Source organism: Microbacterium sp. NPDC090014 (assembly GCF_044748285.1).
Lineage (GTDB): Bacteria > Actinomycetota > Actinomycetes > Actinomycetales > Microbacteriaceae > Microbacterium.
The window spans coordinates 730664-788334 of sequence record NZ_JBIVFS010000001.1 but is presented as its reverse complement, the minus strand read 5'-3'; the positions used below and the strand labels follow the sequence as shown (position 1 = coordinate 788334).

Below are 57671 nucleotides of genomic sequence, written 5' to 3'. Positions count from 1 at the left end.
TCGCAGGTCGCACACCAGGAGACCCCGTGGCCGGTGAGACGCTCTTCGTCGGCCAGTCCGATCTTGCGGTACGCGGACCCCATGGCGAGGATCACCGCACGCGCCAGGTACGTGTCACCCGATCCGGTGCGCACCGTCTTCACCGGCCCTGCCAGGTCGACCGCGACAGCGTCGTCGAGAAGGATGCGGGCACCGAAGCGCTCAGCCTGCGCGCGCATCGACTCCATCAACTCCGGACCCTGGACACCATCGACGAAACCGGGGAAGTTCTCCACCTCGGTGGTCGTCATGAGCGCACCGCCGGCGGTGACGGAACCGGCAAGCACGACAGGGGCAAGGCCCGCCCGCGCCGCATACACCGCAGCCGTATACCCGGCGGGCCCGGATCCAATGATGATCAGCTCAACCTCTTGAATCGACATGCGTCTATATTGACACTTATCAATGCAACGTGCAAGCCTGGTGTCATACCAACGATCCGGCGAGTGTCTCGCCGGAGGAGAGAAGGATGACGTGACAGACCCTCAGACCGTGCTGTTCATCTGTACGCACAACGCGGGACGCTCGCAGCTGGGCGCGCACCTGCTGGCCCGGCATGCTGGCGATCGACTGATCGCAGACAGCGCCGGCGTACACCCCGCTGCCGCGATCAACCCCGCGGTCGCCGCGACCCTCGACGACCTCGGCATCGACACATCAGCGGCAGTACCGCGCGCCGTCACCCCGGACGACCTCGCGAACGCTGATGTGGTGGTGCTGATGAAGCCGGGCTTGGAACTACCCGGGCCGGTCTCCGGCGAGCTCGTGCAGTGGGAGTTCCCCGACCCTGCGGACTGGTCCGTGGACAGCGACTCGGTTCGTGACCTGCGCGATTCGGTCGATCTCAAGGTGCGGGCACTGGCAGCCCGACTGTTGGAGTAGCCAGGCCCCTCAAGGAAGATCCTCGCAGCGCAGGCACGCTCAACCTTCATCACCACTCCCGCCTGGGCGGTACACCTCAGAGCATGGCAGGCTTGCATCGACCTCAATACCTCTGGCCGTCGCGGCCGTCGCCTTCGGCGAGTTCAGACCATACCTAGACGCGTCGACAGCTCGCGCGCAGCTCGCGAGACGAGCGCGCCAAGCGCCTCAAGGCGGTGCCCGATTCGCGCCTTCGGGGCGCTTACGTTCACGGCTGCGACGATACGTCCCGTGAAGTCGATGATCGGCGCCGAGGCTGCCACCACCCCGAACTCGAGCTCCTCGTCCGATAGCGCGTAGCCCTGCTCGCGGATACGGCCGAGTTCGGTGTGCAGGCTCGCGAGATCCGTCACCGGAGAGTTGCCCGGCGGGGGAGAGTCCAGAACCGGGAATCCGGAGGGGTCAGCCTGGTCGAAACGGCCGACGAGGGGCTGATCCTGCCCGTGGTCGTCATACCAGCGTGCGAGGGACTCCTCGTCCCAGTCGCTCAGCAGCGCACGACCCGAGGGAGTGCGCCACGCGGCCGTGGTGGTGCCCGCCCAGCCGGTCGTGCGCACGTCGTGCGGGCTCAGCTCGCTAAGCAGCGTAAGCACGTTGCCGCCGCGCAGCACGCACAGGTGACTCGTCTCGCGCGTGGACTGCACAAGTCGTCGCAGGATGCTGCGCGAGGCGTGCACGAGCGTCGACGTGGCCGTGTGCGCCGCCAGGGCGTATAGCCGCGGCCCGAGCAGGTAGCGCAGCGACTCCTCATCGCGTTCGACGAGTCCGGTCTCGGCGAGCGTCGCGAGTGTGCGTGACACGACCGCCTTGTCCCGCCCGGTGAGCTGTGCCACCTGCGAGACGCCGAGTCCGCCGGAGCGCAACGCCTCGTCGCCGCCGAGCAGCTCGAGGATCTCGATGTCGCGTCCGAGGCCGGAGGAATTGCGGCGAGGGCCGCCGGAGGTGGTGGTCACGGTAAGAGTGTAGCGTCAGCGGTTGCCATATACACAACGCTCTTTGACGAAATGGCCACAAAGGCTACCGTGAGTCTCATCCCCGGTACCGGCCTCAACGACGAGACAGGAGCCCTCTTGACCGGATTCAACTGGGAAGACCTCATGGCCTTCCTCACGCGTCGCGCGGACGACATTCTTGAGCTCACCCGCGATCACCTCGTCGTCGTCGTCGTCTCAGTCGTCCTCGCGGCGATTATCGGCATCGGCCTCGGCATCCTGGTCCGCAACCGTCGCATCGCCCGCACCACCGTGCTCACGGCCGCCGCTGTCGCGATCACCATCCCGTCACTCGCCCTCCTTGCCCTCCTGAGCCCCGTCCTCGGCCTCGGGTGGCTGCCGACCGTCGTCGCCCTCGTTTTCTACTCGCTGCTCCCGGTGGTGCGGAACACCGTCGTGGGACTCCGCGAAGTACCGGTCTCGGTGCTCGAGTCGGCGCGGGGCATGGGCCTCGGCCCCACCCGCATCCTCTTCACGGTGCAGCTGCCGATCGCCTGGCCGGTCATCATGACCGGCATCCGTGTCGCCGCCCAACTCACGGTCGGGATCGCGGCGATCGCCGCCTACGTCGCCGGCCCCGGGCTCGGCGAGTACATCTTCAAGGGCCTGAGCTCGCTCGGTTCGAAGAACGCCCTCAACTACGCGCTCACGGGCACCGTCGCCGTGATCATCCTCGCGCTCGTCCTCGACGGCATCCTCGTGCTCGTCGCCCGCCTCACCACCTCAAGGGGTCTCCGTGCCTGACATCACAACGAACACCGGCGTTCTCACCTCCCTCGCGGCGCAGCAGGGCGGCGTCGACATCGTCCTCGACCACATCACCAAGCAGTACCCGGGTCAGCAGAGGCCCGCCGTCGAGGACTTCTCGATGCGTGTCGAGCCCGGCGAGCTGATCATGTTCGTCGGCCCCAGCGGCTGCGGCAAGACCACGACGATGAAGATGATCAACCGCATCATCGAGCCGACCTCCGGGTCGATCCGGATCAACGGCGATGACGTGCTGTCCCTCGACGGCAACGAGCTGCGTCGGCACATCGGCTACGTCATCCAGCAGATCGGCCTGTTCCCGCACTTCACGATCGCCGAGAACATCGCGATCGTGCCGAAGCTGCTCGGCTGGTCCAAAGCCCGTATCGCCGAGCGCGTGGACGAGCTCCTGCGCACCGTGCAGCTCGACCCGGGCACGTTCGCACAGCGATACCCCCGTCAGCTTTCCGGCGGGCAGCAGCAGCGTGTCGGAGTGGCCCGGGCACTGGCTGCCGATCCGCCCGTCATGCTCATGGACGAGCCCTTCGGTGCGACCGACCCGATCACGCGGGAGAAGCTGCAGGCGGAGTTCCTGCGCATTCAGGCCGACATCGGCAAGACCATCATCTTCGTGACGCACGATTTCGAAGAGGCGATCCGCATGGGCGACCGCATCGCAGTGCTGAGCGATCGCAGCCAGATCGAGCAGTTCGACACTCCGGCGCGCATCCTCGCCGAGCCTGCCAACGACTATGTACGATCGTTCATCGGCGAGGGGGCCGCCCTGAAGCGTCTCGCTCTGATCCCGGTGACGGACGCGCGAATCGGATCCGCGGATGCCGCAGCCCCGGCCGTCACGGTCGACGAGCACTCCTCGCTGCGCGAGGCCCTCGACACCCTGGTGCTGACCGGCGCCGCGCGCGTCAACGTCACCCGCGCCGGGGCGGTCGTCGGCTCGATCGACCAGGCGGCCATCTCGGCAGCGCTGGGCTCCGAAGGCCCCGCGCGTCGCGCCGAGGAGGCGTGACCGTGACCGGCCCCCAGGTCGTGCCCTCCGCGACCACGATGCTGCGCACGCAGTCCGCGCCCCGACGCGGCATGCCCGTGCTGCTGCGCCGCCTGATGCCGCTCATCGTCGTCGCGGTCGTGCTGGTGCTCACCTACGTGTGGGTGTCGAGCCTCGACCTCGACTCGATCGAGCAGCGCACGCTCAACGCCGACTACATCACGGCCCGCATCGGCGAGCACCTCGTGCTGTCGATCATCGCCTCCGTGCTCGTGGCTGTGCTGGCGATCCCCGCCGGCATCGCGGTGAGCCGCTCCCGATCGAAGGTGTTCCGCGGCGTCGTGATCGGCATCGCGAACATCGGTCAGGCGACGCCGGCGATCGGCGTCGTGATCCTGCTCGCAATCGTCTGGCAGACGGGATTCACGACGGCACTGCTCGCACTCGTGATCTACTCCTTCCTGCCCGTGCTGCAGAACACGATCGCGGGCCTCGCCCAGGTCGATCCCAGCATCCGCGAGTCGGCCCGGGGCATGGGCATGACCCCGTCACAGGTTCTGCGCCGAGTGGAGCTGCCGCTCGCCTCGCCCGTGATCCTCGCGGGACTCCGCACCGCGCTCGTCTTCGCGGTCGGTGTGGCCACGGTCGCGACCTTCATCAACGCCGGCGGTCTCGGCGACATGATCATCAACGGCCTGAAGCTGCAGCGCTATCCCGTTCTCGTCGTCGGAGCGATCCTCGTCGCCTCGATCGCCGTGCTCATCGACTGGGCCGCCGGCGTCGTGGAGGACATCGTTCGACCCAAGGGCCTCTGAGCACCACCACTCCACCACTAATTCACATGCACAGCACACTCCCTTCCCGAAAGGAACTTGCAATGAACACACGCACCATCGCCACCGCCTCGTTCGCCGCCATCGCCGCCGGCGCTCTGCTCCTCACCGGCTGCTCGTCCGGTGCCGGCGGAGGCTCCGGAGCCCAAGGCGACGAGCTGGAAGGTCTCACTGGCGAGATTGGCTCGAAGGACTTTTCGGAGCAGTACATCCTCGCCTACATGACGGCGGAACTGCTCAATGCGCACGGTGCCGACGTCGAGGCCAACACGAAGCTCGTCGGCTCCGCCAACGTGCGTCAGGCGCTCGAGAATGACCAGTTCCTCGGCTACTGGGAGTACACCGGCACGTCGTGGATCACGTACAACGGCAATACGACGCCGGTGCAGGGCGCCGAGGCGCAGTTCGATGCCGTCAAGGGAGCGGACGCCGAGAACGGCATCGCGTGGCTCGACCCCGCGCCGTTCAACAACACCTACGCCTTCGCGATCCGTAAGAAGGAGGCTGACGAGCTGGGCGTGAAGACGCTGAGTGATGTCGCAGCCCTGCCGAGCGCCGATCAGACGTTCTGCATCGAGAGCGAGTTCTCGACGCGCGACGATGGCTGGCCGGGTCTCAAGGCCGCCTACGGCTTCGATGCCCCGGACTCGAACGTCACGATGCTCGACACCGGCGTCATCTACACGGCGACCCAGAAGGGCGACGACTGCAACTTCGGCGAGGTCTTCCAGACCGACGGCCGCATCCCCGCCCTCGACCTCGTGGTGATGGAAGACGACAAGGAGTTCTTCCCCAGCTACCAGGGCGGCTTCACGCTCAAGCAGAGCACCCTCGACGAGTACCCGGCGATCGCCGACGTGCTGGCCGAGCTGAGCCCGCTGCTGACCACCGAGGTCATGCAGGAGCTCAACGCCAAGGCCGATGTCGACGGTGAGGACCCCGAGGACATCGCGATCGACTGGCTCGAGGAGCAGGGACTCATCTGATGACCTCGACCATCCAGCTCGGCGAGAGCTTCGTCGGCGACGGCGTCAACGCCGCACACATCAACACCGTGCTCGGCCACCGCGAGGGACCTGCGGGGACGGCGTGGGCCACTGCCCTCGCCAGCCCCAGCCAGGGGCACGTGCCCTTCGTGGCGGTGCTCCGCCCCTCCCTCCCGGTGAAGCCCCTGACGCTGTTCGTCACGAAGGCCGCACCGGCGGGTGACGAGCACGGCCTCCTCATCTGGGGCCCGGCGCAGGCCGGAGTCGCTGCGGGCGTGGCCGACGCCGTCGCCGACGGTGTGATCCCGCGCGAGGCTGCCGACACGCACGCCCTCATCGCCGCAGTGTGGGTCAATCCGGCGGCCGACGACGCCGACACGGTCTACCGCAACAACCGCGAGGCGACACGCACCGCGCTCGCGAACGGCGCGGCGGGCCTGCCCAAGCTCGACGCCGTGCTGGAAGCCCGGCACGCGCCGACCAATCCGTTCTACACCCCTTCCACCGCATCCGCCTGATCCACAAAGGACACGCATCACCCATGAGCTCTCCCACCCCCGTCCTCGACCCAACGCCGGTCGGGACCCGACCCACCGTCGGGTTCATCGGACTCGGCAACATGGGGTCAGGAATGACCCGCAACCTGCAGGCCGCGGGCTTCCCGCTGGTCGTGACCGATCTGCGCCGCGAGTCGGCGTCCGACCTGATCGAGGGCGGTGCCCGGTGGGCTGAGACCCCTCGCGAGGTCGCCGCCGCCAGTGACCTCATCATCACGATGCTGCCGACGCCCAAGCACGTCGAGGCCGTCGCCTCGGGGCCTGACGGCCTCGTGGTGGGGCTGCCGGACGGCGGTACCTGGATCGACATGTCGACCTCGGTGCCGGACGTGCTGGACGGTGTGCGCGCCGCGACCGCCGGCCGCGGACTGCACCTGCTCGACGCCCCCGTCAGTGGGATGTCAGTGGGCGCCGCGAACGGGATGCTGCAGATCTTCGTCGGTGGTGACGCCGACGATGTGCAGCGGCTGCGTCCCGTGTTCGAGGCGATGGGGGACCCGGAGCGGATCCTGCACGTCGGCGGGCCCGGCGCAGGCTACGCCGTGAAGCTCATGATCAACCAGCTGTGGTTCTCCCACCTGGTCGCGACGGCGGAGGTGCTGTCGGTCGGCGTCGCCGCGGGGGTCGACCTTGGCGTGCTGCGGGACGCGCTCATCGCGAGCCCCGCGAACAGCACCTTCGTCTCACGCGACGTGTTGTCGATCCTCGACCACGGCGACTACGACGAGGGCTTCGCGATCGCCCTCGCCTGCAAGGACCTCGGTCTCTCCGTCGATCTGGCCCGCTCGGTCGGGATGCCGGTCGAGCTGTCCTCCCTCGTCGAGCAGATCTTCCGTCGAGCCCGCGCGAGCTACGGCGACCGCGCCGGGGAGATGACGCCCGTGCGTCTCTACGAGGAACTACTCGGCCGCGACCTCCGTCGGGAGATGCCCGCATGACCGCGGCACGCGAGGCCGAGGTCATCGCCTCCGTCCCCACCGGCCTGCTGATCGGCGGTCAGTGGCGGGAAGCGACCTCCGGCCACACCTTCGAGGTGCACGACCCGTCGACGGGTGAGGTGCTCGCCCATGTCGCCGATGCGACGCCCGAGGACGGCATGGCCGCACTCGACGCTGCTGCTGCGGCGCAGACCGCCTGGGCCGCCACTGCTCCGCGACAGCGCGGGGAGATCCTGCGCCGGGCGTTCGAGCTCGTCACGGCCCGCGCCGAGGACTTCGCACTCGTCATGACGCTCGAGATGGGCAAGCCTCTCGCCGAATCGCGCGCCGAGGTCGCGTACGGCGCCGAGTTCCTGCGCTGGTTCTCGGAAGAAGCACCCCGCATCTCCGGGCGATACGCCACCGCTCCCGACGGCCGCAACCGACTGCTCGTCGCGAAGCGACCGGTCGGTCCGAGCCTGCTCATCACCCCGTGGAACTTCCCGCTCGCGATGGCCACGCGCAAGATCGCGCCGGCACTCGCGGCCGGCTGCACCTCGGTGCTCAAGCCCGCCGCGCTCACACCGCTCACCGCACTCCTGTTCGCCGAGGTGCTCCGCGAGGCCGGAGTGCCGGACGGCGTCGTGAACGTCATCCCCACGACCCGCGCCGGCGCGGTCACGGGCCCGCTCATCACCGACCCGCGACTGCGCAAACTCTCGTTCACCGGATCAACCGAAGTGGGGCGCCGCCTCATCGCGGACGCCGCGCACCAGGTGCTCCGCGTCTCGATGGAACTCGGAGGCAACGCCCCCTTCCTCGTGTTCGACGACGCTGACGTGGACGCCGCGGTCGAGGGTGCCCTGCTCGCAAAGCTCCGCAACGGCGGCGAGGCCTGCGTCGCCGCGAACCGCTTCCTCGTGCACGAGAGCGTGGCGGAGGAATTCACCTCGCGGCTCGTTGAACGCATGGCAGGGTACGTCAACGCCCGCGGCACCGACCCGGAGTCGACCCTCGGGCCGCTCGTGGACGAGTCGACCCGCAAGAAGGTCGCCGACCTCGTGTCCGGCGCGCTGGAGGACGGAGCGAGCATCGCACTCGGCGGCAGCATCCCCCAGGGGCGCGGCTACTTCTACCCGGCGACCGTGCTCGTGGACGTGCCGCAGGACGCCCGCATCCTCCAGGAGGAGATCTTCGGACCCGTCGCGCCCATCACCGTGTTCCGCGACGAGGACGAGGCCGTGCGCCTCGCCAACGCGAGCGAGTACGGGCTGGTGTGCTTCGCGTACACCCGCGACCTGAACCGGGCGCTGCGCCTCGCCGAGCGTCTGGAGACCGGCATGTTCGGCCTCAACACCGGACTCGTGTCGAACCCGGCTGCGCCGTTCGGTGGCGTCAAGCAGTCCGGCATCGGTCGCGAGGGCGGCTTCGAGGGCATCGACGAGTACCTCGAGACGACCTACATCGGCATCGCCGATCCCTTCGTCGGCACCCACTCCTGAAGGATCATCCGTGCACATCACCGACTTCTCCCTCGACCACTTCTCCCTCCGGGGCAAGCGGGCGATCGTCACCGGGGGCAACACCGGTCTCGGCCAGGCGTTCACCCTCGCTCTCGCCAAAGCGGGTGCCGACATGTTCGTTCCGACGCTGTTCGACGACGGCGGCGAGACCGCAGCTCTCCTCGCCGAGGCGGGTGTCGGCTACCGGGAACTCCGCGTCGACATCACGGCGGAGGGCGCACCCGCGCGCGTGATCGACGCATGCGTCGAGGCGTTCGGGGGCGTGGACGTTCTGGTCAACTCGGCCGGGATCAGCCGCATCGCCGACGTCACCGAGTTCGGGCGCGTGCAGTGGGACCCCATGGTCGCGGTGAACCTCACCGCCGCGTTCGAAATGTCGCACGAGGCCGCGAAGCGGATGATCCCGCAGGGCTCGGGCAAGATCATCAACATCGCCTCGCTGTTCTCGTTCCTCGGGGGACTCGGATCTCCCGCGTACGCCGCGACCAAGCACGGCATCGCCGGGCTCACGAAGGCGTACGCCGACGAGCTCGGCGGACACGGCATCCAGGTCAACGCGATCGCCCCGGGATACTTCGCCACCCCGATTACCTCCGAGACGCGTGGGGACGCGGAGGCGAACCGGCGCATCGTCGACCACACGCCGGCGGGGAGGTGGGGGGACGTCGCCGATCTCATGGGCGCGACCGTCTTCCTCGCGAGCCCCGCCTCCGACTTCGTCAACGGGCACGTGCTGTCCGTCGACGGCGGTTACCTGGTGCGCTGACCGCGGCGCCCCCACACCCTCAACGAACAGGACACCTTCCCCATGGTCACTTCACGATCCGCTCTCTCACGTGAGGAGATCGTCACCCGACTGCAGGAGATCCTCGGCACCGACCAGGTCGAGACCGAGGCGCAGCCGCTGCGCGAGGCGAGCGTCGACCGCTTCAAGAAGTACACATCCGTGCACGGCATCTTCGACGGTCCGATCCCCTCCGCGATCGCCTACGCGCGGTCCACCGCCGACGTGTCGGCGATCCTCGCGTTCGCGGACGAGAACCTCGTCAACGTCGTGCCCCGCACCGGCCGCACCGCGACCGAGGGCGGACTCGAGACGATCGTCGAGGATTCGATCGTGCTCGACGGCTCGCGAATGGACGCGATCCTCGACATCGACCCCGTCGACATGATGGTCACGGCCCAGTGCGGCGTTCCGCTGCAGCTGCTCGAAGACACCCTTCGGGCGCAGGGCCTCACGACGGGGCACTCACCGCAGTCGAAGCCGCTCGCGCAGATGGGTGGACTGGTCGCGACCCGGTCCATCGGCCAGTTCTCCACGCTGTACGGCGGGATCGAGGACATGGTGATCGGGCTCGAAGCCGTGCTGCCCGACGGCGAGGTCGTACGCATCAAGAACGTGCCGCGACGCGCCGCCGGACCCGACATCCGCCACATCATGATCGGCAACGAGGGCGCGCTTGCCGTCATCACCGAGGTCACCGTCAAGGTGTTCACCTACCAGCCGGAGAACAATCGTTTCCTCGGGTACCTCGTCGACTCGCTCCCGGCGGGCGTGGCAGGTCTCCGCGAGATCATCGTCGCCGGCTACCGCCCGTCGGTGGCACGCGCGTACTCCGAGGAGGACGCCGCGCAGCACTTCTCGCACTTCGCCGACGGCAAGGCCGTGGTCGTGGTCGTCGCCGAAGGACCGAAGGGCGTGGCCGACGCCACAGCCGCCGGCGTCGAGGAAATCTTCGCCAGCATCCCGCACGAGAAGGTCGACCCCGCACTGATCGAGAACTGGTTCGACAACCTCAATTGGGGGCAGGACAAGATCGACGCCGAGAAGCGCGAGATGCTCGAGAAGGCGCGCCTCGGCTACACGACCGAGGTATCGATCGACTGGTCAGGCGTCGAGGAACTGTTCGAGTCCGTCATGCGCCGCGCACGCACCGAGTTCCCGCGCGCGGCGGACCTGCGGATGCTCGGCGCGCACTCCTCGCACAGCTACCAGACCGGCACCAACTTGTACTTCGTCTACGACTACGACATCGCCTGCGAGCCGCGCGAAGAGATCACCGAGTACCACGAGCCCCTCAACGCGATCGTCGTGGAGGAGGCACTGCGCCTCGGCGGCTCCATGGTGCACCACCACGGCATCGGCAAGTACCGCACGCCGTGGACACATGAGGAGCACGGCAGCGCCTACCGGCTGCTGCGCACCCTCAAGGACGGGCTCGACCCGCGCGGGATCATGAACCGCGGGACCATCTATCCCCTGGACGACGTCGCCACGCCCGAGGCCGAGATGGCGACGCGGGCGTGAGCGCGTCGGCGGCGGGGTACGTCGTCGCGATCGACAACGGCTCGCAGAGCACGAAGGTCCTGATCGTCGACGGCGACGGGACCGTGCACGCGAGCGCCCGTGTCGCGCTGCGGCCGTATTCGTCGCCCGCGCCGGGTCGATGGGAGCATCCGGACGACGACCTGTGGGACTCGATCGTCGCCGCGACGCGCGCCGCGGTCGCCGACTTCGCGGGGGATCCGGCCGAGATCCGCGGCATCGGCCTGTGCACGATCCGCTTCTGCCGGGCCGTGCTGCGCGCTGACGGATCGCTCGCCCAGCCGGTCATGAGCTGGATGGACGAGCGTCTGCCGCGCGCGTACGAGCGTGAAACCGACGAGGCGGTGTACGTCACAACTTCGTCGGGGTACATCACTCACAAGCTCACCGGAGAGCGCCAGGATGCCGCGGGCAACGTACAGGGCAGCTGGCCTATCGACACTGCACACTGGGCCTGGAGCATGGATGCCGCCGAGTATGAGCGTGTGGGTCTGGGACGGGAGATGTTGTTCGACCTGGTCGCTCCAGGCGAGGCACTCGGCACTCTCGCCTCCGAGGTAGCACTGCTGCTCGGTCTGCCCGCGGGAATCCCCGTGATCGCGACGTCGAACGACAAGGCCGTCGAAGCCCTGGGTGCAGGGCTCCAGGACGAGGGGGACGCATTGTTGTCCCTGGGCACGTACGTCGCGACCATGACGCCAGGGGATCGTCCGCTGCCACCGCATCCAGACGTGTGGACGAACTTCTCGTCACAGCCCGGCGGATACCTCTACGAAAGCGCCGGAGTGCGACGCGGCATGTGGACGGTCAGCTGGTTCCGCGACGTCGTATCCGGGTCCATCGAGGCAACGTCGGAAGATGACCTCAACCGCGGTGCCGACAACGTCCCGGCTGGCGCGGGCGGCCTCGTCGCTGCTCTGGACTGGCTCGCGCCCGCGGATGAGCCGTGGCGGCGCGGGGCGCTGGTCGGCTTCGACGGCACGCAGGGACGGTTCCACATCTATCGGGCGATCCTCGAGGCGCTCGCGATCGAGACCGAGAGCGCTGACGCCCGTGCGCGCCGCGCGCTCGGGCGAGACCGTCGTTCCCTCATCGTCACCGGCGGTGGAAGCGAATCGGATCTCATGCTGCGCATCCTGGCTGCCGTATATGGGGTACCCGTGCGCACACCCCGTGTACGTGACGCAGCTGGTATGGGGGCAGCGATCTGCGCGGCCGTCGGGACGGGGCTGCACCCCACCTGGGCTGACGCCATCACTGCCATGGTGGGGACAGGACAAGAAATTCAGCCCGACCTCGAACTCGTCAGCGCGTACGGGGAAGTCCGTCAGACGTACAGACGAGTGATTCCCCGCGTGCGGACGCTGTTCTCCCCATAAGCCACTCACGGCAGATGTCCCGCGATACATGCAGAAGGGGAGCTCGCCCGAGGTGGAAGAGCTCCCCTTCGCGGGGCCGAGGTTCGACGTCCAGGTCTACTTGGAGCCGTATCCAACTGGGTTGCCCAGGGAGGGCGTGCGCGGCGTGCATGCACAGTCGGACAGATCCAGCTCGAGCTGGATGGTGACGGCGAGCGGGGTGCCGTCGCGGGGGTCTTCGATCGTGACGTTCTTCTCGATCAGCTGGTTGGCCATGTGAGTACTCCTTGGGTTGATTGCGCCCCGCGGGGCGCTGGGTGGTGGTTCGAGCGGCCGGTCAGCCGACGGCGACGCGGGTGGGCTCGAGCTGGATGACGGGCGCTGCGCAGCAGCTGCTGCCGGCCCCGTCGAAGTCTCCGGATCCGCCGCAGACGCCGGTGTCGGGAAGGACGAGCTCATTGCGCTCGGCGCCTGCATGGTCGCCCGCGAGGTGGGCGGCGACGCTGCGAACCTGCTCGAACCCGGTGAGAGCGAGGAAGGTGGGGGCGCGCCCGTAGCTTTTCGCGCCGACGATGAAGAAGTCCGGCTCGGGCTGGGTGAGGTCGCGGGCCCCGGTGGCGCCGATCGATCCGCAGGAGTGGACGTTCGGGTTGATCTCTTCCGCGATCCCGGCGACCGCCTCCAAGGACGCATCCAGGTCGATGCGCATCTCCGACAGGATGCTCACATCGGGGCGGAATCCGGTCAGCGCGAACACGCGGGACACCCCGTCGACCTCCTTGCCGTTCTCCGCGACGATGCGCAGCCCCGCCGCCTCGTCGTGGAACTCGGCGACGCGGAAGCCCGTCACCACCTCGACAACACCGGCTTCGATCACCTTGCGCGCTCGGGTGCCCAGAGCTGCACGCTCGGGCAGTTCATCGCCCGCTCCACCACCCAAGACGTTGCCCGTCGTACCGCGACGCAGCAGCCACGTCACCCGGGTGCCTGGGGTTCTGCGCGCCAGCTCGCTCAGCCGGAGGACGGCATGCACTGCGGAGTGCCCGGCACCGATCACGACCAGGTGCTGCCCCGCACACGCGGAGACATCCTCCGGGATGCGGTACGAGATCCGTGAGGCCGCGACCGCGGCCCGCTCGCCGAGCGCGGGCAGCCCGTCCGCCCCGGCAGGGTTCGGGAGCGTCCATGTGCCGCTGGCGTCGATGACGGCGCGCGCGGAGATCCGCCCTTCTGCCCCCTGCGTGTCCCGGGTATGCACGATGAACGGCTGCCCCTTACGGCCGCTGTCGACCATCAGATCCCGGCCCTTGCGGGCGACACCGGTGACGGTCGTCGAGTAGACGACGCGGTCACCGAAGACGCGGGCGAGCGGGTCCAGGTAGCCGGCGACCCATTCGGCTCCCGTGGGGTAGCCCGAGTGCGGTGCGGTCCACCCGGTCGGCTCCAGCAGACGCCGGGCGGCCGTGTCGGTGAGTTCCGGCCAGCTGGAGAACAGGCGCACATGCCCCCACTCGGACACCGCAGCAGCTGGCCCATCGCCTCGCTCAACGACCGTCACGGCGATGCCACGCTCCGTCAGGTGGGCGGCCGCAGCAAGCCCTTGGGGGCCGGCGCCGATGACTACGACGGGAAGCTCGTTCATCACATCTCCTCAAATCGAAAAACTTCAATATGAATAGCCTGCTCCTCCTATCGAAGTTTGTCAATGCGTGCGATACTGGTGTCATGAGTCTTCCTGCCACCCTCGACACCTCGACGTCCTGCTGCGCCCCTCGGGTGACAGCAGCGATCACGGTCGAGGACGCGGAGCGCGTCGCACGGGTGTTCAAAGCGCTCGGGGATCCGACACGGGTGCGCCTGTTGTCGCTGATTGCCGCCGGTGACGGTGGGGAGGCGTGCATCTGCGACCTCACCGCGCCGGTCGGACTGTCGCAGGGCACGGTGTCGCACCACATGAAGTTGCTCGCCGACGCGGGGCTTGTCACCCGCGAGCAGCGAGGGAAGTGGGCATACTTCGCGATCACCGACGGGGCGCTGGACGCCGCCGCGGACACCCTGCGTTCGGTGTGACGGCCCGGGCCCCGGGCTCCCGGTTCGGGGGGCGGCTTGTCGCGCTGTCGCTGGGGCAGGTCATCAGCTGGGGGGTTCTGTTCTATGCGTTGATCGTCGCCTCGCCCGCGATCGCGGACGCGACAGGGTGGCCCGTGGCGCTGGTGACGTTGTCGTTCTCGGGTGGACTCGCTGCGTCGGCGATCGCGGGCGTCGTTGTCGGGCGCTGGCTCGACGAGCGTGGGCCTCGGATGATCATGACCGTGGGAAGCATTGTCGGTGCGGGTGGGCTGGTCATCGTCGCGGCCGCGCCGAATCTTGTCGTGTTCACGGCGGGGTGGATCGTGGCGGGGACCGCGCAGGCCGCGGTGTTGTACCAGGCCGCGTTCACGGTGATCGCTCGCCGGTATGGAGACCGCCGCCGGGGTGCGATGACGATCCTCACCCTCGCGGGAGGATTGGCGTCGACCGTCTTCGCTCCTATCGTCGCCGTGTTGCTGACGGTGATGGATTGGCGGTCGGTGTTTCTTGTCCTCGCCGTCGTCCTCGTGGTGACGACCACACCGCTGCACTGGTTCTTTCTCGAGTCGTCCTGGCCGCCCGTCGTCCATGATGCGTCGGCCGATCACCATACGGTGGCGAGCGTGGTGCGCACGCGGCGCTTCTGGATGCTTGAGGCGTCGATGCTCACCTTGGCGGCGGCGCTGTTCAGCGTCACACTCGCGATCATTCCTCTGTTCACTGAGAAGGGGATGACGTACGAGGTCGCCGCTTGGGCGCTGGGGCTGCTCGGCGCCGGCCAGGTGATCGGCCGACTGCTGTATGTCGCCATCCCACACGCCGCCGCACCCTGGGTGGCGTTGGCGGCGACGGCGGGGCTGAGCGTCATCGGGCTTGCTCTGCTCGCGATCGTGCCTGGGCCGCCGTGGCTGCTCATCAGTATCGGCGTGGGGGTCGGAGCCGTGCGCGGTGCACAGACGCTCGTGCAGGGCTCTGCCGTCGCTGACCGGTGGGGCACGCGGAACTACGGCTCGATCAATGGTGTCTTCGCCGCACCGATCACGGCGATCGGTGCGGTCGGTCCCGCACTCGGCCCGCTCATCGCGGTGGCGACGGGGTCGTACTCCGCCATGGCATGGGTTGCTGTCGGGTTCGCCGGGCTTTCACTCATTTTCGCCCGCTTCACCTGATCTCGCCGCCCGGTCAATGCCGCCCGCCTCCGAGCTGCGAGACGCACCGGCGTGGACAGGGGTCGTTGATCCCGCTGCGCGGGTTGACGTGCTCCACGCTTGGGTAGCGATCTGCACCGCATCCCAGGGGGAGCCGAGCGGCGGGGTATAGGACAGGTCGAGGTCGCTGATCGCGTCTACGGACATGCTGTGGTGCAGTGCTGTCGCGAACGTATCGACGCGCTTGGATATCTCGGCGCTGCGCGATCCGAGCAGTTGCGCGCCGAGGAGACGCCCCGATTCGAAGTCTCCGGTCACGCGGATGTGGATGGGGGTGGCACCGGGGTAGTAGCGCTTGTGGTCGTCGGCAGTGACGGTGTGGCTGTGCGGTCGATGCCCCGCGGTTTCGGCTTCGTGATCTCGAAGGCCCGTGCGGGCAGCCACCAGGTCGAACACCTTCACGACCTGGGTTCCCAGGCTGCCGTGGAATCGCGCATCGGCGCCGACCGCGTTCGCGCCCGCGACTCGCCCTTGTTTGTGCGCGGTCGTGCCGAGCGGAAGATACGTGTCGCCGAGAAGGCGATGACGGGTGATCACACCGTCCCCGCCCGCCCAGATCTGCGGGATCCCTGTCTGCATCCGTTCGTCCACGATGACGGCGCCGCCGGCTCCGGTTCGTGCCCCGATTCCGGTGAGGAGCTCCACATTGGGGCGCACACCCACCACGACGAGGACCAGCTCGGCGCGACGCACGAACGGGGCACCGTCGCGGGTGCCCTGGACCGCGAGGAGCCCGCTGTCGCGGCCGATATCGTGCACCTGCATGCCCGTTTCCACCGTGACGCCGTTGCGGTCGAGCTCGTCGCGCACGAGCGCTCCGAGTTCCGTGTCGAGGGTGGAGAGCACCTGGGGTCCGCGTTGCAGCTGCGTGACCTGGAGCCCGCGGATGGTGAGCGCTTCGGCCATCTCGAGGCCGACGTACCCCGCGCCGATGATGATTGCCGTCGACGGTTGATGCTCATCGAGGTAGTTCTCAAGAGCGAAGGTGTCACCCATCGTGTGGAGCGTATGCACCCCGTCCGCAGGCCCGAGCCGGTCGGTCCCGTGGATACCCGCCGTCGAGGCGGATGCGCCCGTCCCGACGACGAGCGCATCGTAAGGAATGGCGGACTCCGCTCCACCGTTGTTCCGCACGGTGAGTGTGCGGGCATTGACGCTGATGCCCGTCGCGAGCGTGTTGGTGCGCACCTGGAGACCGGCCGCTTCCAGATCGGCAAGCGTGCGATGTGCGAGCGACTGCCACGGTTGCACCTCCCGCGAGAAGTAGTAAGGGATGCCACAGATCGAGAAGTTCGGGTATGCATCGGCAACGACGACCGTCACATCAGCGGATTCGTCCACCTCTCGGGCACGGAGCGCCGCGGAGATTCCTGCGTCACTTCCCCCGATCACGACCAGGTGCATGTGAGTCCTTTCTGTCGAGACCTCGCCGCCTGCGAAGCCTCACTGACGCGCGCGACGTCCGCGCACCTGATCATCGCGTCGATCACGGCACGATCCGACACCCGGGCGGGAAGATCAACGAACCCTTTCGCCCCCGTTAACCCCGCGTTCATATAGATAGCCTTCTATAACTACGTCGGATAGACAAGCATCTATGTGAAGCGGCGACTCGGCTGCTTCATCCCTCGAATACCTGAGATGAAGGAAGCACACGTGCGAAAGTCCACAGCAAAGATCTTCGCGTCCACCGCATTGGTCCTGGTCGGGGCACTAGCCCTGAGCGGGTGCGGCGGGCAGCCCTCCGGTGGTGACACCTCTGGATCCGGCGCGAGCGGGGGCGGACTGACCGGTTCGGTGAACACCGACGGTTCGTCGACCGTCGCCCCGCTGACTGAGGCCGCCGCTGACCTGTTCCGCGATGAGGAGAGCGGCGTGAACGTCTCGGTCGCGACGTCGGGTACCGGTGGTGGCTTCAAGACGTTCTGCGCCGGCGAGACGGATGTGTCCAACGCGTCGCGTCCGATCAAGGACGAGGAAGCTGCGGACTGCGAGGCCGCCGGCATCAAGTACACCGAGATCGTCGCCGCCAACGACGGCCTGTCAGTCATCGTGAACCCGGAGAATGACTGGGCGGAGGACTTGACCGTTGAGCAGCTCAACCTGATCTGGGGGCCGGAGGCGGAGGGCAAGATCACGAACTGGAACCAGGTCGATCCCAGCTTCCCCGACCAGGCCATCACGCTCTTCGGCGCCGGCACCGACTCGGGCACGTTCGACTACTTCACCGAGGAGATCAACGGCGAAGACGGTGCGATCCGCACCGACTACAGCCCCTCCGAAGATGACAACATCACCATCCAGGGCGTTGCGGGAGACGTCGGCGCGATCGGGTTCCTCGGCCTCAGCTACGTCGAAGAGAACGAAGGTGTCGTGAAGGCAGTCGCCGTCGACGGCGTGATGCCGAGCACCGAGACCGTGCAGGACGGCACCTACACCCCGCTGGGTCGCCCCCTGTTCATCTACGTGAACAACGCCTCGTACGTCGACAAGGAGCAGGTGAAGTCGTTCATCGACTTCTACGTCGCCAACTCCGCGGAGATCGCTGAGCGTGCACTGTTCGTGCCGTTGACCGAGGACCAGGTCACCACCGCCACCGACGAGCTCGCCTCGCTCGGCTGAGCACCGCACGCTCCATGACCGCCATCATTGAACGGCGTGGGGGTCCGGCTTCTGGCCGGGCCCCTGCCCCCGCCAGCAGTTTCGCCGGCCGCCGCCGCCCCGGCGAGTTCCTCATCAAGCTCGCCCTGCGCCTGGCTGCAGCCGTCACCGTCGTGACGACGGTGGGGATCCTCATCGCGCTGCTTATCCCGTCGCTGAGCTTCTTCGCCGAGGTCCCGGTCCTGGAGTTCCTGTTCGGCACCCGGTGGGCGCCACGCTTCGCGGACGCGTCGTTCGGCGTGCTGCCTCTGGTCACCGCGACCTTGTGGACCACGCTCATCGCGCTGCTCGTGGCGGTGCCGTTCGGGCTCGGGGCTGCAACGCTGCTCGCCGAGTACGCCCGCCCCCGCGTCCGCAAGGTTCTCAAACCGTTGCTCGAGATCCTCGCGGGCATCCCCACGGTCGTGTATGGGTTCTTCGCCCTGCAGTTCGTGCAAGGCACCGTCCTGCGGGACTGGCTTCACCTTCCAACCGGGGCGTTCAGTGTTCTCGCGGCGGGCCTCGTCATGGGTGTGATGATCATCCCGACGATCGCGTCGATCGCAGAAGACGCCATGTCCGCTGTCCCGCAGGCGCTCCGCCAGGGCAGCGCCGCGCTCGGGGCGAACCGGATGCAGACCACCCTCCGCGTCGTGTTCCCCGCCGCCCTGTCCGGGATCGTCGCGGCCGTCGTACTGGGCATCTCCCGAGCGGTCGGCGAAACCATGATCGTCGCCATCGCCGCCGGCAACCAAGCGCAACTCGTCACCAACCCGCTCGATCAGGGGCAGACGATGACGGGATTCATCGCCAACGCCGCGCTCGGCGACTCCCGGGTCGGGAGCCTCGAATACAACACCCTGTTCGCGGTCGGGCTGCTGCTGTTCCTCATCACCTTGCTGATCAACTTCATCAGCATCCGTTTCGTCCGCCGCTTCCGGGAGGCCTACTGATGTCCCCCACCTCGACGACCGCGACGCAGCCGTTGCGCGCTTCGGCCCCCATCGCGACCGGCCGCAACGGTGAGATGCGCCCGAGCGCACTGGCGTTCCTGCTGCTGTTGTGGCTCTCCCTGTTCGTCGCGTTCGCGGTGCTCATCACCCTTCTGATCACGATCTTCCTCACCGGGCAGAACAAGCTCTCCACGGCGCTGCTGTTCAACTTCCCCTCCGCCGACCCCGACGAGGCCGGAGCCCGGCCCGCCATCCTCGGATCCGTGTGGGCGATCGGTGCGACCGCCGTGATGACACTCCCGCTCGGGATCGCCGCCGCCGTGCACCTGGAAGAGTTCGCCGACCGGAAGCGGTGGTTCAACCGGTTCATCGAACTCAACGTGCAGAACCTCGCCGCAGTGCCCTCGATCGTGTACGGGCTCCTCGCGCTCGCGTTCCTCTCGATGCTCGGCGTCACCAACAAGAACATCGTCATCGGCGGGGCGTTCGCCCTGACACTGCTCATCCTGCCGGTGATCATCATCGCGACCAGAGAAGCACTGCGCGCGGTCCCGCGAGAGATTCGCGACGGATCTCTCGCACTCGGCGCCACACAATGGCAGACCACGTGGAGACAAGTGCTCCCCGCATCCGTTCCCGGGATCGCAACCGGCTCCATCCTCGCGCTCTCCCGCGCACTCGGGGAGGCCGCCCCGCTGCTCGTGCTCGGCGCGCTGGTGTACATCACCTTCGACCCGAACGGGCTCCTCAGCGGCTACACCACGCTGCCGATCCAGATCTTCAACTGGACCGGCCGCCCGCAAGAAGGCTTCCACGAACTCGCCGGCGCCACCAGCATCCTGCTGCTCGCCGTCCTCATCCTGATGAACGCGCTCGCGATCTTCATCCGCAACAAGTTCCAGAAACGGTGGTAACCATGAGCACTCCCACAGGCAGCGCCGCGACAGCGACGCACACGAACTTCCATGCCGCCGAAACACGACGGCTCGCCGCCACCCCCAGTGGCCTGATCCGCTGCGAAGACGTCAACGTGTACTACGGCGAGTTCCGGGCCGTGACCGGCGTCAACCTCGAGTTCGGGCGTAACGAGATCACCGCGCTCATCGGCCCCTCCGGATGCGGAAAATCAACGCTGCTGCGCTCCCTGAACCGCATGAACGACCTCGTCGACGGTGCCCGCGTGGAAGGCACCGTCCTCTTCCAAGACGAGGACATCTACGCCAAAGCCGTGGATCCGATCGAGGTCCGTCGGCGGATCGGCATGGTGTTCCAAAAGCCCAACCCGTTCCCGAAATCGATCTACGACAACATCGCCTACGGCCCTAGGGTCACCGGGATGAAAGTCGACAACATGGACGACCTCGTCGAAGAGGCACTGACCCGCTCCGCCCTCTGGGGCGAAGTGAAGGACAAGCTCAAGCAATCCGCGTTCGGCCTCTCCGGCGGTCAACAGCAGCGCCTGTGCATCGCGCGGACGATCGCTGTACAACCCGACGTGATCCTGATGGACGAGCCCTGCTCCGCCCTTGACCCGATCGCCACGTCTCGGATCGAAGACCTCATGCACGAGCTTCGCAAGGACTACACGATCATCATCGTCACCCACAACATGCAGCAGGCAGCGCGCGTGGCCGATCGCACCGCATTCTTCACCGCCCTCGCCGACGAGAGCACCGGTGACCGCACCGGCGTGCTCGTCGAATACGACCTCACCCGCAACATCTTCGAACAGCCACAAGACCAGCGGACCGAGGACTACATCAGCGGACGATTCGGATGACCGACACCGGCAGGGATGGGAACCCGCGGTTCGTGCTCCACGGACGCGGACCCGACGTACTGCGCGGGAGCTTTGCCGAGTTCCGCCATGCGGGAGTCCCCGTTACCGTCCACGCAGAAGTCGTCGAAGCGCTCGCTGACCTCGCGCACGACCATCACGCATCCCTCGTCCTCGGCAGCGGAGAACCATTCGAGAAGCTCGCCGCGATCATCCAGATCGCGGGTCCCGTGTGCGACGGTGCCCTATTCCTGGGTATCTCCGATGCGACGGAAACCGCGACAATCGCAGCGGCGATGAGTGCCGGAGTGCGCGGTACCGTCCGACTCCCCGTCACCCCGGACCGACTGCGCGAAGTGTCACGGCTGCATCCACGATCCGCCCCTCCAGATCGCACACTGCGTATCGGGGAATTGACGCTCGACGTCTCGCACAGAAGCCTGCGCTGGCAAGATCACGCGCTGCTGCTACCCGCACGAGAATTCGAGCTGCTGCATCAGATCATCCGCGCCTACCCAGACAGTGTGAGCATCGACGCTCTAGCACTTTCCTTCGGATCCGACCTCGAAGATCCCCACGCCTCAGTGCGGGTAGCAATGACAAAACTCCGCTCGCGACTGGCCGCCTTCGCACCAGCACAGGCGCTGATCGAAACTGTCCGCGTCGCCGGCTACCGGCTCGCCTCCTGAGCCTCGATGCCCAGTTCCTGAAGAAGGTCAAGAACCCGTGAGCGGACCTCATCACGCACGGCGCGAAGACCGACATCATCGAGCTCGAGCGGATCGGCGAGATCCCATTCCATGTAGCGTCGCCCGGGGAAAATCGGGCACGAGTCGCCGCACCCCATCGTGATGACGTAGTCCGCCGCACGCACGACTTCATCCGTGAGCGGTTTGGGGAACTCGCCCCACAGCTCAACCCCGACTTCGCTCAGCGCCGCAGCCACGCGAGGATGCGCTGTGTCCGATGGAGCAGACCCGGCGGTGCGCACGTGAACACGTCCGCCCGCGAAATGCCGCAAGAACGCCCCCGCCATCTGCGACCTCCCAGCGTTCTGCACGCAGACGAATAGCACCTCCGGGGTGTCCCGTAGTACCAGGCCTTGGGCCGTGGCGAGAGCGTCTAGGCGGTCCGCGGCGTACCGCGCCGTCATCGTCAACAGGTGCTCACGGACCCGCGTCCGTTGGCTCAGCAGCCGATAGCTTTGAGCGACGTATCCTGCGACCGTTTCTCGACTGAACGTAGAACTGAAGCGATACGCGAGGTCTTCAACCACGGTGCCAACCGCACGAGGAAGCGCCATCACGGGATTCTCTGGGGATCCCGCTGTCAGAGAATCGCTGCTGAGCAGACGTCCGAAACGCACCCACGCGTCGATCGTTGGCATCCATGCATCGCTCTTCTCGCGCCGGATGAGACCGGCCATCTGCAATGACCTGAGCGCTTGATCGACACCGGTGGAATCGATACCGAGTTCGCCGGCAAGGTCAGATTCGTGCATACCGGATGCCAAGGCGCTCAGGGTGCGCAGGGTCTCGGGGTTACCGAGTACTGCGACCTGCACCGCGCGATCCCGAGCCGCCTGCTCGTCGAGTGGTCGCCCGACACGGTGCGTGTGCTTCTCGCTCATCGGAGAAAATCTTCGACCGCGGCACGACGCTCGGGATGGACGGAGATCCATCCGAGCTTGCCATCCTGCACCCTCGTGACGAACCCGTCATCAAGGAGTATCCGGACGTGGTGCGTCACCGTTGGTTGCCGCAAACCGAGCATGTCCGCCAGCTGCCCGACAGTCGCACGTTCGTCCGCGGATCCCAGAATGATGCTCAAGATCTGCAGGCGAGTCGGGTCGGCGACAGCTCGCAGCGTGCGGGCAAGTTCCTCGGCCGCACCGCGCTCGAGCGCACCTCCGAGCCGAGGCTTCGGTGCAGGCTGAGCGGTCACGGCATGATTCTAGTTGCCGAACGTTGCGTGCTTCTCAGCTGTGCTTGTGCTTGAGTCGTGCGCGACGGCGGTGTGACTACTTTGCGAACGTGTCGCCTCGAAGCTTCGACGCGGCGTGCAACCGGAGGAGCTCGATACTGAGGGCGGCGCTTGCCGGGCTGCTCTGAGACAAGCTCTTCGCGGCAGCTGCAAGGGCGGGGCGAGCGGCGTCTCTCTCAAGGGCAATCAGCATGTCGACCGAGACTCCGAGCGAACGTCCCCGCCAGACAGCACCAGGCGTCTGCAGTTGCTCGACAAGGAGTAGGACCTCCGCGCCTGGGTTGGATGCCCGGGCGAGAGCACGTGCGAGGATCGCCGCATCAGCGTGGATCGGTCCGGGTTCGGGTCTAATGTACTTCCGACCCTCGGTCAACGTCGTTCGTGCCTGCTTGGCGAGATCTGACATACCGGTGCGATTGTCGCTCAATGCGCGGGTGGCAAGGTTGGACGGGTTCTCGCGGCTGAGCTCGTGCAGGGCATCAAGCACGATGGCGTGCTCTCGCTCGCTTTGTTCCAACGCAGTCGCCAGAAGGTTCGCAACGCCGGCCGGCATGCCATCAGCGAGATCTGCGAACTGGTTCACAGCGGCGCTGAGGAGTTTGCGTCGTGTCGCCGGGAACTCGATCCCGAAGTTGTCTAGGTAGAGGTCGCCAGCGAGGCTCGCGCCGAGGGCTGTGATCGGCGACTCGGCAGATTGAATGTCGTATCGAACGACGATGTCGATGACGTCATCGATGAGGTGCTCTCGACGCTTCAGCAGGCGTCCCGCCGCGAGCAGCCACGTGTTGCGCCAGTGACTCGATGGAACGAGTTCGCGCAGGTTCTGCAAGACGACCTGTTCGTCACCATCGGTGATCGCGCGAGCCGCCATATATTCCTGCAACGATCGCACTTCGAACTCGTACTTCGATGTCTTCGGAGAGACGAGCATGACCAGTCGTTCCGTCGAAAGTTTGAGGAGGGTCGTCGCGATCGACTCCGATTCACTCTCTTCGAATCCGGCCGAGCTGAGCCGGTGGCGAAGAATACGCGAGATCTCGGATTTCGTGAGGACAGCGTCCGAGTTCCCTGGTCGCTCAGTTCGTGCCTGCAACTTGAGCCCGGCCTGCTCGTGAAGATGGTCGATGTGGGGGCGCAGCGACTTCAGTTCCGTGAAGGCTTCGCTTTTCGCCAGTTCACGGTCGTAGACGACGCGATAGTACCGGTCGAACAGCTCGAATCGATCCGTCGGAAGGTCGACTGCCTCTTCAGCGAGAGCCGTCATGATCGTCACCTGCAACGGTGTGGTCATCAGTCGTTGCGTGACTCGTTCGTGGACCGCCGTGATGAGCCTTTGTGCAACCTGCTCAGCGAGGTCTGGATCATTGGCTGCCCGCAACGCGGTGAGAGCTTCCGAGTAGCTGATCGCTTCCGTCTCGGTGAGTTCAGACAGGGTGATCTGCGTGCAGGGAAACGCGTCGTCGAACTCCCGTCGATACCCCTGTGGGCGTGTTGTGGCGACGAAGAGCACGTCCGCCTTCTCCGAGCTCAGCTCGCTCACCAGCGCTGTGACCGCCTCGATGAGCCGGCTGCGGATCTTCGCGTCAGGCACCTCATCAAGGCCGTCGAGCACGAGGCATGACGGCCAGGTGCGCAACCAGTCCAGCAACGCACTCGGGTCCGACTTCTTCCCCCGAATCAGTATGGAATCGGCGATGTAGGTGAGCAACGAAAACGTCGACGGGGAGGATGCGATCACGGCCCCCGCCTTCGCCAGTTCGATCACGAACGGCCATCGACGTTTCTGCGGGTTCGGGATACCCGCCTTCCTGAGCCGTGTGTCGAGGCCATCGAAGGCGCGCTTAGCCCTCTCGCCGTACTCCTCGACGTTCGTGTCAGCGAGGAAGGCGACACGATACGTGTGGGCGATCACTTGGGCGATCGTGCTCTTGCCCTGACCCGGGCCTCCGACGATGACCACCCCATGGGGCCCACGGCCGGCGGTGGTTGACAGGTGGAGGTCGCCGATGCGCACCGTCTCGGCGGCGGTCATCCTCCGCGACTGGCCTTCCGCGTCCGCGGTCACGCCCGCCGTGAAGGGCAGATCGATTGCAATGTCCGCGAGTGTCACTTTCGACGCATCGTTGTACCCCGCATCGCCCGTTCGAACCCATTGCCGGTTGATCAGCTCGGCGACGGCGTGCCCAGCGAGCCGATCCGCCTCGAGAGCCGTCTTCTCGGGGAGCAATTCGGCGACTTGCGCAAGAAAGTCGCCGGTGACGATCTGCTCTAGGTATCGCTGTCGAATAGACGTGTGGGTGTCGAGCATGACGCGAATCTCGTCGTAGTCCCACACGTACCATCCACGCAGCCCCAAGTCTTCTGCGTTGGCGGCAAGAAGCTGGTCGAACTGGTCACGACCGCCAGTGTCTTTCGTCCCGGTCAGCACGACGTTGGTGGAGAAAAGCAGGTACTCCGGCGTCTTCTCGCCGACCCTCTTCTTTACGAGCCAGCCACGCAGCTCGGAGCGGACCTCGTCAAGGAACCACCGCCAGTCAGCCGTCGTTGAGACCGGTTTCTCGTTGTACTTCATTTGAATGACGCCGTAGCCATCCCATTTCGCGCCCGCCCCGACCGGGAAGTCGACGCGGCCGTCGAACGTAGCGTCGCGCTGCGCGTCCCTACCTGAACCAAACGGCCTGACACCATTGCCCAACTCAGCCTTCGCGAGCGCCTGGAGCATGTGCTCGAATTGCTGCCAGCCCATTCGGTTGAGGTTGTAGTGGCCCACGAAGTCCTTCCGGGTCAACGTCGACGCCGAACAGGCGCTCCAGTGACATTCTGCACCAGTGCTGTTCTCCCATCCGGTTGAACCAAGCAAGCAGAGGCGTTCGATAGCGTCGGGGTTCTCTTGGGTAGCGAGCGAACGCGCCCCAACCAGACCCGCAGGCGCGCCCGGGCCCAGCAGACGACGTCTGCGATCTCGCCGACTGTCATCGGCTCTATGGGATGCGCGCCGTCGATTCCCCGGGAGACCTCCCCTTCCAGCGGAGGCTCATCTACGCTGTCGCACATGGATGAAACCAAAGGCCAGCCACGAACCCGCCCTTGGCAGGCACAGCCATCCACCGATGCGATCGCGGCGTTCGTCGACGCCGTCGGCCGGTTGAACGCGGACGGGGACTTCATCGTTCGAGCGCTGACTGACCAGCTCCGCGCAGAGCGACCGATCGCGGATCAGGAAGAGCTGACTCCGCAGGAGGTCAGCTATCTCATCCAGTCCAAGGCGTTCACGCCAGAGTCGCTCGAGGCGACATCGATCGAAGTTGCTCGCGGGGGTCTTCTCGCGAGTGTAGCGAGCACTCTTCTGACGAGCGTGCTCCAGACCGTATCTGCTTCCGCAGCCGCTGGCTTCTTGCATATGGACGAAGAGTCGCTCTTTGCTGCCGCCGACCGCGGCGAGTTGTACATGGTCGATGTTGCACAGTCCCGGCGTTTTCCGTCGTGGCAGTTCAGCCTCTCCTCGCCGGGGAAACTCCTACCGCACCTAACCGAGATCATCGACATCGTAAAAGACAAGGGATGGATGTCGGTATCTGCTCTGATGGCGACGCCGCAGTCGACCATGGTCACCGACGGTCAGCACAGCCCTGTGGAATGGTTCAGGCGTGGCGGCGACGTAGCAGCTCTGGCCCGGATTATCGAAGGTCAGAAGTGGCGATAGAGCTCGTGGCAACGCAACGGCGTAGCGCGCACCGCTCACACGTCGTCTAATGTGTGTGGCCTCGAGCTGCGAGAAACTCCGTCGCCGTCTCAACCTGAAACTGCTCGTCGACGTAGCTTGCCGGAGTGAGGTTTCGGGTCACGAAGAGGGTGCTTAGGTGAAACTCCTCGCCGTCAGGGGGGTCGCCGATCCCGAGACGCGTCGCAATGCTCGCGACGTGGGGCGCTAGTTCGCTCTCCTTGCGGGCGAGCTGAGTTGTGTAGCTGGGCTTGGTCCCGCGGTCTCCTACCTGGTCGCGGAAGAAGGTGCGCAGTTGTCGCGCCGTCTCAGCGAATCCATGCACCGACGCAGGGTCCTTCGCCTCGATCAACCAGATGGTGCTATCGCCAGGGCGTCCGCACACGAGGTCGACCTCGGTGGTGAGAGTCGGCACGCCGAGCCGCGCGTGGTCGTTGGGTTTCACGCGGGCGACCGTGGTGTAGCCGAGTTCCTCTAGCCGGTTCTGAAGGAATCTCTCGAACCGAATATTGCGGCGCGCACGGCGGTCCGCAAGCGCGTTGCTGACAGGCTGAGGAACGTCTCCCGCCCAGGGAAGAACCCCTTGGAGGAGGTGGCGGTAGTAGACCTGAAAGGAGGTCAGCAGGTACTGGGGGCTGACAATGAGTCGTCCATCCGAATCTTGCACCAGCGGTTGCACGAGGAGCCGATGGCGCCGAGTGCGCGTTTGCCAGGGCTTCCACTCCACGGCTTGCATCTGGACGGCCGTGCTCGTGAGCATCTCGATGGCAGCTTCGACACGCGATCTTTGCGACTCATCCGCGCCCGAGCCCAGCGCATCACAGACCCACACTGTGGCCTCGGCCACGGTGACGTGGGCAGTCGTCCTGCCTGGCTCAAACGTCTCCCACTTTGCGAGCGCGGCGAGGGTGGAGAACATGTCCTGCGACGTCGCTCCCCATGCCTGCTGGAACGCATCTTCGACGTGGTCTTCTTCGTTCGCCTGTTGCAGCGAGTCGTCGTCTTGCGTGCCGTGCAGCCGAATGCCCGCAGCTGCACGGGTCAGTTCGTCGTTTCGTAGGCCCCACGCCGATGCGTCGGGATGCGGATCGTCGTCCACGGTCAGCTCGTACATCGGGCTGAGGGTGATGACTGCGGGCGCGACTTGGTGATACATCCGCTCGCTCAATGTGGTCGCGGTGAGGTACGCATCTGCGGCGGCAAGGAGACCGCTCCATGCCTGAGGAGTGATCGGCTTCGTCGCCGCCGGCTTGTCCAGGATGCGCAGGGCGGCTTCCACCACGATCTCGTTACATTGACGAAGCTGAAGTGTCTCCGCCGAGAGTTCGGCCGTGCGGGTGAGCGGATCCCATTCGGTCGAGAGATTCGCTGCGACTCGGGATAGATCGTCTTGCTGATGAATGGCGCTGTCCATCACCCTCGCCAGTTGCTCCATACCCGTCAGCACCACCTCGCTCCCATCGTGGCTCTTGATTCCTTCAGTCAGGGTTTCGAGAGCAAGGGGCGCAAGATGTTCGCGGATAAGTCGATTCGCATCATCCGCTCGGTACTCGCCAGGTTGAACGCCGGCATCGTGGAGTCGTCGCCCCAACGCCGCAACCATACGGCTTTCGTCAGAGGGTCGTAGACGCCACGGATCAGGCAGGTGATTGAGAGTGGTCCGTGCCTGCTTCATCTCCAAGATGAGAAAGGGTTTCGCTGTGCGCCACTGGTCGCGGAGCGCCGCTGCGGTGTCGACATCCATGCCTCCCGCGCGGAGCAGATCGAACACTGCGTCCGCTGTTAGGAGATTCGCCGCCTGCGGATCTCCATTCGCTGAGTCGGCGAAGCCCTCGACATCGATGCGCCACAAAACGTTGACCGGTTCGTCGATGGCACGCACATGCGGGTCGAGATACGGCGTGACCACGCCGGACGATTCACCCGGGACTGCTTCCGATACGTGGAGGTAGAGGACGTATCCGGGCACATCGATCGCCTGGTGCGCGGAACGCCATCGATCACCAAGCGCAGCGAAGCCGTAGATTAGCCCGCCGCATAAGTCGAAGACGAACCGTCGGTGGTCGGTAGATGCTGCCTCTAGAACCCCCCGTGCCACGGCAACGGGGGGTTCGGTGAGAGCGAGCGACCACCCGTCAACACTCGGCGCGGTGTTGACACCGCGGGTGGCGTCATACGTGGGGTCGCCTGCGATTATCGCGACGTTTGCGACGGGCCCCGGGGCGACTTCTGCCGCTCGGAGGTCTCGAATCTGTGGAAGCCCAACCCCGATGAGCGCCACTTCGAGATCCGATAGCTCTACCGCTCGATCCCACTCGGCCTCGCCCGCGTGCGCTTCAAAGTAGACGGCATTGGGTACCACACCACCCTTGAAAAAAGACTTGCCATTAGCTTTCCACGGCTCCCAGTAGTTGATCGCCTCCCACCCGAAGCTCTCAGGGAAATCGGGAGCGCTCAGATCCCGCGCGAATGCGTAAAGATCATCGTCGGACGTGGCAGTTTCCGCAATCCATGTCAGGTCTTCAAGCGCGAGTTTTGCCTCGCCGACCGCCTGCGGCACAGCGATGTGACCGGGCGCCGCGAACACCGTCAACGGGATGACCTCCGCGCCCGACTTGATGGTTCCGCGTCGCCCGCCCGCCATCCGCACCGGCACAGGGCCGGATTGCGCCCTCACCTGTTTCGCCAGCTCCACTGAGCCGATGTATGGCGGCGGCGAGGCCCCCAGGTCGGGGACGTAGATGACCGAGACGGCGATGAAAGTGGACGGATTCACTGGTACCAACCACTGAACGTCAATCCCTCGAAGCGGGATGGCGGCGCCTTCGCTGGAGGGCGGGGGTTCGATCAACTGGTGGGAGAAACGCCACAGGGCTTGACGGATCTGGTTCAGGCAAGAGCTCCGGAGGGCCTTTCGTGCTTGGCTGTCTCGGTCGAGCGCAGACACCAGCTCTCGGGCGGCATGAGCCATGATCTCCGGGATGAAGAGTGGCGGCACCCATCGGTGTCCACCCGCCGTGTCAGCAAAGCGAAGGAACCTTTCGAACGGACTGGAGAGACTCTCCACGTCGAACGCGGCCCTACTTGCGGAGTTCGTCATCCATTCCAACGCCCTTTTGTCAGCCTCACCGAGTTCGATGTGGTCGAGGGGATCCAGGTTGAGGAAGGCCCGCGTCGCTTCATACTCAACGTCCGGCAATGAGACCTCATCGTTGAGCTCCAGGTCCGGGGCTGGTACCCATGCGTCCGCAAGGTGGCGCACGCAGAAATCGCCGTACCTCATCGCCACGTTCACCACGTTCGCGATACCGAATCGAAATCGCCGGTGGAGGCGACCGTCTACCGCTTCCGCCATTCTGAGCGCACGCGTGAGGTCGGCGACCGGCCGTTCGGTGAGGCCAGGCACCGCGCGCAGCGGCTCAGCGCCGACGGCGAGGAAGACAGTTCGGGTGGGGTCGGTGGCGATAAAATCTTCACGCTCCAGTCCGATCCCATAGGTGGTAGCCGCTAGATCGGACAGTGCTTGGATCGACGGCAGCGGTTGGTACTCGTCCGGCGCCGGAGCGGCGGAGGCTCGTAGCGCAGCCGCGAAGCTGCTTCCCAATGTCACCGACCGATGCCTGTTGCCCGGGGACGTGGCGGCGGCGAAAATCAACGTCCAGAGCTCGTCCGGATCGTACGCTGACAAGGCCAGTTCGAGTGCGTCTGGCTCCCGTTGCACGGTGCTCACCGCCGACCGTTGAGATCGAGGCCGCTTGTTTCTACGAGTGTTTTTGCTCTTCCCCACGCAAGCATTCAAGCGTAGGCCAACGACATCCTCGTTGATTGCTACGCGTTGAAAGCGTTGCGCCGGGCAGGAAGGTGGCAAGAGTTGGGGAGCCGCCTTGAAGGCGCACGACATGCCCCCTACAACGCCGCTGCTCCCGGTCCAGGAGCGCTTGACCGCTCTCACCTTCGGCACCACACGGGGATGCATACACGCAAAAGCGCGCGTAAGATAATGCGTGTACGCACTAACTAGATGCCGCCACGAGGAGGCAAGATGGCTGTGAAGAAGAGTCGCACCCGTGCCTCCTCAGCTCGCGTCGCCGCCCGCGAGACGACTGTGAACCGCGGCACCGCGACAGGTCGATTCCTCGACGGGAAACCGAAGCTCGTCGTGGCGACCAAGGCCCCAGAAAAGACCGACGTACAAGCCGGTGTTGAGCGCCTTGCACAGGTGGCGAAGACGTCAAACGTCGACGTATCCGTGTTCAACGCACTCATCGACGAGCTCGCCGATGCCATGACCGACCGTCAATCGACCGAGCTGGGCCTCACAGAGCAGCAAGCCGACTTCCTGATCGAGTCCGGCGATTTCACTCCGGAGGAGTTCGCCGAGGCAGCCGCATTCGTCACCAGCGGTGGGCTCGCCAAACTCGAACGCGAGACTCACGTGCGCGCCCTAACCAACACCTACACCGCATCCGAAGTCGCAGCGCTCCTCGGCATCGATGCCTCCAGTGTGCGTCACCGCCAGAGCAAGAACACCCTGTACGGCTTCCGGGCGGGAAGGATCCGCCTCTACCCTCGATGGCAGTTCATTCCCGGCGAAAAGGTCTCGACGATCCCCCACCTTCCCCTGCTCGTCCGAGCGATCCCGTCCGACTGGGATCCGGCCGACGTCGAAGGCTTCATGACTACACCTCAAGACGACTTGCGGTCGAGCGATGAGTCTGTCGACCCCCAGGAATGGATGACGCCGATCGAGTGGCTGGCTGCCGCGAAGGATCCTGCACCCGTAGTGGACATCCTCGAAGACGCCGACATCACGTGAGCCCGTCGAACGCGAAAGTCCCCGCAACACCCCCGGCGCCGCTCACACTCGACGCTCGTGAGCACCTGAGATCATTCGATGGGATCCTCTGGCGGGTCTTCGCTACAAGAGGTCCTCACCCGCAGGCGTGGGATGAGCTGCGGCACTTCGGGCCGATCAGAACCATGCGCTTTGACCCGCATCCCGAGCCACAGCAGCATCATGCTGATTATGGCGTGATGTACGCAGCTGCTGGATCTACGACAGCTCTCGGCGAGGTTTTTCAGAAGGGCCGACTAATCAATCGGCGCGTTCGTGGAAACACCCTCGCGGCTTGGCGTCCGACGCGTGAGCTTCGGTTACTGGATCTCACCAGCAACTGGCCTGTAATCAACGGGACGACCTCTTCGATCCAGATGGGGCCTAAGCGATACACACGGAACTGGGCGAATGCGATCCATGACCAACTTGGGTCGAGCATCGACGGGCTCTACCACGTGTCATCGATCGACTTCGGCCCGATGGTGACGCTGTTCTCGCCTGCCGAGGACTCGTTCCCGCAGCTGCCGTTGGTGCACACCCGACTGGACTCCTCCAGTGCGAACGTGTACCTCGCGAAAGCCGTGAAGAGACTCGGCTACCGCGTCAAGAAGTAGAACCACCCCAGGACGGCAATCTGCGATCTCGGATTATCAGATGACGCTCGATCCCCCCGTACGCTCAGTGCTATGACACAGCGTTCCACCTTGCAGACTCTCAGCGGTGCTGTCGAAGGATTCCGGGACTTCGCGGCGGCGATCAAGAGTGGAGTGCCCACGGTTCGAAAGGGGTCGATGGCGGAGGAAGATCAAGCCCTCGCAGGAAACATCGTCATCCCTCATGCCATAGTCTCCGGGCTCGTCCTCACCGTTGCAGACCACGTATCCGCCTGGGCGGAGCTTGCCGCCAGCCCCGAAGAGGACGTGTTGCTCCTTCATATGCAGGCTGACTACACCTTGTTCCGTCCTGTGTTGGAGGGGCTCGTGGAGGTGATCTGGATTCTGGATGGTACCGATTCCCCTTCTAGAGTCCGCAGGGCACTTGAGATTGCTCGTATCGAGCACAGGCACGGGCTGAAGCTGACCAACGCTCTGCGCAAAGCGCGAACGCCGGATGACAAGACCGAACAGGGAATAGCAGCACTCGGACGTTTTCTCAGGACCACGGCGAGCAACCTCGGATCCGATCCGGAAGACGTTCTCAGCGCACCATTGATCGATCCCTCCTCGATCACAAGGAAGATAGCGAGTCGCGTTCCGGGCCCCACATTGCAGACCTTCAACTATTGGGCGATAACCTCGGCCCACGCGCACGGGCAGTTCATCACCACTCTGCGCCACGCGATCGAGACGCCCCCATCTACGCCTCAGATGGGCGGGGCTCTGTACGAACCAGACGAGGAGCTGATTGCAGACCTCATCGAGTTCGTTGGGACGCTGCTCGAGATCGCAATCAACCTACTAAACGAACAGGGTTACGAGCTTCGACGCTAGAGCTGTCCTGCTTGGCCGACGGGGAACGCTGGGTCGCCGAGATGCGCGCCATGGGGATTCAGAACTCCGTGAGGCGAGATGTCCGACCCGATCCGTATGATCGGATCAGCCCCTTCGTGAGGCAGTGAACTTAGCGCTTTACATCGGACTTAGTCCGATTTCATCGCGATTCTGACAGTTCTGCCGCAACAGCCGCCGCTCACGCCCCGGGCGGATACTGGAAGAGACGGCCTCGAGCGCCCACGCCTCCGCACCGCGCGGCAGACCGCTCGGGCGCCAGGAAGAAGAAGCACATGAAAGCTCTCCGTTACGTCGAGATCGGCAAGCCCCCTGTCGTCGTCGACATCCCGATTCCTCAGCCCGGCCCCGGTCAGGTTCTGCTCAAGATCACTGCGGGCGGCGTCTGCCATTCCGACGACTACGTCATGGGCCTTCCTGAGAAGGATTACCTCGAGCAGAGCTATCCGCTGCCGCTGACGCTCGGCCATGAGGGCGCAGGCATCGTGCACGAGATCGGAGAGGGCGTCGACTCGACGCTGAAGGTCGGCGACGCCGTGGCGGTCTACGGTCCGTGGGGCTGTGGCCGCTGCCACAACTGCTCACAGGGCATGGAGAACTACTGCACCAACGCCGCGGCTGAGGGCATCCGCCCTCCCGGCCTCGGCAGCCAGGGTTCGATGGCCGAGTACATGATCGTCGATGATGCCCGCCACCTCGTGCCGCTCGGCGACCTCGACCCCGTGCAGAACGTCTCGCTGACCGACGCCGGCCTCACCCCGTACCACGCGATCAAGCGCTCACTCCCCAAGCTCGGCGCCGGCACCTTCGCCGTCGTCATCGGCACCGGCGGGCTCGGCCATGTCGGCATCCAGATCCTGAAGGCGATCTCTGGCGCCACCGTCATCGCCCTCGACGTGAACGACACGAAGCTCGAGCTCGCCACCGAAGTGGGCGCAGACCACGTCCTGATCAGCGATGCATCCGCCGCCGACAAGATCCGCGAGATCACCGGCGGTCTGGGCGCCAACGCCGTGTTCGACTTCGTGGGCGCGAACCCGACGATGGCTCTGGCGCAGAGTGTCGCCGCACTCGATTCCGACGTGACGATCGTCGGCATCGGCGGCGGAACCATGTCGCTCGGCTTCGGCGCGATCGCCTACGACGCCGCCGTGCGAATCCCCTACTGGGGATCGCGCTCGGAACTGATCGAGGTGCTCGATCTCGCGCGCGCGGGAAAGATCCACGTGCAGACCGAGACGTACTCGCTCGACGACGGCCCGAAGGCGTACGAGGATCTCGCCTCGAACAGCATCCGCGGCCGCGCAGTCATCGTCCCGTAGACCGCGCTTTCGCACAGCGGCCGCTCCGTCTCACAGGCGGGGCGGCCGCTGCTGTCTGCACCGCCGATCGAGCACCGTCACCGCGCTGAAGCGCCGGTGAGATCTCGGTGTTCGCGGGATCACCGAGGCGATCCCGCGTCAGGCCCGCTCGAGCACGCCCCGCACACTCGCCTCGGGCGACAGGTCGATGCGCCGGAGCAGCTGCGCATTGAGCGCGACGACGATCGTCGAGAGCGACATCAGCACCGCTCCGACCGACATCGGCAGGACGAATCCCACGGGTGCCAGGATGCCGGCGGCGAGCGGCACCGACAGCAGGTTGTATCCGGCCGCCCACCACAGGTTCTGCCGCATCTTGCGGTATGCGGCGCGGGAGAGCTCGATGACCGAGATCACCGACCGCGGGTCGGAGCTCGCGAGGATCACCCCGGCCGAGGCGATGGCGACATCGGTCCCCGCGCCGATCGCGATGCCGACGTCGGCCTGAGCGAGGGCGGGGGCGTCGTTGACGCCGTCGCCGACCATCGCGACCTTCTTGCCCTCTGCCTGCAGCTCCTTCACCTTGGCTGACTTGTCTTCGGGACGCACCCCCGCGAACACCCGGTCGATGCCGAGCCGGGCCGCGACGGAATCGGCCACGGCCTGGGCGTCGCCGGTGATCATCACGACCTCGACGCCGAGGCGGTGGAGCGCGTCGACCGCCTGCTGAGACTCCGGTCGCACCTCGTCGGCGAGCTTCAGCCCGCCGGCCACCTGTCCGTCGACGGTCACGTGCAGGATGATGGCGCCCTCGTCTCGCCACCCGTCTGCGGCGGAGATCTCTCGGCCGCCCACCTCGTCGAGGAGCTTCGGCCCGCCCACGCGCACCTCTCTGCCGTCGACCGTGGCGGTCACGCCCACGGCAGGCGACGACGTGAACCCGGAGGCCTTCGAGAGCGTCAGCCCTCTCTCCTCCGCCGCGCGCACGATCGCGCGAGCGAGCGGATGCTCACTGTCGGCCTCAGCCGAGGCGGCGAGCGCCAGCAGACGATCGGCGTCGATGTCACCGGTCGGCTCGACGGCGGTCACGGTCGGCGCGCCCTTCGTCAGCGTGCCCGTCTTGTCGAACAGCACGGCGTCGACGGTGCGCATGCTCTCGAGCGCGAGGCGATCCTTGACGAGCACCCCGCCCCGGGCTGCGCGCTCGGTCGCGATCGACACGACCAGCGGGATCGCGAGGCCGAGCGCGTGCGGGCAGGCGATGACGAGCACGGTGATGCTGCGCACGACCGCAGCATCCGGATCCCCGACGAGGGTCCACACCAGCGCGGTCAGAGCGGCCGAGAGCAGCGCGAACCAGAACAGCAGGGCGGCTGCGCGGTCGGCGATGCGCTGCGCCCGCGACGAGGAGTTCTGTGCATCGGTCACCAGCCGCTGGATGCCGGCGAGCGCGGTGTCATCCCCGGTGGCGGTGATCTCGACCCGCAGACCGGAGTCGGTCGCGACCGTGCCCGCGGTCACCGTGTCACCGGTCGCACGGGTGACCGGGCGGGACTCGCCTGTCACCATGGACTCGTCCATGGCGGCTGTGCCGTCGATGATGCGCCCATCCGCCGGAACGCTCGCCCCGGGACGGATGACGACCACGTCGCCGACGACGAGATCGGCGGGTGCGACCGTGACGATCTCGTCGCCCTCGACCCGTTCGGCCTCGTCGGGCAACAGCGCCGCGAGGGAGTCGAGCGCCGACGTCGTCTGCGCGAGGGACCTCATCTCGATCCAGTGGCCCAGCAGCATGATGACGATGAGCAGTGCGAGCTCCCACCAGAACTCGAGCTCGTGATGGAGGATGCCGAGCGTCGCGCCCCATGAGGCGAAGAACGCGACTGTGATCGCGAGGGCGATCAGCAGCATCATCCCGGGCTTGCGGGCCTTCAGCTCGCTGATCGCCCCGGTGAGGAACGGCCATCCGCCCCAGACATACATGACGGTGCCGAGCACGGGCGAGATGAACCGGGCCCCTCCGGCGACGTCGTAGCCGAAGATCATCGCGAACATCGGCGAGAACGCCACCACCGGCACGGCGAGCAGGAGATTGACCCAGAACAGGCGACGGAACTGACCGACGTGGTCACCGTGCCCGCCATGCCCGCCGTGCCCACCATGTCCACCGTGCCCGCCGTGGTCCGCGTGCTCGCCGTGGTCCGCGTGCTCGCTGTGAGCCCCGTCCGCGTTCCGAGCGTGATCGTCGTGCGAGACCTGGTGGCCTCCCCCGGGGGTTCCGTGCGCGTCGTGTGCAGTCATGGGTCCCGTCCTCCCGTATCGGGTGTCGTTCTCAGTGTGTCTCGGCGGTCGCCGAGAGCCTAGGGGTCACCGTGCGGCGATGCTGCGGAACCCGCGCAGACGCAGGCTGTTGCCCACGACGAAGACGCTCGACAGCGCCATCGCCGCACCGGCCAGCATCGGGTTGAGCATTCCCAGCGCCGCGACCGGGATGGCCGCGACGTTGTAGGCGAAGGCCCAGAACAGGTTGGTCTTGATGGTCGAGAGCGTCGCCCGCGAGAGCCGGATCGCGTCGACCGCGCTGCGCAGATCACCGCGCACCAGGGTGATGTCGGACGCCTCGATCGCGACATCCGCTCCGGTGCCCATGGCCAGGCCGAGGTCGGCCTGGGCGAGTGCGGGTGCGTCGTTGACGCCGTCGCCGATCATCGCGACCGTCTTCCCCTCACCCTGCAGTCGGGTGATGACCGCGACCTTGTCTGCCGGGAGGACTTCGGCGATGACCTCGTCGATGCCGACCTCCGCGGCGATCCGCCGGGCGACGGCCTCGTTGTCGCCGGTGAGCAGGATGGGCGTCAGCCCGATCGCCCTGAACCGGGCGATCGCCTCGGCGCTGCTCGGCTTCACGGTGTCGGCGACGACCAGGATGCCGCGAGCCAGGCCGTCCCAGCCGACCGCGACGACCGTCTTGCCCTCGCCCTCGGCGCGGCCCTTCGTGGCGGCGAGCTCGGGGCTCAGCGCCTGCGCCCACTCGGCGAGGAGCGAATCCCGGCCGACGATGACGGTGTGGCCGTCGACGACGCCCTGCACGCCCTTGCCCTCGATGTTCGCGAAGTCCTCTGGTGCGGGCAGTGCACCGATCTCCTGGGTCGCGCCCTTGGCGATCGCCTGCGCGATCGGGTGCTCGGAGGCATCCTCCAGCGCACCGGCCAGCCGCAGGAGATCCGAACGGTCGGTGCCCGGCTCGACGAACACGTCGACGAGCGTCATCCTGCCGGTGGTGACGGTTCCCGTCTTGTCGAGCACCACGGTGTCGACCGTGCGAGTGGACTCCAGCACCTCCGGCCCCTTGATGAGCACTCCCATCTGCGCACCGCGGCCCGTGCCGACGAGCAGCGCGGTCGGCGTCGCGAGGCCGAGCGCGCAGGGGCACGCGATCACGAGCACGGCGACCGCCGCGGTGAACGCCGCCGTCATGGGGAACCCGGCGCCGAGCCAGCCGCCCAGCGTGACGACGGCGATCACGATCACGATCGGCACGAAGACACCCGAGATGCGGTCGGCGAGGCGCTGCACCTCCGCCTTCCCCGTCTGGGCGTCCTCGACGAGCTGGGCCATCTGCGCCAATTGCGTGTCGGAACCGATCCGGGTGGCGCGAACCACGAGCCGCCCACCGACGTTCGCCGTGGCGCCCGTGACGGCGTCGCCCTCGGCGACCTCGACCGGCACGGCCTCGCCCGTGAGCATCGACGCATCGACGGCCGACGTGCCCGACACCACGATGCCGTCGGTCGCGATCTTCTCGCCGGGCCGCACGACGAATTCGTCTCCCACCTGCAGGTCCTCGACCGGGATCTTGGCCTCGACCCCACCGCGCAGCACGGCGACGTCCTTCGCGCCGAGCTCGAGCAGCGCACGCAGCGCCGCGCCGGCCTGCTTCTTCGACCGCTTCTCGAAATAGCGCCCGGCGAGGATGAACATCGTGACACCGGCACCCACCTCGAGGTAGATGTTCGCCGCTCCATCGGACGGAGCGAGCGCGAACTCGAAGGGATGGGTCATGCCCGGCGTGCCGGCCGAGCCGAAGAACAGCGCGTACAACGACCAGAGGAAGGCGGCCGATGTGCCCAGGGAGATGAGCGTGTCCATCGTCGCAGTGCCGTGGCGGAGGTTCATCCAGGCCGCCCGGTGGAACGGCCAGGCCGCCCAGAGGATCACGGGAGCGGCCAGCGCCAGCGACGCCCACTGCCAGTACGTGAACTGCAGCGCGGGGATCATCGCCATCGCGATCACCGGCACGGTCAGCACGACCGCACCGATCAGGCGAGTGCGCAGCGAGCGAAGCTCCGGGTCCTCGGCGTCGAGATCTCCGGCGTCACGCACCGCCCCCTTCGGGGCCGGCAGCGACGCCGAGTAGCCGGTCTTCTCGACCTCGGCGATCAGCGCGGCCGGGTCGTACCCCTCGGGAACGGTGACCTTCGCCTTCTCGGTCGCGTAGTTGACGGTCGCCACGACGCCCTCGAGCCTGTTCAGCTTCTTCTCGATCCGCATCGCGCAGGACGCGCAGGTCATCCCGCCGATCTCCAGCTCGAGACCTGTCCCCGTGGTCGGGGGTGCTGACGTGCTCATGTTCGTTCCTTCTGTGCGATGTCGTTGTGGGTCGCAGCGGGCAGCCGCGGTGGGGGCGATGAGCGACGGTCAGTGCGCGTCGTCGTGCGAGTCGCCGTCGGATTCGGGCGCGCCGTCAGCCGGAGCGGCATCGAGCACGAACGCGGCGGTGTGCACGGCGCCGTCGACCTGGAAGTCCAGGTACAGCAGGTAGCGCCCGGCAGTCGGAGCCTCGGCGGCGAACGCGATCTCCGGCCCCGACGTCTCGCCCGGTTCGGGTTCAGCGCCCGCGGCGTGCACGTGCAGGTAGGCGAGGTCTCCGTCCCGGAGTGCCACGAGATGCCCGAACGCCCCGAGATACGGCTGCAGAGCGGTGACCGGCCGGCCGTCGCGGGTCACGGTGAACGTCAGGTCGCTCACCGCCCCGGCCTCGAGAGCCCCGTCGACCGAGACCGTATAGCCGGCGACCTCGGCGACCTGTGTCGGCTGCGGCTCGACGGGTGCGAACTCGCCCCCCACCTCGACGGTGCGCGAGAGAGTGAGCGACGGCGCATCGGCGCCTGCCGGCGTGAAGTCCGCGAAGACGCGGTATGCGCCGGCATCCGTCCACTCCCACGGCAGCGACCAGGTGCCGGTCGACTCATCGAGCACCGGATGCACGTGGCGGTACTGGCTTCCGTCGGAGCGCACGACGATCAGGTGGAGCTGCTTCTCGTGCGCGGTGGCATACGCCGTCACCGGGATGCCGTCTGCGTCGTCGATCCGGAACGCCAGCTCACCGGGTTCTCCCGTCGATGTCGGGGCCTCGACCGGCGACATCGCGTAGCCGGCGAGCCCGAGGGAGAGCCCCTTCAGGTCGTCCGCCGGAGCACTCTCGCCCTCGCCGGAACCGGCGGCACTCGCATCGTGAGTGTCGTGTTCGTCCATCTCCGCACCTTTCGTCCAGTCACTCACGGCACTCGCGGGGATGATGACGCCGGCGAGGCCGAAGGCCGCGCCGAACGCCACCACCAGGCCGGCCCCGAAGAGGCCGAGCCGTGCGCCGGAGTTCATGACGTCCGCACCGCCGAATAGCCCGCCTCGGCGACGGCTGCGAGGATCCGCGTCTCGTCGATCGGGGCGGATCCGGTGACGACGAGCGTGCCGTTCTGAGCGCTCACCTGGACGTCTTCGACGCCGGGAACTTCGGAGACCTCTTCGCGGACCGACATCTCGCAGTGGCCGCACGTCATGCCCGTCACCTGGAACTCGTTCTTCGTCATCATGTCTCCTTGTCTTCGTTCTAGTACCCCAGGGGGGTATTAGACACAAGCGTATACCCTCTCCGGGTATTCCACGATGGGCGCACGAAAATCGCACCGCACGAACCGGCCGTGCGGTGCGTGCGGTGCGTGGGAGTGCCGGCGCGTCAGCGCGAGGAGATCGCCAGCTCACTCAGGCGCGGCGGGTTCGCGCCGCGCCTGGACACGGTGACGGCCGCGCCGGCGAGCGCGGCCTCGGTCACGCGTTCGAACTGCGTCAGATCGCGAGCGCCGGGATGGAACGCGTCGGCGGCGAGCGCTGGCGCCAGCCCGCCGGAGACCACGCCGTGGATGAGGCCGGACATGAAGGAATCGCCCGCACCGATCGTGTCGACCACCTGGACCGGCGGCGCCTCGCTCTCGACCGGCCCCGCTCCTCCCTCGATGAGCGAGACGCACCCGTCACCTCCCCGGGTGACGACGGCGAGCCGCGCACCCAGCGCGATCACCCGCGCGAGCACGTCATCGATCGGGCATCCGGGATACAGCCACTCGGCATCCTCATCGCTGAGCTTCACGATGTGCGACGCCGCCATGATCGCCTCGACACGCTCGGTCGCGGCCGCGCGCGGCCCGAGAAGCTCGCCCCGGATGTTGGGATCGTAGGTGCGCAGAATGCCGTCGGGCACCGCGTCGATCATCGCGCGGACGGCATCCGCCCCGGGGTCGAGCACCGCGCCGAGCGAGCCGACATGCACCACGTCGACGCCGGCGGCCTCTGCGATCGCGACCTCCGCTGACACATCCCACTCGATGTCGAAGTCGTAGGCCGCAGCCCCGTCGGCCCCGATCACGGCGACGGCGCGGGACGTGCGCTCCCCTGCTCTCATGCTCGTCGGCACGACGGCGACCCCCTCCCGGGCGAGGTGCTCGCCCAGCATCCGTCCGTGCGGGTCGTCACCGATCCGCGTGAGCAGTCTCGTCGCGAGCCCGAGACGAGAGAGCCCCACCGCCACGTTCATCGGCGATCCGCCGGGGTGGGGCACACCGCCGACGACGTCGACGAGCGCCTCCCCCACGACGAGGCACCGCGCGGTCGTCAGCACGGCAGCTCGGCGACGGCGACACGGGCGTCGCCGAGCGCTCCCCCCGAGGCCTCCAGCACGCATGAGCGAAGCGCGGCGGCAGGGATCAGCGCCGTGAGCACCCGAACGCCGTCCTCCGCGAAGAGCTCGAGAGACGACACCCTGTCGTTCAGCCGATCGATCCAGATCTCCCAGTCGATCTCGTCCGGGCGAGTGGCGGGCATCGACATCGACCCGCCGACCCCGGCGGGAGGGATCAGCTCGGGGCGGACGACGTCGATGCGCCCGCTCGCGCGGTCCTGACGGATCACGACCCCACCCGCATCCGCGCCCTCGAGGCGCAGTTCGACTCCTCGCGCGTCTCCGAACGCCGCCGAGACCCTGATCCGCGCGGCATCCGGCAGCTGCTCGGACACCGTGGTCGGGCCCGTCATCGAGCCGAGCTCGGTGAACTCGACGGGCGCGGCGTCGACCGCCGGCGCCTGGCGCAGACGCACCACGCCACTGCGGTCGCGGGTGAGCGAGAGCCGTCGAGGGAGAGTCATCGCGGTGCGGTACTCGGACGAGTCGTCCTGGGGGATGCGGCCGGCGTACTCCCAGTTGTCCATCCACGCGATCAGCGTCCGCTCGCTCTCGGCGAGGCCGTCGAAGGTGACACCGGCGTAGCAGTCCGGGCCGAAGTCGATCCAGCCGTACGCCTCGAGCTCGTCTCGTGATTGACTGCGGTCTACCATCAGCCGCCGCGAGGGAGTCGGATGCGGTGCGCTCGCGCGGAACGTCGTGCCGTCGAACTCCCCCACGACGTAGTGGGTTCCCGATCCCCCCGCGATGCCCCCGGGGTTGAGGCTGATGAGCAGCACCCACCGCGAGTCGGTCTCATCGCCGTCGACGGCGAGCCGGAACATGTCGGGGCACTCCCAGACCCCGCCGACGGGTCCCGCGGGGCCGTACGACGAGAGATACGTCCAGGTCGTGAGATCGTCGGACCGGTGGAACAGCACCTGCCGGTCGTGGGCTTCGACCGCGACCATGACCCAGTACCCGCCGTCGGCGTCGTCGTAGCGGAACACCTTGGGGTCGCGGAAGTCGCTGGTGCCGCGGTCGAGCACCGGGTTGCCCTCGTACTTCGTCCAGACGTATCCGCCGTCGGTGCTGTACGCGAGGGCCTGGGCCTGATGCCCTGCAGCGGCCGCCGTGTAGAGGGCGACCAGGGCCGGCTCCTCGGCGGTGCCGAATCCCGAGGTGTTGCCGTGATCGACCACGACGGAGCCGGAGTAGATCTGCGCCGCGTCGTCCGAGAGGATGGCCGGCTCGTGCTCGGTCCATCGCGCGAGATCCGTGCTCGTCGCATGCCCCCAGCTCACGTTCGAGTGCGAGATCCCGTGCGGGTTGCACTGGAAGTACAGGTGGTGGATGCCGTCGTGGAAGACGAGTCCGTTCGGATCGTTCATCCAGTTGTTCCGCGGCGCGAAGTGCGTGCGCGGGCTCGTGGTGCGGACCGGAGGAGAGTCAGTGGGGGTCACCGGGGTAGTCGTCTTTCTCTGTGATGGGGGCGTGCGTCACTTGCCGACGCCGGCGGTGAGTCCTTCGCGCAGCGGCTTCTGCCCGAAGAAGAACACCAGGAGTGCGGGGATCATCGAGAGGATCACTCCGGCGAGCACCGTCGACACGCTGCCCGTGCCGAGGTTGCCCTGCAGCGTGACCAGACCGAGCGGCAATGTGAAGTTCTGCTCGCTGATCGTCATGATCAGCGGACGGAAGAACTCGTTCCAGTGGTAGTTGAAGGCGAGGATGCCGACGATCGCGAGACCCGGGGTCGCGAGCGGCAGGTAGACGCCGAAGAACGTGCGCCAGGGGCCCGCTCCGTCGAGCTGGGCGGCCTCTCCCAGCTCGGTCGGGATGCCCATGAAGTACTGCCGCATCAGGAAAGTGCCGAATGCCGTCGGGAGCGCGGGGACGATGAGCGCGAGCAGCGTGTCGGCGAGACCCATGCCTCTCACGAGCATGAACACGGGGACGATCGTCACCTGCAGCGGCACCATCATCGTCGCGAGGATCAGGGCGAACAGCAGCTTCTTGCTGCGGAACTCGAACTTCGCGAACACATACCCGGCCATCGCGGCCGAGAGCATCTGACCGGCGGCGACCAGCACCACCACCAGCGCGCTGTTCCATGCGTAGAGCCAGATCGGGATCTTGGCGAAGACGTCGGCGAACGCATCGAACCCGACGCTGACCTCCTGGGTCACGGGGTCGGTCGGCGAGAGCGCCGTGATCAGGGTCCAGACGACGGGACCGATGGTCAGCAGGGCGGCGAGCCCGAGAAGGGCGAACTTTCCGCCGGTGCCGAGGGTGTAGAGCCAGGAACGCTTCGAAGACACTGTCGTGGTCATGATGGGCCTCACCCGTAGAAGACGAATCGGCGGCTCAGCCGGAACTGGATGGCCGTGACGAGCATGATGAGAAGGGTCAGCACGATGCCGATGGCCGATGCGCCGCCGAAGTCGAGCTGTCGGAACGCGGACTCGTAGATCACCATCACCGCGGTGCGGGTCTCGTCGCCGGGACCCCCTCGGGTCAGCACCCACGGCTGGTCGAAGATCTGCAGCGCGTTGATGATCGCCATCACGGATGCGACGAGCAGGGTCGGGCTCACTAGTGGCAGCGTGATCATGCGGAACTGAGTCCACCCGGCCGCGCCGTCGAGGGAGGACGCCTCGTAGACCTCACTCGGGATCGCCGCGAGACCTCCGATGAAGAGCAGGAACGTGAACCCGAAGTTCTGCCACACGTAGACCAGCAGCACCACGACCTTGGCACCGAGGCCGGTCGTCAACCAGCCGACGTCCGCGATGCCGATCAGGTTGAGCGTCTGATTGACGAGCCCGAACTCCTGATTGAACAGGTACGCCATGATCAGCGAGACGGATGCCGCCGACAGGATCAGCGGGAAGAACAGCGCCGACCGGAAGAACGTGCGCAGCCAGTTCGGCATCCTGGACTGGACCAGCACCGCCAGCACCAGAGCCACCGACAGCTGCAGGATGACGGCGACGACGACGAAGCCGATGGTGTTCAGGAACGAGACGCTCACGGTCGGGTTCGCGGCGAGGTCGACGAAGTTGTCGAACCCGACGAACACCGGGTCGGAGATGATGTCCCAGCGGAAGAACGCCAGGACGAACGATCCGATGATCGGCACGAAGTTGAACAGGCCGAGCCCGATCAGCGTGGGCGCGAGGAAGACCCAGGTGAAGACGCGCCCCGATCGGGCGACCGTGCCGGTCTCCCGACGCAGCTTCGTGGGCACCGTGACGGTGCGGGTGCTGCTCTCGGACATCAGTTGCCCCCCAATGCGAGCTCGAGATCTCGCTGCATGGTCTCGAGTCCTCGGCGGACGCCGGACGGACCGTTCGTGATGGTCGACACCACGTTCTTCAGCAGGGCGGATTCGACGGCCGCCTGCTGGGGCGGTGCCGGCATCGGACCCGTGTCGGGGAACTTGTCGAGCGTGTCGTAGAAGACGTCCCAGTGCGCCGGCCCGACTCCCGCGCCGTAGAGCTTGGCGTTGAGTGAGCGACGGGGGAGCGACGAGTCGGGTTTCGAGTGCGCGATCGTCATGCCCTCGACCGAGACGCAGTACTTGAGCCACTCCCACGCCTCGTCCTTGCGCGGCGAGGTCTCCATGATCGCGTAGCCGCCCGCGCCGAACTGGTGCCGCTGCCCCGCCATCCTCGGGAAGTAGGTGACGTCGTAGGCGTCGTTCGCTACGCCGGCCTCCTCGAGGCCGCGCACCCAGAAGCCGCCGGCCGGGGTCATCCCGACGGAGCCGGTGGAGAACAGGGAGACCAGCTCGTTGCCTCCGCCCTGCGCCGGGTTCGCCGCGAGCCCTTCCGAGACCATGCGCTCGAGCACCGAGAAGCTCTCGACCGCATGCTCGTTGAGCGCGTCGGCCTGCTTCCACACGTAGCCTCCGCTGCGGGCCGGCTGATCCGGATAGAAGCGGTCCCAGAGCCAGTCGCCGCCGGTCGCCTTCTCCTCATGCAGGAAGCTGGTGTTGTTCACATACAGCCAGGGCACCACTCCGCCCCACAGCCGGTTGTTCCAGAAGTACGGCAGGAACTGCCCCGAGGCGCTCTTCTTCATCGCGCGGGCGGTGCCGAGGAAGTCCTCCAGCGTCCAGTTGTCCGCGGGACGCTCCAGCCCCGCGCGCTCCATGGCCGTCGTGCTGTAGAACACGTTGGCGGCGTTGAAGTTGTCGGGCATCTGGAAGAGGCTGCCCTGGTACATGAACGCCTCGATGAGGGTGGGGTTCACGTCATCGAAGTACTCCTGCATCTCGGACGCGTCACGACGCACGAAGTCGTCGAGCGGGTGCGCGAGGCGCGAGGCGAAGAGCTGCGCCCCCTCGGTCGCGACGGTGACGACATCGGGTGGCGTGCCCGCGGCGATCATCGTGAGGATCTTCGCGAAGTACTCGCTCCAGTCCTGACCCTGGATGGCGACGATGCGCACCTCGACGCCGGGGTGCTTGCGCTGGAAGCCGTCGATCAGCGACTGACGAGCCAGCGCATCCTGCGCGGTGCCGAAGAGGGCGACCGTCAGAGTGTCCTTGCCGCGCCCGGGGATGTCCGATCCGGTGAGCCTCGGCCACGAGACGACGGTGCCGACGATGCCCAGTCCGATCGCGCCGAACAGAGCCCTGCGAGTGAGATCAACCACGATGTTCTCTCCTGTGTGATGACTTCGCGGCACGGATCGAGAGTCCCGGGCTGCGATGCTAAATTGATTCAGCATCGCCGAGAGTAGCATCGTCGAATCGCGGTCGCAACGATTTTGCTAAATCAATTCAACACGGGTGGTTTCGGGGCTCGGCATCCACTGCCTATGCTGGATCGCAGCGACTGGAGGACGCCGATGCCGAAGAGAGTGGATCGCAGACCGACGCTCGCCGACGTCGCGGCGCTCTCGGGCATGTCGAAGGCCTCGGTGAGCATGATCCTCAACGATCGACCAGGGTCGCGACTCTCCGTCGACGCGGCGCGACGGGTCAAGGCCGCCGCCGAGGAGCTGGGCTATCGCCCGAATCCCGCGGCTCAGAGCCTGCGCCTGGGCAAGACGAAGACGCTGGGTTTCATCTCCGACCAGATCACCGTCACCCGCTACGCCTCCGAGATGATCCGCGGCCTGCTGTCGGCGGCGAAGGAGCACGGCCACACCGTCCTCATCGCCGAGACCGAGGGCGACGACGCGACCATCGCCGACGAGATCCAGGCGATGATCGACCGCCGGGTCGACGGCATCCTGATCGGCCTCCTCGGCGCCCGCATGATCGAGGTGCCCGAGACGCCCGCAGACGTCCCCGTCGTGATCGTCAACGGCACGTCGACGACGGGTCACCCCTCGGTCCTGCCCGACGAGCGCGTCGCGGGCCACGCGATGGCGCGCCTGCTCACCGATGCCGGGCATCGCCGTGTCGGCGTGATCGGCAACAATCCCCGTGCGGTCTCGTCCCCCGTGTACTCCGTGACCATCGGCTCGCGATTCGACGGCATCCGCGCCGCGTTCGCCGAGGCGGGCGTCGATCCGCTCATCATCGACGTCCCCGAGTGGAACCCCGACATCGGATACACGCGGACCCTGCAGATGCTCGACGCGCACCCTGACCTCACGGCGATCCTGGCGGGCAACGACGGCGTGGCGTTCGGCACGTACCAGGCGATCGCCGAGCGAGGGCTGAGGGTGCCGGACGACATCTCGGTCGCCTCCTTCGACGACGAGGAGCTCGCCAGCTTCCAGCGGCCGGGGCTCACGACCGCCCGGCTCCCGTACGACGTGATGGGTCGCACCGCGGTCGAGATGCTGCTCGGCGAGCGGCCGCTCGACGCCGTGCTGATCCCCATGCCGGTCATCGAGCGGGCTTCGATCCGCCGTGTGAGCTGACGCGCACGGATCCATTCACGTGCATCCATCTCCCTGAGACAGGCGTAGGCTGGAGACCTAGGACGGACCGTCCGAGAAGATCTCCCGGCACCGTGACCGTCCGGAAGAGGAGTCACTCGTGGCTCAGTACGACGTCTCGAACCGCTCGGCGATCGTGACGGGAGCAGGCAGCGGAATCGGACGCTCGACCGCTCTGCTGCTCGCCCAGAACGGCGCCTCCGTCGTCGTCAACGACCTGAACGCGGACAACGCGAACGCGGTCGTCGAGGAGATCCGCGCCGCCGGCGGCATCGCCGAGGCATCCGTCGGAGACGCGACGGACACCGACTGGATCGCCAGCTCGGTCGAGCTCGCGAACACGCTCGCCCCGCTGCGCATCGGCGTGAACAACGCCGGCATCGGCGGCGCATCCGCTCCTACCGCCGAGTACGACGACGCCGCGTGGGACAAGGTCATCTCGATCAACCTCAACGCCGTGTTCCGCAACATGAAGGCGCAGATCCCCTCGATCCTCGCGAACGGCGGCGGCTCCGTCGTCAACATCGCGTCGATCCTCGGCAGCGTCGGCTTCGCGAACTCCCCCGCCTACGTCGCCGCCAAGCACGCCGTCGTGGGCATGACCAAGTCGGCTGCCCTCGAGTACTCCGCCCAGGGCGTGCGCATCAACTCGGTCGGCCCCGGCTTCATCGACACCCCCCTGCTCGCCACCATGGGCGACGAGGCCAAGGCGTTCCTCGTGAGCAAGCACCCGATCGGTCGCCTCGGCCAGCCCGACGAGGTCGCGAACCTCATCGCCTTCCTCGCCAGCGACGCCGCCAGCTTCATCACCGGCAGCTACCACCTCGTCGACGGCGGCTACACCGCCCCCTGAGGCTCGGTCGCCACGCGCCGCTGTCCGCGCCGCGCCGTTTGCAGGACGAAAACACGGATGCAGGGCGAGATCGACCATCTCGCCCTGCATCCGCGCTTCTGTCCTGCATCCGGCACCGACCTACCCGTCGGCACCGGATCAGGCCACCCGACGCCCCTCCGTCACCCGAGACGGTCCAACCGCAGGGTCGCCGTGGCGCTGTGAGCGGCCATGCCCTCGGAGTCCGAGATCACCTGCACGGCGTTCGCGAGCTCGGGCGTGGCCGCACGGCTGATGCGCTGATACGTGAGCGGCTTGAGGAAGCGCGACACCGAGAGCCCGGCGCTGTGCTTGGCCCCGCCGGCCGTGGGCAGCACGTGGTTCGTGCCCGCCATGCCCTTGTCGGAGTATGCGACCGTGCTCCAGGGCCCGAGGAAGATCGAGCCGTAGTTGCGCAGATTCTCGTGGTACCAGTCGTCGTCGGCCGTGAGCAGTTCGAGATGCTCGGGGGCGAGGTCGTCCATCAGAGCGACCGCCGTCTCGCGGTCTTTCACGACGGTGACGACGCCGTAGTCACGCCAGGCGGCGCCGGCGATGTCGACCGTCGCCAGCGTCTCGAGCTGTCGTTCGATCTCGGCGATCACGGCATGACCGTGCTCGTCGGAGGTCGTGATGAGCGCCGCAGGCGAGTTCGGCCCGTGCTCGGCCTGCCCGAGCAGGTCGGCGGCGACGAGCACGGGGTCGGCCGTCTCATCCGAGATCACGGCGACCTCGCTCGGGCCTGCGAGCAGATCGATCGCGACCGTGCCGAACAGCTGGCGCTTGGCCTCGGCGACGTAGGCGTTGCCCGCGCCGACGAGCATGTCGACGGGCAGGTCGCCGAGCAGTCCGAACGCCATGGCTGCGAGCGCCTGCACCCCGCCGATCACGAACACCCGGTCGACACCCGACAGGTGCGCGGCGTAGACGACGGCGTCGTTCGCTCCGCCGTCGGGCTGCGGGGGCGTGCACGCGATGACGGTCGGCACGCCGGCCGCCTTGGCCACGCCCACGGTCATGAACGCGCTGGCCGTGAGCGGGAAGCGTCCGGCTGGCAGGTATGCGCCGACACGCGACACGGGGATGTACTTCGCGCCGGTCACGATGCCCGGAACGAACTCGGTCTCGAAGTCGGTCAGGTGCTCGCGGGAGGCGCGGGCGAACGCCTGCGTCCGCTCGGCGCCGAGCTCGATGGCCGCCCGCAGGTCGGGGGCGAGGCGTTCTCCGCTGCTCGCGATCTGCTCGGGGGTGAGCTCGATGTCGGTCCCCTGGTAGTTGTCGAGCTTTCGCGCGTAGTCGAGCACGGCGTCGAGGCCGCGCTCGCGGATGTCGGCGAGCATGGCCGTGACCGTCTCGATCACGGCGGGGTCGCGCTGCGCGGCGGGTGCGTCGATGAGCGGGGTCTTGAGGTGGTGGAAGTCGCCGTCGAAGCGGGCGAGCACTGCAGAGGAGTAACGCATGCAGGAAGGCTAGATCCGCTCGCAACCACGAGACAAGCCTGATGATCCTGCACGATCCATCGGGTTTACCATTGGGTGTGACCATCACCCAGCTCACCGCCTTCCTCGCCGCACTCGACGACGGATCCTTCACGGCGGCGGCGAAGACCCTCGGGATGACGCAGGCCTCGGTCTCGGAGCTGGTCGCACGCCTCGAACGGGAACTCGGCGTCACGCTGTTCGCCCGAGGCAGCAGACGCCTCGTCCCGACGGCCGCGGCGCTCGAACTGCGGCCGCACGCCGCGCAGGCGGTCAGCGCGGTGCAGAACGGCATCGACACGATCCAGGCGCTGGCCTCGCTCGAGCGGGGCACGTGCACCTTCGGCGTGCTGCGCAACGCGGCCTATTACGCGCTCGCCGATCTGGCCGAGACATTCCACCACCGGCATCCCAATGTGCGGTTGCGCCTGGTCGGCATCAACTCGGCGCAGGTCGCCCGGTCGATCGCGGCGGGCGAACTCGAGGCCGGACTGCTCGTGCTGCCGGTCGATGAAGACGGCCTCGAGGTGCGCCCGCTCTTTCGCGACGAGGTGCTCTACGCCTCGGCCACGCGGACACCGGAAGCCGGCCCGGTCACGATCGAGGAGGCCGCCGACGCCAAGCTCGTGCTCTACGACGCCTTCGCCGGGTGGGACGACCCGACCCGACGCCAGCTGCTCGAACGCGCACGGCTGCGGGGCCTGACCATCGAGCCGGCGGTCGAGGTCGAGCACGTCGAGACGGCCCTCAGCCTGGTCGCCGCAGGCACGGCCGACACGATCGTGTCACGTTCGATCGCCGAGTCCGACGCCTTCCCCTCCGGCATCCGCACATTCCCCTTCGCCGAGCCGATGCACGACACGATCGCCCTGGTGCAGCGAGCGGGCGTGCTGCTCTCACCCGCGACGCAAAAGCTCGCCGAGCTCGCCGAGCGGATGCTGCGCGAACGCCTGCCGGAGCATCAGGGTCGCACGGCACTGAGCTGAGGCCGACTCCGGGTGGGCGGGCGGCGCCACCTCGCCACCCCACCGCGCGCCGTTTGCAGGACGAGAGCACGGATGCAGGACCAGATCGGCGATCCCGCCCCGCATCCGTGCTCAAGTCCTGCATCCGGCACAGGGCCGGGCTTCACATACCCACTCAGTACAGGTCGGCGCGCCGATCGGCGAACAGGTCGTTGTGCGGCGGCAGCGCCTTGCCGCGGGCGGCGTCGAGCGACAGCACGGCCGTCGCCCCCATAACTGCGCGGAACGCGACGATCCAGCCCTGCTCGTCGATGATCGCCGTGCCGTCGGTCCAGTCGACGCCGCGCTCGGACCCCCATCGATCGGCGATCACGACGGGCAGTCGCGACGACCGCGCCGACGCCATCGCCTGGATCAGCTCGGGTGCATGTTCGCCGTCCGGCCGGGGCACGAGCGGCCAGTTGACCGGCAGCGCGAGCACATCCGCGCCCGCGAGCGCGAGACGGCGCGGCACCTCAGGGAACTCGTTGTCGTAGCAGAGCGCCACGCCGAGACGACCGAACGGGGCGTCCACGACGAGTCCGGCCTCGGACCCGCTGTCGAAGACGAGCTTCTCGGCACCCCACAGATGCGACTTGCGGTAGTCGGCCAGGCGCGCGTCGCGAGTGAGCACGGCGGCGGTGTTGAAGAGCCGCTCCCCGTCTGCTTCGGCGTATCCGACCACGACGACGGCATCCGCGGGGATCGCCTCCTGCAGCGTCGACCACCGCGGGTCGTCGGCGGTGAGAGCGGCGCTGTGCGCCTCCTCGCGGTCCGCGAACACGTAGCCGCTGGTCGCGAGTTCCGGCAGCACGATCAGCTGCGCCTGCCGACGAGCAGCGGCAGAGATCGCCGAGCGGATGCGGTCGAGATTGCCGTCGACGTCGCCGAGCACGATCTCGGGCGACAGCGCCGCGACGCGCAGCTCAGCGGCATCCGATCCCGTCACGGACGCGCCGGGGCGCGAGAGGGCAGTACCCCCTCGCGCCCCGTCGTTCTCAGTCATCTTCCGTGGCGGTGACCATCACTCCCAGCGGGGCCAGGTAGCCGTTGGGATCGATGGTCCAGTCGGCGGCGGCCGCCGCTTCGACGACCTCCGGAGCCCACTCGAGGTACACGCGGTCGTCGCCGCCGTTGATCACGAGCACCGTGCCGGTGCCGGACTCGTCGCCCTCGACGCAGACGTACGAGCGCCAGCTGCCCTCCGGAACCGAGAAGGTGTCTCCGGCGCCCAGCGTGACGGCGGTCGACGGGTCGCCGTTGAGGGTGACCTCCCAGCGGCCGGTCTTGAACAGCAGCGCCTGCGTCTTGTCGTGACGGTGGCGCAGCACGCCCTGACCCGCTTCGGCCCGCACCCACGCGAGGTTGAACGAGTGGGGTTCCGTGACGTTCGGCACCTGGCGACGGTTCTCGCTCATGCCGTATCCGATGGCGGTGGCGAGCTCGACGTGCCCGCCGTCGACCGCCGCGCACAGCAGCGCCGCCGACGAGTACTTGCGGTCGCCGGGCTGGATGACCCGCGCGCGCATGTCCTCGACCGTGTAGGTCGTGAGCTCGTCGATGTAGTGCTGCTTCATCGGGGTGATCAGCGGCACATCGTCGGGCAGCACGTCACCGGCGACCGTGTCGATGAGCTTGTTGTCGGCCGTGAGGTGAAGGCCGTAGGACTCCGCCTCGCGCAGCACCGACGGACCCCAGATGATGCCGCCGTTGTCGTCGCGGCCGAGCACCGTGTAGAGGATGCCGTCATCCGGCCCCTCGTTCGTGAACCCGCGGAAGATCCACGTGGGGATCGTCACGATGTCTCCGTCGTGACTGATGTATTCGCCCTGCTTGCCGTCGACACCCCAGCGGAGGCGGAACTCGCCGCCGAGGTTGATGAAGACCTCCGCAGTGAAGTGCAGATGCAGGTTGTTCGAGATGCCGTTCGGCATCCCCGCTGCTCCGGTGTTGAAGCCGTGATTCACCTCGAGGTTCACGTACTGGCTCGCGTTCTGCGAGACGCCGGCGCCGATGAAGGAGTAGTTCTCCTTGCGGTCGGATCCCGGAGTGCGGCAGTCGATGAAAGCGGAGTTGCACGGCACCCAGTCGGTGCGGCGGATGGTGCGGCGTGCGATCTCGTCCGCGGGGACGATGACGTCGACCTGGTCGACGATGGCGTTGCTCATTTCTTCTTCTCCTTGTCGATCAGTCGATGATCAGTAGATGTTGCTGAAGGCTGCCGGCTCGTCGCCGCGGGTACCCGCGATCTGGGCGCGCAGAGCGATGTCGTCCCACAGGCGCACCTCCTTGACGAGGGCTCCCTGGTGGAAGGTGAACTGCGAGATGCCGAGCACGTCGACGGGCTTGCCGGTGAGGCTGCCGTAGTTCGGGGCTCCGTTGTAATCGCCGACGAACTTCCAGGTGACCGCGACGCGCAGTCCCGCATAGCGGACGTCGTAGTTGGTCTGGATGTCACGGATCTCGAACTGCCCGGCGGGGAACGACTCGAGGAATCGCAGCAGTGCGCGGCGGTAGCCCTCGGGCCGGATGACGACGCGGTTGCCGACCGTGAGCAGCACGAGGTCGCGGTGGAAGAACTTCTCGACCTTCTGCAGGTCGCGGTCGTTCCACACTGTCTGGATCATGTCGATAACGGTCTCGACCTCGGAGCGGTGGTCGTCGGGACGCACGCCCGAGTCGCCCTTCGCAATCGGATCGGCGGGCGCCGGCTCGGTCCACGACCCCGTGTAGCCGCGGAAGGCCTGGGCGCGGGCGAGCTCGTCGAGGTCGTCGCCGCGTTCGAGTGCGCCGGCGAGCGAGTCGCGCACGACCCACTCCTCGACCATGCGGCCCTTGCGGTACAGGCAGTTCGCGATGGTGCGGCTGTGCGAGGAGGTCTGCAGGTGCCCCGACAGCACGAGGTGCGAGCTGAGGAACGCATCGTCGCCGCGAGCCTCCCAGATCACGTCTTCGGCCTGGCCGGTGCGATCGGGTGTCGCCGAGATGCGCATGAGCGTTCCTTCGATGACCTCCTGTCGCGTCGTCGAGGTGCCGTAGGCGCCGTGCACGATCGAGTCGGGCTCGTAGTTGTCGCGGATGAAGCTGATCGACCGATCGACCCAGATCAGATCGGTGACCTCACGGATGAAGTCGTCGGGGTCTTGGTAGGGCAGATAGGCAACCGGGTCGAGAGACACGCGTTTCACTCCTTCGAGATGCGAAGCTGCGGTTCATCGGTGATCGCTGGCTTCTTCCTCGTCAGTGTATGCGTATGCACAAAACAACGCAAGAGACGATCCTGCGCACACGGTGATCATCGCCGAGAGGCGGGTCAGTCGGCGCGTGCGGCCGCGAGAGTGCGCCTCGGCACGAAGACGGACTCGAAGCGCGTCTTCTCGAGCTCGGCGCTCGGATCCTCGATGCGGCGCACGATGAGGTCGGCGGCCGTGCGCGCCATGCCGGCGATGTCGTAGCCGATCGTGGCGAGGTCGATGATCGGCCAGGCCGCTTCGGGAAGGTCGTCGAAACCGAGGATCGAGAGGTCGTCAGGCACCCGCAGACCGGCGCGGTGCGCGGCATTGAGCGCACCGTATGCCACCACATCGTTGCCGCAGAACAGCAGGGTCGGGCGCTCCGGCCCTTCGAGGAGCTCGGATGCCGCAGCCTCGCCCTCGGCGGCTCCGTACGGCACCCGGCGCACGTGACTCTCGGGCAGCGTCACACCCTCGGCGACGAGCGCCTCCCGCAGAGCGGCCTCGCGGCTCTGCGCCGTGCTCGTGTTGCTCGGTCCGAGCACCGCGCCGACCCTGGCGTGCCCGAGTGCGACAGCACGCCGAACCGCCTCGCGATAGCCGGGAGCCGGGTCGACGACCGTGGCGTCCGCCTCGACGAACGAGCCGGTGCGGTTGAAGTACACGAAGGGCAGCCCGCGATCCTTGAGGCGCAGCGGCGCGACGGAGTCCACGGTGGTGGTCGCGAGGATCACGCCGTCGAGGCCGTTGGCCAGCAGTCGCTCGACGATGGTGTCGTTGTCGGCCGACTCGGTGTGCAGCATCAGCTGATACCCGAGCGTCTCGAGCTCGCGGTGCACCGGGGCGATGATGTGCGAGTAGAACTGGTTGTCGAGATCGGTCAGCAGCAGGCCGATGCGCCGCGTGCGCCCGGACGACAGGGCACGCCCCGCCTCGCTCGGCACGTAGCCCAGCAGCTGGGCCGCCTCGCGCACCCGGAGCTTCGTCGCCTCGGACACCCGCGCGTCGTCGCGCAGTGCCCGAGACACCGTCGGCTGCGAGACTCCCGCCAAGCGGGCCACATCACGACTCGTGACGACCATTTGGCGCCTCCCCCTCGATCTCAGGATTCTACCGCCCTTGACGCCCGAATGCATACGCGGTCATAATCAGCACATACGTATGCAACGGAAGGAAGGGCCATGCCCCTGCATCTCAAGACCGCGCCGACGAAGACGTTCGCGGACACCGCTCAGCAGGACGTCGCCGAGCGGGTGAGGGGAATCATCGGCGACATCCGCGAGAACGGCGATGTCGCCGTGCGGCGGTACGCCGAGCAGTTCGACAACTGGAGTCGCGACTCGTATCGGCTCTCCGATGACGAGATCACCGAGATCATCGGCACGCTCGACGCCCAGGTGATCACCGACATCGAGTTCGTGCAGAGCCAGGTGCGCCGCTTCGCTCAGGCCCAGCGCGACTCGCTGGTCGACATCGAGGTCGAGACGCTGCCCGGGGTGTTCCTCGGACAGAAGCATGTTCCGGTTCAGGCGGCCGGTGCGTACATCCCGGGAGGGAAGTACCCGCTGACGGCATCCGCGCACATGACGATCATCACCGCCAAGGTCGCCGGCGTGCCCCGCGTCGTCGCGTGCACTCCGCCCATCCGCGGCGAGATCCCCGCCGCGACCGTGGCCGCGATGAAGATGGCCGGCGCCGACGAGATCTACATCCTCGGCGGAGTGCAGGCGGTGGCGGCGATGGCCGTGGGCACCGACTCGATCGAACCGGTCAACATGATCGCCGGCCCCGGCAACGCCTACGTCGCCGAGGCCAAGCGCCAGCTGTTCGGCGAGGTCGGCATCGACCTCTTCGCCGGCCCGACCGAGATCCTCATCGTCGCCGACGAGCACGCCGATCGCTTCTTCACCGCCGTCGACCTGCTCTCGCAGGCAGAGCACGGCCCCGACTCCCCCGCCGTGCTCGTCACGACCTCGCAGGCGCTGGCGGAGGAGGTCATGGACTGGATCGAGAAGATCCTGCCCGGCATGCCCACTCGCGACTACGCCGGCCCGGCCTGGCGCGACTGGGGACAGGTGATCGTCGCGGACGACCTCGACGAGGCCTATCGGATCGCCGACGACTTCGCCTTCGAGCACGTGCAGATCTTCACGCAGAACCCGCGCGAGGCACTGACGCGGATGCACGACTACGGCGCGCTGTTCCTCGGCGAGAACACCTGCGTCTCCTACGGCGACAAGGTGATCGGCACCAACCACGTGCTGCCGACGCTCGGCGCCGCGAGGTACACCGGCGGACTCTGGGTGGGCAAGTACCTGCGCACGGTGACCTATCAGGAGATCCAGAACACCGAGTCGTCGGCCGAGCTCGGAGCCGTGTGCGGCCGCGCTGCACGGGTCGAGCTCTTCGAAGGTCATGCCCGCTCGGGCGATGCCCGCGCCTGGAGGCACGCCGGCACGGAGTTCGCCTGGATCGACGAGAGTCACGCGGCGGTCGGCGCGGAGTCGCGATGACCGACCTCGCCGGTCGCACGGCCGTGGTCACCGGCGGCGGCAGCGGACTCGGGGCGGCCATCGCCCGGTCCCTGCACGCCGCCGGTGCGCACGTGGTCGTGGTCGGGAGGGACGCCGAGAAGCTCGACCGCGTCGTCGCCGACCTCGGTTCACGGACACGCGGAATGACCTGCGACGTGTCGGATCCGGCATCCGTCGACAGGCTGCGGGAGCAGCTGGCGGACACCGAGGTGTCGATCCTGGTGAACAACGCCGGCATCCCGGGTCCGGTCGCAGCGCTCACCGACATCGAGGTCGACGACTGGGACGAGGTCTTCGCCGTGAACGTGCGCGGCACGTTCCTGCTCTGCAAGGCATTCCTGCCCGGCATGGTCGAACGCGGCGACGGCGACGTCATCAACGTGGCCTCCGTCTCGGGCAAGCGTCCGCTCGCGCACCGCACGCCGTACTGCGCGTCGAAGATGGCCGTGATCGGGCTCACCTCGACGCTCGCGTTCGAGGTCGGACCGGCAGGTGTGCGGGTGAACTCGCTGTCGCCGGGCCCGGTGCAGGGACCGCGCATGGAGCGCAACTTCCGCCTCGAGGCCGCGAGATCGGGCACGAGCATCGACGACGCCGAGCAGGCGTTCGTCTCGCGCGCGGCGCTCGGACGCATGGTCACCGAAGAAGAGGTGGGCGCAGCGGTCATCGCGATGCTCGGGATGCCGGGCATGTGCGGTGCCGACATCGATCTCTCAGCAGGAATGGTCGCATGATGCGGTCGCTGCGAGCCCGAGCGCTCGCCGGCGAGAAGCTGATCGGGGCACTGCTCCGGATGCCGTCGGAAGAGCTGGTCGAGATGCTCGCCGTCGCCGAGTTCGACTTCGTGCTGATCGACTGCGAGCACGGCCCCGCCGACGTCGTCGCGCTGCGGCAGCACATCGCGCTGGCCCAGGTGCACGGCGTGCCGGTGATCGTGCGCGTCGGCGAGGGCGACCGCGGCCAGATCCTGCGGGTGCTCGACCAGGGAGCCCAGGGCATCCTCGCCCCTCACCTCGACACGACAGCGGATGCCGAGGCGCTGGTCTCTGCGGCGATGTACCCGCCGGTCGGGTTGCGCGGATTCGCGACCTACAGCCGGGCCGGACGCTTCGGTCTCGTCGACCCCTCAGAGCACCGCGACTGGTGGCTCGAGAACACTCTCGTGCTCGGGATGATCGAATCGCCCGGCGGGGTCGCAGACGTCGAGGGCATCGCCGCGGTGCCACGGCTCGACGGCATCATGGTCGGCCCCGCCGACCTCGCGGCGTCGAGTGGACCGGATGATCGACCGGTGCCCGAGGCGATCGCTGTGGTGCATTCGGCGCTGGCCAGGGTCGGTTCACTGCGCATGGACATCGTCGGCACGAGGGATGCGGCGAGCGCGGCCTTCGCCGACGGAGCCGACCTCGTCGTCTACAACCTCGCGTCCTCTCTCATGGCGCATCTGCGC

General features: G+C 67.1%; 52 protein-coding genes (2 of these 52 running past the window's edge). 29 read left to right on the top strand and 23 right to left on the bottom strand.

What is annotated here, in order from left to right; genetic code table 11:
• On the bottom strand, positions 1-422 hold the start of the coding sequence (trxB, locus tag ACIPV5_RS03810; protein WP_061015351.1) for a thioredoxin-disulfide reductase. The gene continues 553 nt to the left of window position 1, outside the view; 422 of the gene's 975 nt are visible here — the first part of the coding sequence; it begins with the start codon at positions 420-422; its stop codon lies beyond the left edge, outside the window.
• 91 nt (positions 423-513) lie between these two features.
• Between trxB and ACIPV5_RS03805 the strand changes: the two genes are divergently transcribed.
• Positions 514-921 (top strand): low molecular weight phosphatase family protein, encoded by a 408-nt coding sequence (locus ACIPV5_RS03805; RefSeq protein ID WP_061015352.1) that lies wholly within the window; start codon positions 514-516, stop codon positions 919-921.
• A 143-nt stretch (positions 922-1064) separates the two neighbouring features.
• Here the strand turns inward: ACIPV5_RS03805 and ACIPV5_RS03800 are convergent, their stop codons facing one another.
• Entirely contained in the window at positions 1065-1913 is an 849-nt protein-coding gene (locus ACIPV5_RS03800) for an IclR family transcriptional regulator (protein ID WP_017201951.1), read from the bottom strand.
• Positions 1914-1982: 69 nt separating this feature from the next.
• Between ACIPV5_RS03800 and ACIPV5_RS03795 the strand changes: the two genes are divergently transcribed.
• From ACIPV5_RS03795 to ACIPV5_RS03750, 10 genes are all read left to right on the top strand, one after another.
• A complete protein-coding gene (locus ACIPV5_RS03795; RefSeq protein WP_017201952.1) occupies positions 1983-2696 on the top strand; it encodes an ABC transporter permease in 714 nt (237 codons plus the stop codon).
• Complete coding sequence (locus ACIPV5_RS03790; protein WP_017201953.1) at positions 2689-3726, top strand: ABC transporter ATP-binding protein; 1038 nt, start codon at positions 2689-2691, stop codon at positions 3724-3726. Before ACIPV5_RS03795 ends, ACIPV5_RS03790 begins: the two co-directional genes overlap by 8 nt.
• Positions 3723-4520 (top strand): ABC transporter permease, encoded by a 798-nt coding sequence (locus ACIPV5_RS03785; RefSeq protein ID WP_017201954.1) that lies wholly within the window; start codon positions 3723-3725, stop codon positions 4518-4520. The genes ACIPV5_RS03790 and ACIPV5_RS03785 overlap by 4 nt, the downstream gene beginning before the upstream one ends.
• Positions 4521-4582: 62 nt before the next feature.
• Positions 4583-5524 carry a glycine betaine ABC transporter substrate-binding protein gene (locus tag ACIPV5_RS03780; protein ID WP_017201955.1) on the top strand — a complete coding sequence of 314 codons (942 nt, stop codon included), beginning with the start codon at positions 4583-4585 and terminating at the stop codon, positions 5522-5524.
• Positions 5524-6042: a formaldehyde-activating enzyme gene (gene fae / locus ACIPV5_RS03775; protein WP_017201956.1), complete on the top strand. Its 519-nt coding sequence runs from the start codon at positions 5524-5526 to the stop codon at positions 6040-6042. The genes ACIPV5_RS03780 and fae overlap by 1 nt, the downstream gene beginning before the upstream one ends.
• A gap of 23 nt (positions 6043-6065) precedes the next feature.
• On the top strand, positions 6066-7019 hold the full coding sequence (locus tag ACIPV5_RS03770) for an NAD(P)-dependent oxidoreductase (protein WP_017201957.1): 954 nt from the start codon (positions 6066-6068) through the stop codon (positions 7017-7019).
• The gene (locus ACIPV5_RS03765) at positions 7016-8500 is read left to right on the top strand and encodes an NAD-dependent succinate-semialdehyde dehydrogenase (RefSeq protein ID WP_017201958.1); all 1485 of its coding nucleotides are present in this window, start codon (positions 7016-7018) and stop codon (positions 8498-8500) included. The genes ACIPV5_RS03770 and ACIPV5_RS03765 overlap by 4 nt, the downstream gene beginning before the upstream one ends.
• Before the next feature lie 10 nt (positions 8501-8510).
• Positions 8511-9287, top strand: a complete 777-nt coding sequence (locus ACIPV5_RS03760) for an SDR family oxidoreductase (RefSeq protein ID WP_017201959.1) — start codon at positions 8511-8513, stop codon at positions 9285-9287.
• Between the two features lie 42 nt (positions 9288-9329).
• On the top strand, positions 9330-10829 hold the full coding sequence (locus ACIPV5_RS03755; RefSeq protein ID WP_400339826.1) for an FAD-binding oxidoreductase: 1500 nt from the start codon (positions 9330-9332) through the stop codon (positions 10827-10829).
• Entirely contained in the window at positions 10826-12226 is a 1401-nt protein-coding gene (locus ACIPV5_RS03750) for an FGGY-family carbohydrate kinase (protein ID WP_017201961.1), read from the top strand. The genes ACIPV5_RS03755 and ACIPV5_RS03750 overlap by 4 nt, the downstream gene beginning before the upstream one ends.
• Before the next feature lie 96 nt (positions 12227-12322).
• Here the strand turns inward: ACIPV5_RS03750 and ACIPV5_RS03745 are convergent, their stop codons facing one another.
• Both ACIPV5_RS03745 and ACIPV5_RS03740 read right to left on the bottom strand, forming a co-directional pair.
• Positions 12323-12481 carry a hypothetical protein gene (locus ACIPV5_RS03745; RefSeq protein ID WP_017201962.1) on the bottom strand — a complete coding sequence of 53 codons (159 nt, stop codon included), beginning with the start codon at positions 12479-12481 and terminating at the stop codon, positions 12323-12325.
• A gap of 61 nt (positions 12482-12542) precedes the next feature.
• Entirely contained in the window at positions 12543-13847 is a 1305-nt protein-coding gene (locus ACIPV5_RS03740; RefSeq protein ID WP_241796829.1) for an FAD-dependent oxidoreductase, read from the bottom strand.
• 83 nt (positions 13848-13930) lie between these two features.
• Between ACIPV5_RS03740 and ACIPV5_RS03735 the strand changes: the two genes are divergently transcribed.
• Positions 13931-14275 carry a helix-turn-helix transcriptional regulator gene (locus ACIPV5_RS03735; RefSeq protein ID WP_017201964.1) on the top strand — a complete coding sequence of 115 codons (345 nt, stop codon included), beginning with the start codon at positions 13931-13933 and terminating at the stop codon, positions 14273-14275.
• Positions 14272-15444: an MFS transporter gene (locus ACIPV5_RS03730; RefSeq protein WP_017201965.1), complete on the top strand. Its 1173-nt coding sequence runs from the start codon at positions 14272-14274 to the stop codon at positions 15442-15444. Before ACIPV5_RS03735 ends, ACIPV5_RS03730 begins: the two co-directional genes overlap by 4 nt.
• Here ACIPV5_RS03730 and ACIPV5_RS03725 read toward each other — a convergent pair.
• Entirely contained in the window at positions 15418-16887 is a 1470-nt protein-coding gene (locus ACIPV5_RS03725; protein ID WP_017201966.1) for an FAD-dependent oxidoreductase, read from the bottom strand. The two genes, ACIPV5_RS03730 and ACIPV5_RS03725, sit on opposite strands and share 27 nt — an antisense overlap.
• A 237-nt stretch (positions 16888-17124) precedes the next feature.
• Here ACIPV5_RS03725 and ACIPV5_RS03720 point away from each other — a divergent pair, with 237 nt between their 5' ends.
• From ACIPV5_RS03720 to ACIPV5_RS03700, 5 genes are read left to right on the top strand one after another with little or no spacing between them, the layout of a single operon-like run.
• Positions 17125-18105 carry a PstS family phosphate ABC transporter substrate-binding protein gene (locus tag ACIPV5_RS03720; RefSeq protein ID WP_061016802.1) on the top strand — a complete coding sequence of 327 codons (981 nt, stop codon included), beginning with the start codon at positions 17125-17127 and terminating at the stop codon, positions 18103-18105.
• Between the two features lie 14 nt (positions 18106-18119).
• Positions 18120-19076, top strand: a complete 957-nt coding sequence (gene pstC / locus ACIPV5_RS03715) for a phosphate ABC transporter permease subunit PstC (protein WP_017201968.1) — start codon at positions 18120-18122, stop codon at positions 19074-19076.
• Positions 19076-19990 (top strand): phosphate ABC transporter permease PstA, encoded by a 915-nt coding sequence (gene pstA, locus ACIPV5_RS03710; RefSeq protein WP_061016800.1) that lies wholly within the window; start codon positions 19076-19078, stop codon positions 19988-19990. The genes pstC and pstA overlap by 1 nt, the downstream gene beginning before the upstream one ends.
• 2 nt (positions 19991-19992) lie before the next feature.
• Positions 19993-20856: a phosphate ABC transporter ATP-binding protein PstB gene (gene pstB, locus ACIPV5_RS03705; protein WP_200838810.1), complete on the top strand. Its 864-nt coding sequence runs from the start codon at positions 19993-19995 to the stop codon at positions 20854-20856.
• Entirely contained in the window at positions 20853-21542 is a 690-nt protein-coding gene (locus tag ACIPV5_RS03700) for a winged helix-turn-helix domain-containing protein (protein WP_061016798.1), read from the top strand. Before pstB ends, ACIPV5_RS03700 begins: the two co-directional genes overlap by 4 nt.
• Here ACIPV5_RS03700 and ACIPV5_RS03695 read toward each other — a convergent pair.
• From ACIPV5_RS03695 to ACIPV5_RS03685, 3 genes are all read right to left on the bottom strand, one after another.
• Positions 21524-22483 (bottom strand): three-helix bundle dimerization domain-containing protein, encoded by a 960-nt coding sequence (locus ACIPV5_RS03695; RefSeq protein WP_231728787.1) that lies wholly within the window; start codon positions 22481-22483, stop codon positions 21524-21526. The genes ACIPV5_RS03700 and ACIPV5_RS03695 overlap by 19 nt on opposite strands.
• Positions 22480-22797, bottom strand: coding sequence for a helix-turn-helix transcriptional regulator (locus ACIPV5_RS03690; protein WP_061016796.1), 318 nt, complete (start codon positions 22795-22797; stop codon positions 22480-22482). Before ACIPV5_RS03690 ends, ACIPV5_RS03695 begins: the two co-directional genes overlap by 4 nt.
• A 76-nt stretch (positions 22798-22873) precedes the next feature.
• Positions 22874-25624, bottom strand: a complete 2751-nt coding sequence (locus ACIPV5_RS03685; protein WP_149084206.1) for an NACHT domain-containing NTPase — start codon at positions 25622-25624, stop codon at positions 22874-22876.
• Positions 25625-25888: 264 nt separating this feature from the next.
• On the opposite strand from ACIPV5_RS03685, the gene ACIPV5_RS03680 reads away from it, so the two are divergent.
• Positions 25889-26539 carry a hypothetical protein gene (locus ACIPV5_RS03680; RefSeq protein ID WP_061016790.1) on the top strand — a complete coding sequence of 217 codons (651 nt, stop codon included), beginning with the start codon at positions 25889-25891 and terminating at the stop codon, positions 26537-26539.
• Positions 26540-26585: 46 nt separating this feature from the next.
• On the opposite strand, the gene ACIPV5_RS03675 is transcribed toward ACIPV5_RS03680, so the two are convergent.
• On the bottom strand, positions 26586-30287 hold the full coding sequence (locus tag ACIPV5_RS03675) for a hypothetical protein (protein WP_400339814.1): 3702 nt from the start codon (positions 30285-30287) through the stop codon (positions 26586-26588).
• Positions 30288-30599: 312 nt separating this feature from the next.
• Between ACIPV5_RS03675 and ACIPV5_RS03670 the strand changes: the two genes are divergently transcribed.
• The 4 genes from ACIPV5_RS03670 to ACIPV5_RS03655 all read left to right on the top strand — a co-directional run bounded on the left by ACIPV5_RS03670 (position 30600) and on the right by ACIPV5_RS03655 (position 34224).
• Positions 30600-31373: a hypothetical protein gene (locus tag ACIPV5_RS03670; RefSeq protein ID WP_061016786.1), complete on the top strand. Its 774-nt coding sequence runs from the start codon at positions 30600-30602 to the stop codon at positions 31371-31373.
• Positions 31289-32008: an RES domain-containing protein gene (locus tag ACIPV5_RS03665; RefSeq protein ID WP_079112065.1), complete on the top strand. Its 720-nt coding sequence runs from the start codon at positions 31289-31291 to the stop codon at positions 32006-32008. The genes ACIPV5_RS03670 and ACIPV5_RS03665 overlap by 85 nt, the downstream gene beginning before the upstream one ends.
• A 72-nt stretch (positions 32009-32080) precedes the next feature.
• Entirely contained in the window at positions 32081-32884 is an 804-nt protein-coding gene (locus ACIPV5_RS03660; protein ID WP_400339811.1) for a hypothetical protein, read from the top strand.
• 293 nt (positions 32885-33177) lie between these two features.
• Complete coding sequence (locus tag ACIPV5_RS03655) at positions 33178-34224, top strand: NAD(P)-dependent alcohol dehydrogenase (protein WP_053098488.1); 1047 nt, start codon at positions 33178-33180, stop codon at positions 34222-34224.
• Positions 34225-34362: 138 nt separating this feature from the next.
• Here the strand turns inward: ACIPV5_RS03655 and ACIPV5_RS03650 are convergent, their stop codons facing one another.
• The 9 genes from ACIPV5_RS03650 to ACIPV5_RS03610 all read right to left on the bottom strand — a co-directional run bounded on the left by ACIPV5_RS03650 (position 34363) and on the right by ACIPV5_RS03610 (position 45862).
• Positions 34363-36507: a heavy metal translocating P-type ATPase gene (locus tag ACIPV5_RS03650; RefSeq protein ID WP_400339810.1), complete on the bottom strand. Its 2145-nt coding sequence runs from the start codon at positions 36505-36507 to the stop codon at positions 34363-34365.
• Between the two features lie 66 nt (positions 36508-36573).
• Positions 36574-38835 carry a heavy metal translocating P-type ATPase gene (locus ACIPV5_RS03645; protein ID WP_400339808.1) on the bottom strand — a complete coding sequence of 754 codons (2262 nt, stop codon included), beginning with the start codon at positions 38833-38835 and terminating at the stop codon, positions 36574-36576.
• 69 nt (positions 38836-38904) lie between these two features.
• Positions 38905-39867: a heavy-metal-associated domain-containing protein gene (locus ACIPV5_RS03640; protein ID WP_400339807.1), complete on the bottom strand. Its 963-nt coding sequence runs from the start codon at positions 39865-39867 to the stop codon at positions 38905-38907.
• On the bottom strand, positions 39864-40076 hold the full coding sequence (locus tag ACIPV5_RS03635; protein WP_056277661.1) for a heavy-metal-associated domain-containing protein: 213 nt from the start codon (positions 40074-40076) through the stop codon (positions 39864-39866). The genes ACIPV5_RS03640 and ACIPV5_RS03635 overlap by 4 nt, the downstream gene beginning before the upstream one ends.
• A gap of 146 nt (positions 40077-40222) precedes the next feature.
• Entirely contained in the window at positions 40223-41161 is a 939-nt protein-coding gene (locus ACIPV5_RS03630) for a carbohydrate kinase (RefSeq protein WP_400339805.1), read from the bottom strand.
• Positions 41155-42663 carry a glycoside hydrolase family 32 protein gene (locus ACIPV5_RS03625; protein ID WP_400339803.1) on the bottom strand — a complete coding sequence of 503 codons (1509 nt, stop codon included), beginning with the start codon at positions 42661-42663 and terminating at the stop codon, positions 41155-41157. Before ACIPV5_RS03625 ends, ACIPV5_RS03630 begins: the two co-directional genes overlap by 7 nt.
• Before the next feature lie 36 nt (positions 42664-42699).
• Positions 42700-43533, bottom strand: a complete 834-nt coding sequence (locus ACIPV5_RS03620) for a carbohydrate ABC transporter permease (RefSeq protein ID WP_056276257.1) — start codon at positions 43531-43533, stop codon at positions 42700-42702.
• An 8-nt stretch (positions 43534-43541) separates the two neighbouring features.
• Complete coding sequence (locus tag ACIPV5_RS03615) at positions 43542-44480, bottom strand: carbohydrate ABC transporter permease (RefSeq protein WP_201778482.1); 939 nt, start codon at positions 44478-44480, stop codon at positions 43542-43544.
• Positions 44480-45862, bottom strand: coding sequence for an extracellular solute-binding protein (locus ACIPV5_RS03610; RefSeq protein ID WP_056276254.1), 1383 nt, complete (start codon positions 45860-45862; stop codon positions 44480-44482). Before ACIPV5_RS03610 ends, ACIPV5_RS03615 begins: the two co-directional genes overlap by 1 nt.
• A 195-nt stretch (positions 45863-46057) precedes the next feature.
• Between ACIPV5_RS03610 and ACIPV5_RS03605 the strand changes: the two genes are divergently transcribed.
• Complete coding sequence (locus ACIPV5_RS03605; protein ID WP_053098481.1) at positions 46058-47083, top strand: LacI family DNA-binding transcriptional regulator; 1026 nt, start codon at positions 46058-46060, stop codon at positions 47081-47083.
• Positions 47084-47201: 118 nt separating this feature from the next.
• On the top strand, positions 47202-47954 hold the full coding sequence (locus ACIPV5_RS03600; protein WP_400339801.1) for an SDR family NAD(P)-dependent oxidoreductase: 753 nt from the start codon (positions 47202-47204) through the stop codon (positions 47952-47954).
• 161 nt (positions 47955-48115) lie between these two features.
• Here ACIPV5_RS03600 and hisD (ACIPV5_RS03595) read toward each other — a convergent pair whose 3' ends face one another.
• Positions 48116-49432 (bottom strand): histidinol dehydrogenase, encoded by a 1317-nt coding sequence (gene hisD / locus ACIPV5_RS03595; RefSeq protein ID WP_400339799.1) that lies wholly within the window; start codon positions 49430-49432, stop codon positions 48116-48118.
• Between the two features lie 77 nt (positions 49433-49509).
• On the opposite strand from hisD (ACIPV5_RS03595), the gene ACIPV5_RS03590 reads away from it, so the two are divergent.
• Positions 49510-50436: a LysR family transcriptional regulator gene (locus ACIPV5_RS03590; RefSeq protein ID WP_400339796.1), complete on the top strand. Its 927-nt coding sequence runs from the start codon at positions 49510-49512 to the stop codon at positions 50434-50436.
• Between the two features lie 154 nt (positions 50437-50590).
• Here the strand turns inward: ACIPV5_RS03590 and ACIPV5_RS03585 are convergent, their stop codons facing one another.
• From ACIPV5_RS03585 to ACIPV5_RS03570, 4 genes are all read right to left on the bottom strand, one after another.
• Positions 50591-51460: a nitrilase-related carbon-nitrogen hydrolase gene (locus ACIPV5_RS03585; protein WP_400339794.1), complete on the bottom strand. Its 870-nt coding sequence runs from the start codon at positions 51458-51460 to the stop codon at positions 50591-50593.
• Complete coding sequence (locus ACIPV5_RS03580; RefSeq protein WP_320489564.1) at positions 51453-52622, bottom strand: hypothetical protein; 1170 nt, start codon at positions 52620-52622, stop codon at positions 51453-51455. Before ACIPV5_RS03580 ends, ACIPV5_RS03585 begins: the two co-directional genes overlap by 8 nt.
• Before the next feature lie 30 nt (positions 52623-52652).
• A complete protein-coding gene (locus ACIPV5_RS03575; protein WP_053098470.1) occupies positions 52653-53633 on the bottom strand; it encodes an ester cyclase in 981 nt (326 codons plus the stop codon).
• 134 nt (positions 53634-53767) lie between these two features.
• The gene (locus tag ACIPV5_RS03570; RefSeq protein ID WP_400339791.1) at positions 53768-54769 is read right to left on the bottom strand and encodes a LacI family DNA-binding transcriptional regulator; all 1002 of its coding nucleotides are present in this window, start codon (positions 54767-54769) and stop codon (positions 53768-53770) included.
• Between the two features lie 99 nt (positions 54770-54868).
• Here ACIPV5_RS03570 and hisD (ACIPV5_RS03565) point away from each other — a divergent pair, with 99 nt between their 5' ends.
• The 3 genes in view from hisD (ACIPV5_RS03565) to ACIPV5_RS03555 are tightly spaced (each overlapping or abutting the next) and all read left to right on the top strand, a layout consistent with a single transcriptional unit that may run on beyond the window.
• Positions 54869-56200: a histidinol dehydrogenase gene (gene hisD, locus ACIPV5_RS03565; RefSeq protein WP_400339788.1), complete on the top strand. Its 1332-nt coding sequence runs from the start codon at positions 54869-54871 to the stop codon at positions 56198-56200.
• Positions 56197-56955: an SDR family NAD(P)-dependent oxidoreductase gene (locus ACIPV5_RS03560; RefSeq protein ID WP_056276223.1), complete on the top strand. Its 759-nt coding sequence runs from the start codon at positions 56197-56199 to the stop codon at positions 56953-56955. The genes hisD (ACIPV5_RS03565) and ACIPV5_RS03560 overlap by 4 nt, the downstream gene beginning before the upstream one ends.
• Positions 56952-57671: the 5' portion of an HpcH/HpaI aldolase/citrate lyase family protein gene (locus ACIPV5_RS03555; protein ID WP_400339784.1), read on the top strand. The gene runs 24 nt beyond the window's last position; the window shows 720 of its 744 coding nt (coding positions 1-720); it begins with the start codon at positions 56952-56954; its stop codon lies beyond the right edge, outside the window. Before ACIPV5_RS03560 ends, ACIPV5_RS03555 begins: the two co-directional genes overlap by 4 nt.

Excerpts from the sequence above, each read along its gene's own strand:
- ACIPV5_RS03780 (WP_017201955.1), top strand. The coding sequence starts at position 4,583 with ATGAACACACGCACCATCGCCACCGCCTCGTTCGCCGCCATCGCCGCC.
- fae (WP_017201956.1), top strand. The coding sequence starts at position 5,524 with ATGACCTCGACCATCCAGCTCGGCGAGAGCTTCGTCGGCGACGGCGTC.
- ACIPV5_RS03770 (WP_017201957.1), top strand. The coding sequence starts at position 6,066 with ATGAGCTCTCCCACCCCCGTCCTCGACCCAACGCCGGTCGGGACCCGA.
- ACIPV5_RS03765 (WP_017201958.1), top strand. The coding sequence starts at position 7,016 with ATGACCGCGGCACGCGAGGCCGAGGTCATCGCCTCCGTCCCCACCGGC.
- ACIPV5_RS03755 (WP_400339826.1), top strand. The coding sequence starts at position 9,330 with ATGGTCACTTCACGATCCGCTCTCTCACGTGAGGAGATCGTCACCCGA.
- ACIPV5_RS03745 (WP_017201962.1), bottom strand. The coding sequence starts at position 12,481 with ATGGCCAACCAGCTGATCGAGAAGAACGTCACGATCGAAGACCCCCGC.
- ACIPV5_RS03740 (WP_241796829.1), bottom strand. The coding sequence starts at position 13,847 with ATGAACGAGCTTCCCGTCGTAGTCATCGGCGCCGGCCCCCAAGGGCTT.
- ACIPV5_RS03735 (WP_017201964.1), top strand. The coding sequence starts at position 13,931 with ATGAGTCTTCCTGCCACCCTCGACACCTCGACGTCCTGCTGCGCCCCT.
- ACIPV5_RS03725 (WP_017201966.1), bottom strand. The coding sequence starts at position 16,887 with ATGCACCTGGTCGTGATCGGGGGAAGTGACGCAGGAATCTCCGCGGCG.
- ACIPV5_RS03720 (WP_061016802.1), top strand. The coding sequence starts at position 17,125 with ATGAAGGAAGCACACGTGCGAAAGTCCACAGCAAAGATCTTCGCGTCC.
- pstC (WP_017201968.1), top strand. The coding sequence starts at position 18,120 with ATGACCGCCATCATTGAACGGCGTGGGGGTCCGGCTTCTGGCCGGGCC.
- pstA (WP_061016800.1), top strand. The coding sequence starts at position 19,076 with ATGTCCCCCACCTCGACGACCGCGACGCAGCCGTTGCGCGCTTCGGCC.
- pstB (WP_200838810.1), top strand. The coding sequence starts at position 19,993 with ATGAGCACTCCCACAGGCAGCGCCGCGACAGCGACGCACACGAACTTC.
- ACIPV5_RS03700 (WP_061016798.1), top strand. The coding sequence starts at position 20,853 with ATGACCGACACCGGCAGGGATGGGAACCCGCGGTTCGTGCTCCACGGA.
- ACIPV5_RS03695 (WP_231728787.1), bottom strand. The coding sequence starts at position 22,483 with ATGAGCGAGAAGCACACGCACCGTGTCGGGCGACCACTCGACGAGCAG.
- ACIPV5_RS03680 (WP_061016790.1), top strand. The coding sequence starts at position 25,889 with ATGGATGAAACCAAAGGCCAGCCACGAACCCGCCCTTGGCAGGCACAG.
- ACIPV5_RS03670 (WP_061016786.1), top strand. The coding sequence starts at position 30,600 with ATGGCTGTGAAGAAGAGTCGCACCCGTGCCTCCTCAGCTCGCGTCGCC.
- ACIPV5_RS03665 (WP_079112065.1), top strand. The coding sequence starts at position 31,289 with ATGGATGACGCCGATCGAGTGGCTGGCTGCCGCGAAGGATCCTGCACC.
- ACIPV5_RS03660 (WP_400339811.1), top strand. The coding sequence starts at position 32,081 with ATGACACAGCGTTCCACCTTGCAGACTCTCAGCGGTGCTGTCGAAGGA.
- ACIPV5_RS03655 (WP_053098488.1), top strand. The coding sequence starts at position 33,178 with ATGAAAGCTCTCCGTTACGTCGAGATCGGCAAGCCCCCTGTCGTCGTC.
- ACIPV5_RS03650 (WP_400339810.1), bottom strand. The coding sequence starts at position 36,507 with ATGACTGCACACGACGCGCACGGAACCCCCGGGGGAGGCCACCAGGTC.
- ACIPV5_RS03645 (WP_400339808.1), bottom strand. The coding sequence starts at position 38,835 with ATGAGCACGTCAGCACCCCCGACCACGGGGACAGGTCTCGAGCTGGAG.
- ACIPV5_RS03640 (WP_400339807.1), bottom strand. The coding sequence starts at position 39,867 with ATGAACTCCGGCGCACGGCTCGGCCTCTTCGGGGCCGGCCTGGTGGTG.
- ACIPV5_RS03635 (WP_056277661.1), bottom strand. The coding sequence starts at position 40,076 with ATGACGAAGAACGAGTTCCAGGTGACGGGCATGACGTGCGGCCACTGC.
- ACIPV5_RS03620 (WP_056276257.1), bottom strand. The coding sequence starts at position 43,533 with ATGACCACGACAGTGTCTTCGAAGCGTTCCTGGCTCTACACCCTCGGC.
- ACIPV5_RS03615 (WP_201778482.1), bottom strand. The coding sequence starts at position 44,480 with ATGTCCGAGAGCAGCACCCGCACCGTCACGGTGCCCACGAAGCTGCGT.
- ACIPV5_RS03605 (WP_053098481.1), top strand. The coding sequence starts at position 46,058 with ATGCCGAAGAGAGTGGATCGCAGACCGACGCTCGCCGACGTCGCGGCG.
- hisD (WP_400339799.1), bottom strand. The coding sequence starts at position 49,432 with ATGCGTTACTCCTCTGCAGTGCTCGCCCGCTTCGACGGCGACTTCCAC.
- ACIPV5_RS03585 (WP_400339794.1), bottom strand. The coding sequence starts at position 51,460 with ATGACTGAGAACGACGGGGCGCGAGGGGGTACTGCCCTCTCGCGCCCC.
- ACIPV5_RS03580 (WP_320489564.1), bottom strand. The coding sequence starts at position 52,622 with ATGAGCAACGCCATCGTCGACCAGGTCGACGTCATCGTCCCCGCGGAC.
- ACIPV5_RS03570 (WP_400339791.1), bottom strand. The coding sequence starts at position 54,769 with ATGGTCGTCACGAGTCGTGATGTGGCCCGCTTGGCGGGAGTCTCGCAG.
- hisD (WP_400339788.1), top strand. The coding sequence starts at position 54,869 with ATGCCCCTGCATCTCAAGACCGCGCCGACGAAGACGTTCGCGGACACC.
- ACIPV5_RS03560 (WP_056276223.1), top strand. The coding sequence starts at position 56,197 with ATGACCGACCTCGCCGGTCGCACGGCCGTGGTCACCGGCGGCGGCAGC.